Source organism: Desulfosporosinus sp. FKB, assembly GCF_002196705.1.
In the GTDB taxonomy this organism is placed as follows: Bacteria; Bacillota; Desulfitobacteriia; order Desulfitobacteriales; family Desulfitobacteriaceae; genus Desulfosporosinus.
Genome location: NZ_NADJ01000026.1, coordinates 57672 through 115342, shown reverse-complemented (window position 1 = coordinate 115342; position 57671 = coordinate 57672). Strand labels below are relative to the sequence as shown.

The window sequence follows — 57671 nt, the reverse complement described above, 5'->3', positions numbered from 1 at the left end:
CCAGCCTTTCTTGTGTAAGTCCCTTAGTCTGGCGGAATAATTTTATGTTTTTTCCGACAACCTCTTGAATGTTAGACACTCTATCACCTCCTGTTCCAATTTTAAGGTAGTCACTTGAAACATCTTAGCGACTGTGTGTATGTAATTATATTGAAAATAACAACAAATAGTTATACAATGTGAAAGTAATGTAGTAAAATTTCATATTATAGTTAAGTTTGTAATATATCGGAGATTATTTAAAGGAGTGAAAAAGTTGTCGAAATATATTCTTGTTGTCGATGATCAATTTTCTGTTCGATTATTTATCCAAAAAGCTTTGGAACAGTTTGGCTACGAAGTTAAGGCAGTGGCCAGCGGATCAGAATGTTTGTGCCTCGCCACTTCCCTTCCCCGACCTTCGCTTATTCTTTTGGATCAAAGCATGCCGGGAATGACAGGCTTACAGGTATTAGCACAACTGGCTCAGGACGATCTAGCCAAGAATATTCCGGTGATAATGATCAGCGGAGAAGAGGATCTCGAGGCCACAGCCCGAAGTTTTGGTGTCTGCGACATCTTGAGTAAACCTCTTGATCTGGAGTATTTCCTGAAAACCGTTAGAGAAACCTTAGAGAAGGAAACGGCTAATTTTTGATAAAAATGGATATATTTAGATTATATAACTATATTGATTTCTGAGTGCATTTATATACTTATAAAATGTGTCGAAAAGAAAAGGGCAATAGTTTAATGAAATAACTGTGCAGCTCTTTTTTAGTTTTTACAGCTATTAGCGGTAATACAAATCGGCTACAATTCGAATCAACAATTTGAATTTCGCTACCCAAAGAAACAACTTTAAATTCTCCTAATGATGAAGTAGAATTAAATGAATTAATTAAGAAATAAGCTAGGACGATGAAAGGGAATATATAATGTATCCAATAAATTTCAATTACCGAATGCCTGCTGAATGGTCCGAACATAGGCGAACTTTCATTTCTTGGCCTGTTCAAGTCTCTATGTGCCATCCGGAGGATTATGAAAATGTATGCAAGGGCTATACAGAGATTATTCAGGCAATTGCCGAATTCGAACCTATAACAGTGCTTGTGAATCCTGGCGATTCAAAAACTCTCAGTTCAATTTTCTCCGCTGAAAGGATCGAACTTTTGGAGATTGAACACAATGACGCTTGGTTAAGGGATAACGGCCCAACCTTTCTGGTCAATAACTTAGGGCACCTTGCTGGGGTGAATTGGCGTTTTAACGCCTGGGGCGGGAAATATGAACCCTGGGATTTAGATGACCAAGTCGCGTCTAAGCTTTTAGAGCATTTTGCTATCAAACGGTTTGACGCTCCTCTCGTTATGGAAGGAGGATCTCTTCATGTTGATGGTGAAGGAACACTCTTGACTACTGAAGAATGTTTGCTTAATCAGAACCGAAACTCTGAATTGACTAAAGAACAGGTTGAAATTGAGCTTAAAAATTATCTGAATGTCAAGAAGGTAATCTGGCTGAAAAGGGGGTTGGAAGGGGATGAGACAGACGGGCATGTGGATAACGCTGCCTGTTTTGCTGCCCCAGGCAAAATCCTTTTGCAATCTTGTAGTGACCCTAATGACGGAAACTATGAGATTACCCGGACGAACTTAGAGTTGCTTCAAGGGGAGACCGACGCCCGGGGAAGATCTTTCGAAATTATCCCTATCCAGCAGCCTCCTAAATTATGTGACCCTGAAACGGGAGCACGGCTAACGTTAAGTTATCTTAATTTCTATTTTGTTAATGGGGGAATCATCCTTCCAGTCTTTGGCGGCCAGGCTGCTGAAACGGATGAATTAGCCAAATTGACTCTGACGAGAATCTTTCCACAACGGCGGATTCGTACTGTAAATGGTATGGGGGTTATCAGGGAGGGCGGAAACGTCCATTGTACTACTCAGCAAATGCCGGCTGGGATCAATAGACTTTAAGAAAGGAATTATCATGAGAACAGTCAAAGTTGCTGCAACCCAAATGAGTTGTTCGGACAACGTCACTGAAAATATTGCTAAGGCAGACAGATTAGTTCGCGAAGCTGTAGGGAAAGGTGCACAAATTATTTTATTGCAAGAGCTTTTCGAAACGCCTTATTTCTGTCAAAAAGAAAAGGCTGATTATTATCGCTACGCTTCCGAGCTGGAAGAAAATAAGGCAGTTCAACATTTCATAAAGGTTGCTAAAGAGCTTCAGGTTGTCTTACCCATAAGCTTTTATGAAAAGAAAAACAATGCCCGTTACAATTCTTTGGCTGTCATTGATGCCAATGGGGAACTATTGGGTAAGTATCGCAAGAGTCATATACCTGATGGCCCGGGTTACGAGGAAAAGTTCTATTTTAATCCCGGAGATACGGGATTTAAAGTTTGGAAGACACGTTATGCCAGAATTGGGGTAGGGGTCTGTTGGGATCAGTGGTATCCTGAGGCTGCACGGTGTATGGCCTTAATGGGAGCTGAGTTGTTGTTTTATCCGACTGCCATAGGTTCTGAGCCGCAAGATGGTTCCATTGATTCGCGGGATCACTGGCAGAGCTGTATGCTGGGGCATGCAGCGGCTAATTTGATCCCAGTGGTTGCCTCCAATCGTGTGGGTGTTGAAGACGATGAAGATTCCAGTATTACGTTCTACGGTTCGTCGTTCATTGCCGGTCCACAGGGAAATAAGATAGTTGAGGCTGGTCGTACAGAGGAAACTACTTTAGTAGCTGAGTTTGATTTAGATCAATTGGAGATCCAAAGATTAGAATGGGGAATTTTTCGAGACCGGCGGCCAGATTTATACAAGATTATTGCAACCTATGATGGCGAGATAACAATTTAAATTATTCCGGGGCTTATATATCGTTGTCATCCGGAGAAAAGTTGATAGGCACTTCGCTTTCATGAAGAAGCGAAGTGCCTATGCTATAAAGGTGGACTTATTCGATTCTCAAAGCAAGATATTACGGTTAAGTTGGCGAAGTAAGGAGGGTGCTATGACAGGGCTTGTTCATTCATCGGTTTTTATCTGGCTGCTGCTTTTAACCTCAGTTGTGGCAATGTTAGGACGGTTTATTAAAATACCTTATACTATTGCCTTGGTATTAACCGGTTTATTTGTTGGTTATTTAAAACTTTTGCCGGGAGTACATTTGGAACCAGAGGTTTTATTTGCGATTTTCCTGCCGCCGCTTTTGTTTGAGGCTGGGATTAATATTCACTTGGAGCCTCTGAAGAAGAATTGGAAGATTATTACTGCCTTAGCTTTACTGGGAACGGTATTATCTACCCTCGTTGTGGGCTATTCGCTGCATATACTCTTGGGACTGCAGCTTTTGCTGACCCTCTTGTTTGGGGCAATTATATCACCAACGGATCCAATTTCTGTTTTAGCAATTTTTAAACGTTTAGGTGTTGCCAAGCGACTGTCAGTCATTGTCGAAGCGGAGAGCCTGTTTAATGATGGAATCGCCGTCATTTTATTCAGTGTTATCCAAGGTATCCTTATAACCGGAACCTTTTCTCTGGCTCAGAGCGAATTAGCCTTTATTCGAACCTTTTTCGGTGGAGCTCTTGTGGGCATTGCTATTGGAGCAGCAGCCTCCAGAATCACTCGGGAATTCGATGATCATTTATTGGAAATAACCTTAACGACAATTACAGCTTTCGGTTCTTATATGGCTGCTGAAGGATTTCATGTTTCTGGGGTCATTTCTGTAGTCGCCGCTAGTTTAGTGGTTGGAAATTATGGAATGAAAAGCGGTATGACTCCTGTATCGCGTATGGCAGTACTTTCGTTCTGGGAATATGCAGCTTTTGTAGCCAATTCTCTGGTATTCTTACTCGTTGGGTTGGAAATGACGAATATAACATTCAGAGATAATCTTTTCTCAGTTGTAATTGCTGTAATCGCTGTTTTGTTGGGACGGGTATTTTCAATCTATGGATTATCGGCCCTTTTAAATAGGTTTGGATTATCAATTCCTGGGAACTTCCAACATGTTTTAGTCTGGAGCGGTCTGCGGGGAGCTTTGTCAATGGCAATGGTCTTGGGCCTGGAGGCTTCTATACCGGAACGCAGTTTCTTAATTACAGTTACCTTTGGAGTAGTTCTCTTTTCCTTGGTAGTACAGGGCTTGACGATAGAGCATCTGATTAACAAATTGGGACTGACTACTACTAATGAGGAGTTGAGAGATTACCAAAGCCTGTTAGGAGAAAGTATGGCCTTACGTTCAGCTTTAGCAGAGATTGATCGCCATGTACTTAATGGAAACGTATCCCAAATTGCCCGTGATGATGCGGTAGAGGCATTACTCGAAAGACAGAAGGAAATAGACGCTTTGATTAAGGAGCTTCATTTAAAAAACGAGGTAATTATGGCAGCAGAGGGAGACAAAGCGGGCCAAATTATTTTGACGGCTCAACGAAATGCTTTGCAAGAGGCAGCGCGCAATGGAATTATCGATTATACTATGGCGGCAAAAATTATTGGCGATCTGGAAAATGACAATAATGAGAAGCATAATGAATCTAACATTTAGCTTTTCCTAATTATCTTCTCGTTTTCTTAGAGAATATCGGGTAAATTCGAATTCATCAGAAAAAGTATATTTCAGAAGACCCTGTAGAAAATAACTGTTTGAAATATTACTTGTTTGTAAAAGTTCATTTTTAAAGGTTTCGAATAGTTCTTTAAACAGGATTTCGTGTTTTTTAGATGCCTTGATGGCTTCGTGGATCTTGTTCAGCAAATCCAGGGAGACTTTGACACCGCTTGGCAAAATGCGCTTTCTCCTATCGCATAAGATTGTAAAGTCAGCTAGACGTACATCAAGAGCGCGGTTATTTTTGGGGAGATTTACCTCTCCGAATAATCTTCGTACATAATTACGAAAACAATTCGCTTCGGAAGGGTTATAAAGTTCGATCCCATTGGGATAAAACCTTTCGAGGACGGCATGATACATTTGAGAAAGGCTGATCTTATTTTTTAAATATACTTTGCCTGATAGACTGTACCCGGAAAGAATGACCGTTTTTGTGTCTTTAAAGCCTATGGGAAGCGAGAACTTTAGCATAATTTCATGAATTAAAGGATCTACGAAATCATAATCGAGCATTTCAGGCAGTAAGTTTTTATAGTCTTTTAATAGCGAATACCAATGCCCATCTCCAATAATAAAACCGTTAAGCTCGCTGCACCATTGTAAGCTAGAGCAATCACTTTCTTTTAGACAATAGGAAAGAATGTCTGATAAACTGCCGAAATATTCTTCGAGGGCGTTAACTGAAACATAATTTATAGTTTCGGTAAAGGCAGAAAGAATATAATGGGGCCAAAACGTTGCAACATAATTGTTAAAATGATTTTGCAGCGTTTTCTCGATTTGACGTACTCTTTGTCGGGTGATTCCTAAATCTAAACTAATTTCATGAAGTGTTGATCCCATGGCACGACTTCTTATTAGTTTTAATGTTCGAGATTTATTAAATAATCTTTGGAGGTCATTAGATAAAACCGCCATAAGGTCTTCCTTTAACCATCCCATGAATCCTCGAAGATCAGATTCATCGTCGGCACATAACCTTTGGGAGAATATCCCCTTAAGGTCACTCACAAGGGTTATGTTGATTCTTTGAAAGAGATCGATTAGATTTGTGGGTTGACCCTTTTTATAGGCTTTAACCAAGGGAACTGCCCTAGCCTTGTAATTGCTGCTATGAATGCTTTGGAAAAGATGATTGAGATGATCTTTATTTTTTTTATTTGCCTCATAGGTGTTTACATACGAGTCTAACAAAGTTATTAGGCTCCTGAGGTTTGAAGAGTTCTGTGAACACCAGAGACAGAACGCTTCCCCCAATTCTTCTTTAGTTTTAAGAAGTACATTGGAAGTGACGGAAGATATCCCTTGTTTTTGATCAAAATCTGCAATAGCAAATGAGAACAACCATCCAAAAGCGGCTGCTTTTTCTGGGCTTTCAAGACAAACGTTGAACATTTCCTCTCCTAATACATCACTTAGTTTATCTTGTAGTTTGTCTTGAGGTTTTAGGTTATACTTCATGAGCGCATCCTCCTAACCGTAAAAAAGCAAAAGTGAGCCCTGTTTCCATAGACAGAGGGCTCACTAAAACACTTTATCACTACAAATCTTGGCAAGATTTGGTGCCCGGTTGTGAAGTTTTCCAATGATAAATTTTTAACTACCTGAGATATACTGCGAAAATATAAACAGTGGAAATGATAACCGACAAAATCATTAAAGGGAAAGCTATTTTAAGGAAACCTTTGTAAGTGAGGATAACTCCGTTTTTTTCAGCTAGCCCTGCTACAATGACGTTAGCAGAAGCTCCAATAAGTGTCCCGTTGCCACCCAAGCATGCTCCCAAGGATAAAGCCCACCATAAGGGTTTCAAGTTTGTAATTCCTCCGATTTGCCCCATCTTTTGAATAAGCGGAATCATTGTAGCGACGAAAGGGATGTTATCGATAAATGCAGACGCAACAGCGGACAACCACAAGATTAACATCGTCGTAGCAGAGATAACTCCGCCTGTAGCTTCAATAGATCTCCTGGCAACCCATTCAATCACTCCGACTTGATCTAAAGCGCCAATAATGATAAATAAGCCTGCAAAGAAAAAGAGAGTCGGCCATTCGATAGTCAGAAAGATATCTTCAGGTTCTTCCTTTGTAATTAACAATAAAAGCGTGGCTCCCCCTATGGCAATAGTCGCTGGTTCGAAATTAAGTACTTTATGCAATAGGAAGCCTAAAATTGTCAGACTTAGGACGAACAGAGACTTTTTTAGCAAAGCAAAATCTTTTATAGCTTCGAGTTCCGGCAAATCCATAATTCGAGCCCTGGCAAGTTCCGATGCTTTTAGCTTTTTACGATAGATAACCCGTAAAATCAGCATGGTTGCTAAGAATGTAGCGGCAATGGGGATGAAGAGATTTAGAGCAAAATCCAGGAAGCTCAGGCCGGAAGCACTGCCAATCATAATATTGGGAGGATCTCCGATTAAAGTTGCGGTACCGCCGATATTCGAGGCGAGGATTTGGCTGATAAGAAAAGGTATGGGATCGATAGACAACTCAGAACAAATGGAAAATGTTACGGGTACTATCAGCAAAACCGTTGTTACATTATCAAGTAATGACGAAGTTATTGCCGTTACTGTAGAAAGAGCCACTAAAATCAATACTGGGTCACCTTGAGCAAGCTTGGCGGCTTTGATAGCCATATATTCAAAAACTCCCGTTCGACGAGTTACACCAACAATGATCATCATTCCAATTAGCAGACCAATTGTATTGAAGTCAATGGCTTGAATTGCTTGTTCCTGATTTAGAACATTAGCGAAAAGTATTAAACTAGCGCCAATTAAAGCAACAACGGTTCGGTTAAGAGTTTCTGTGATTATGAGGCTGTAGGTTAAAAGGAAGATGACTAGGGTTATTACTAAAGGCTCAGCTAATGTCACATTCTGCTCTCCTTTCCAGGTTGGCAAGAAGCTAAAATAAAGGCGGCTGATTATTTATTCGTAAATAATCAGCCTTCTCTAACCTTTACCATCGTTAAATAGCTTTCTCACCTTTATCGCCGGTGCGAATACGAATAACTTCCTCCACATTATGAATAAATAGTTTGCCATCGCCAACCTGACCGGTACGTGCAGTTTTAACGATAATATCGATAACTTCATCTAACTTTTCATCAACAGTGACGATTTCTATTTTAATCTTCGAAAGCAAATGTGAAACAACTTCTTGACCACGGTAAATTTGAGTATAGCCTTTTTGCCTGCCAAAACCGAGGACATGTGTCACCGTAATGCCTAAGATTCCGGCAGCCGCCAGGGCGTCCTTGATCTCGTCCAGTTTACCCGGCCGGATTATGGCTTCAATTTTTTTCATAGAAAATTCTCCTTTCGTGTTCACGGGTGTTGCCAATTAATTCTACCTGAACTGCCTGAACTTATTCACCGGTGGAAGACTGCATGACGAATTCTGGATAAGCTAACATGCCCATTTCCGGAATATCCAATCCGGCTAATTCATCCTCCGGTTTTACACGCATACCAAGAGTAGCATTGAGAATCTTAAAGAAGATATAAGACAAGCCAATACTCCAAACCAGAACTACTGCAGCATCGATCAATTGGGCGCCAAACTGCCCGACATTTCCATAAAGCAGGCCGGTTACTCCTCCGGCAACTCCGTTGAGGCCATCTCCGTAGGTGCCGTCGGCAAAGATCCCGACACTGATGACGCCCCAGATGCCATTAACCATATGAACGGAGATAGCTCCCACAGGGTCATCAATTTTCAGTTTGCGATCGATAAAGAGTACGCTGGCTACTACAAGGGCCCCGGCTATTGCTCCAATAAGAACAGCGGAATTGACTGAGACGAAGGCAGAAGGAGCAGTAATCGCCACTAAGCCTGCTAAAGTACCGTTACACATCATAGAAGGGTCTGGCTTTTTATACTTAATCCACATAATCATCATGGCTACAAAGCCGCCCACGGCACCGGCTAACATGGTATTAACAGCGACCACGGAAATGCGTAAGTCCGTTCCGGCTAAAGTACTGCCGGGATTAAAGCCGAACCATCCGAAGAACAAGATAATGGTGCCTAGAATCGCCATCGGTATATCGTGGCCGGGAATAACGTTGACTTTTCCGTTAACATACTTTCCAATACGAGGCCCCAATACTAAGGCCGCTGCCAAGGCACAGCCTCCACCGATGCTGTGTACTACTCCGGAACCAGCAAAGTCTACAGCACCGTGTCCCAAGCCCCAGTGTGAACCGATTTGAGAAAGCCAGCCGCCGCCCCAAACCCAGTTTCCATAAATCGGGTAAAGAATCATTGAAATAAAGAAGCTGCCAATGACAACTGCGGAGAACTTGATTCGCTCTGCCTGTGCTCCTGTTGGTATAGTCACTGCGGTATCCATAAATACCATTTGGAACAGGAAGAGAATAAATACTCCCACGTCATAAGTTCCTCCTGAAGTTAGGAAAAAACCTGTATGACCGAACAAGCCCCAACCATTAACAGCAAATTCGCCGGTGAGGGGCGGTGTTCCGCCTAAGGCGCCCACTGCACCGACACCGCCAAACATCAAACCGAATCCTACCAGATAATAACCGATAGCTCCCACCAAGAAGACCATTAAGTTCATAGCCATGGTATGAGCGGCATTTTTTGCACGGGTAAAACCGGCTTCAACTAAGGCAAACCCTGCTTGCATGAAGAAAACCATAAAACCCGTAAGTAAGGTCCAAACAAAATTGATCCCAATTTTGTTCTTACCAACTTGAGCGGCAACTTCCGATAATGTTGGGTCTCCAGCTTTGGCCGCGGCGATATCGGCGATTCCTCCGGTGTTTGCTCCCGAGGGATCACCGGCTGCCAAGGCTACTGTAGCAATCATGAGAATTAAAAATACGGTTAACAACGTGATTTTGATCAATTTAGATCTTTTCATTTTTCCCTGCCCCTTTCATTAATAATAGACGTTTTACGGTGGTTCAATTTCCACATATTAAAAAGGAATAATAGCTAACGATGAATTTATCAAGCTGTTAGGGTTGACTTCTGAGTCTCAAATAGGTCCTGCGCAAATGAAAACCTTTGTAGATACCGAATAATAGCACCAACATTCCTAGAAACGTTGACGGCAATGGCCGGTTAAAAGCGCTTAAATAGAAGTTTGGAATTATCAACAGCCAGGCTAAACCGGAAAGTATAATAAAAATGTCTGCACCAATCAGGACCTTGAGTATTTTCATGGAATCACCTCCTTAAAATAGAAGAGACGCTCGGACATCATTGCCCAAGCGTCTTTGCTTGAAATAAATAAAAGGCGCTCTCGAAAGTCATTCGAGAGCGCCTTTGCTCATTACGGTTATTATACGGAGTAATTGTTGCGAAGTCTAGATACTTTCGCAAAAAACATTGTATACATTTCGTGAGCAGTGTTTACTGATTGGCAAGTACTTGATGAACATTGGGTGAGGTTTTAAAAAAGGCAGAAGATACCAGAGAATTCTTAAAAATATTTACTTAATCGAAACTTTTTAAAAAAGGATTTTTTGGAGCAATGTCGAATAATTACATAGTTAACAGAGTTAATTAAGTTTGTGGACTCTTTCGCTAATATAGGGTATAATTCACACTAAAATGACATAAATTCACTTATAATGATAAACACTGTTAAATAAGGACGGGGGAGCCATGAAAGACGTAGCCAATCTTGACTATCTAAAAACCCTGAATCGTCTTAAGGTTTTAAATTTAATCCGGGAAAATCAAGAAATGTCTCGGCAAGAGTTGGCCAAGCTAACTGGACTTACCCCGGCAGCAATCACGGGTATTGTCAGAGAACTTGTCCAAATGGGAAATGTTATCGAACTTGGACCCGGAGAGTCCAGCGGGGGTCGGCGCCCAATTAAACTCAAATTCAATCCTGAAGCGGGATATGTTATTGGAGTGGAGATTACCAGAAATAGAACAACTCTGGGAATTGTCGACCTACAAGCTAAACCAATCAAAATCATTGAAGCTTCAATTAATATGTCAAATCCTCAAGAGGGACTTCTTGCCCTTAAAAATTGTATCGATAGGCTCATTAATGAAACGGAGATCCCTGCGAAAAAAATCATGGGGGCTGGCTTTGCACTCCCGGGTTTATATGACCGTAAAAACAATTCTATTAAGCACTCTCCAAATCTTGGAGAGGGTTGGCGCAATGCTCCTATTCGAGATTGGCTGCAAGACGTTATATCTGTGCCCTTTTTTATAGAACACAATTCTAACGCCGCTGCCTTGGCGGAATACACTTTGGGGCAAGGCAAGCATGTTAAAGATTTGGCCTATGTCAATTTAGGTGAAGGCTTAAGTGCCGGAGTTATTATGGACGACCGAATTCTTTATGGCTCAAGAGGTTATGCCGGAGAGATGGGACATGTTGTTATCGTTGAAAACGGTCCTCTCTGTAACTGTGGCAACAAAGGGTGCCTGGAAAGTCTCTACGCTGTTCCGGCATTGGTTCGTAAAGCGAATAATGAACTGCCTTTATGTTCGATCTCAGATTCGTTAAAGCAAATCTGGGAAAGCAAAGGGCAGGTTACCATTGAAGATATTATAACCTGTGCTTCAGATGTCAATTCCTATGCCTGGGAACTCATCAAACAAGCCGGTTGGTATATGGGAACGGGTGTCGCCAACCTCATTAATTTTTATAATCCGGAAATGGTAGTCCTTGGGGGCATTCTGGCCGGAGCAGGGTCAGTTCTCATGGAACCACTCATCGAAAGTATGCATGCCCATGCCTTTCCTGAGATTTCCAAGAATACAAGAGTAGAAATCTCTCTCATCGGCCGCCAAGCAGCATTCTACGGCGCCTGCTTGGTGGGCATTAAAAAGCTTTTTTCAAATGACAGAACGGAGAACATTTATTCCATGACTGTTATTTGAAAATAGATGTTCCTTATTTAATATGTTGCTAATAAAAATGCACTATTTTATTAGCAATCAATCAATGTGGCAATATGAATAACGAAAGGGTGTGATTCGTAAAAATAAAAATATCTTTTGGCGCTTTTTAAAAACAGAATCTTTAAGCAATTGGAGGAGGAAATAGTTAAATGAAATTGAAAAGAATTGCTCTTGCTGCCCTAAGTGCAACCCTTGTTTTGGGCTTAACAGCCTGCGGTACTTCCCAAAATACGACGCCGAGTCAAAGCGGAAGTACTTCCGGTCAAAAAATGACCTTGCGTTTAGCAGATATTCAACCTGCAGATTATCCAACAGTTGTAGGGGATAACGAGTTTGCCAAATTGGTAAAGGAACGGACAAATGGACGGATAACGATTTCTGTATATCCTAATGCGCAATTAGGTGACGAAAAAACCGCAATTGAACAACTGCAATTAGGTGCCATCGATTTTGGCCGGATTAATGCTTCCCCATTGGCATCTTTCGACAAACAGCTAAACGTTTTTAACTTACCTTACCTGTTCTCCAGCAGTGATCAAATGTGGAAAGTCCTCAACGGACCTATTGGTGATCAAATGCTGGCGGGGCTCAAAGATTCAAAAATGATCGGTCTGACCTATTACGATTCAGGAGCCAGAAATTTTTACAATTCTAAAAAACCTGTCGTTCATCCACAAGATTTAGCCGGACTTAAGATTCGGGTTCAACAATCAGACATGTTTATTGATCTCGTTAAGACTCTTGGCGGTTCCCCGACCCCGATGGCTTATGGTGAAGTTTACAGCGCTTTGCAGACAGGCGTCATTGATGGTGCGGAAAACAACTGGCCCAGCTATTATTCAACCAACCATTATAAAGTCGCTAAGTACCTCACGCTTGATGAGCACTCCCGTACACCGGAAATTCTCTTAGCAAGCCAATCGACTTGGAATAAGTTGTCTGCTGATGATCAAAAGATTGTTCTTCAAGCAGCAAAAGATTCTCAGGCTGTTCAGCGTAAAGCTTGGACTGATTTAGAGAACAAGGCAATTCAAGCAGCTAAGGACAATGGGAACGTTGTAACTAAAGTTGATATCACCGAATGGCAAAAGGCTGCTCAACCTCTCTATGATAAATATGGCAAAGATTATACCTCTATCATTGATCAGATTCGTGCTACAAAATAATAATAGGTGACATCTGCAGGGTGACTGGCAGTCAACCGGTCACCCTGGTTTATCTAAATCGTTTGTACTGCCGTTATAACGGCACGGTGAGTATTTTTTACGCATCAGCGCAATAAGGAGACGGAGCTTGGGCTCGCGCATAATAAGTGCAGAAACTGTGCCCTCGGGTGACAGAACAAGGTTTCTTCATTTGGCAAAATGTTATATTTTACAATAACTATTGATATTTTCCAAAAAAATAATTCCCATAGAAACATCGTCGATATGAAAGAAGGTGGCTGGATTGAGTCGACTGGAATCTGAAGAACAACGCTATGGGTTCAAGCACTCTGTCAGGAAGGTAATCCATGGCCTGGAAAACGTTGTAGAAGTCTTCGGCGCTTATATGATGGCCATAATGGTCGGTATCGTAATTTACCAGGTCTTTGGGCGTTATGTCTTGCACAAAACACCTGCCTGGAGCGAAGAAGTGGCTCTTCTGTTTATGACTGCTTATGGTTTCTTAAGTATTGCCACTGGTTTTGGCCGCAAAAGTCATTTAAGTGTCACGCTTTTGTTTGACAAATTACCTCAGCCTGTTCGCAAAGTTCTCGATTTACTAAACGATATTATCATTATTTTGTTTGGGGTTTTCTTATTTTATGAAGGTTACAAATTTACGACTCTGACTTGGAGCTCTATTTTGCCGGCAACCGGTTGGCCGAATGGTTTACAGTACCTGATTGTCCCTGTTACCGGAATCTTAATTGTAATTTACGGATTATATTGGTTGCTTATTGGTGAGGAGGAAGGATCATGACCTTAGGAATTGCGATTTTGCTCGGCTCATTTTTCCTGCTATTCTTAATGCGGGTTCCGGTAGCTTTGGCATTAGCTGTTTCTTCAGTTCTTACAGGAATCTACCTCCATGTTCCTCTTGAGGTTATTGGACAGAGGATGCTGAATGGATTAAATTCCTTCTCCATGATGGCAATTCCCTTGTTCATTTTTGCCGGAGAAATCATGGGCGAAGGCGGGATTTCACGACGCCTAATCAAACTTTCTAATCTTTTAGTGGGTCGTTTCCGGGGCGGGTTGGCTATTGTTAACGTTCTTTCGACCATGTTTTTCGGGGGGATTACAGGTTCTGCTGTAGCTGATGCCTCTTCGATCGGCAGTATTATGATCCCCATGATGAGATTGCGTGGCTACGACAACGATTATGCCGTCAGTGTTACATGTACTGGCGCAATTCAAGGGGTTTTGCTGCCCCCAAGTCACAATATTATTCTTTATTCTCTGGCAGCCGGCGGGGTTTCCATTGCTGGATTGTTTGCAGCGGGTTTAGTTCCGGGAATTGTTTTAGGCCTTGCTCTTATGGTAACCAGTTATATTATTGCTGTTCGGCGACGCTATCCCAAAGGGGAGAGTATTCCGCGTAATGAAATGATGCGCGTTATTATCGAAGGAATTTTGAGCCTGACAACAGCCTTAATCATCGTCGCAGGTGTTTTGCTGGGAGTCTTTACGGCCAATGAGTCTGCTGCCATTGCCGTCGTCTATTCTTTAATTCTTGTAATTGTTGTTTTTCGTGAAGTCACGTTTAAAAACATTAATCACATTTTAATCGAAACGTTCCGTAAATTAGCTGTTGTCCTCTTTTTAATTGCTGCATCATCAGCTTTTGCCTGGTTTCTTTCTTATCTCCGTATACCGGACATGGTTATGACCTTTATTACTTCGATCTCAAGTAACAAATATGTTGTTCTTCTTTTACTGAATGTCATCTTGCTGGTGCTGGGTATGATTATGGATATGGCGCCGTTGATTTTGATTGCCACTCCGATCTTGCTTCCAGTTGCTACGCAATATGGCATGGATCCTATTCAATTTGGCGTAATGCTTATGCTGAATTTGGGGATCGGATTACTGACTCCTCCGGTAGGAAGCGCTATTTTTGTAGGCTGCACCATTGGGGAACTAAGCTTAGAGAAGGCCTTTAAAGCCATGCTGCCCTTTCTCAGCGTTATGATCGTAATGCTTCTGTTACTCACTTATGTGCCGGCAGTATCTATGACCTTGCCTCATTTCCTGACTCATTAAGACTATAAAAATCGTGGATTGAAATTGAACGGTGGTAGTATAAGTATGTCAAATAGTTACACTTATAAGGGACTGGTTGTAACAAGAGAAGAAATCCAGGAGAAGGTTAACCAGATTCGAACGCTTATAACTCAAGAAGGCTATGACGGTCTTCTTGTTTCTTCTCAGGTTAATCTCAGCTGGTTAACCGGGGGAAGGTATTTCGTTAATTCTGCCTCAGTTGACGGACTTGCTCAACTTTGGATTGGGCGGGAAACTGTTGAACTGATTGTCAATAATATCGAAGTTCAGAGGCTTTGGGAGGAAGAAGGGGCCGCTGAGATCTGTGATAAGACTATCATTTTTCCCTGGCACGATGACAAGCAAAAAGCAGATGGCTTGGCAGAGCGCTTTAAAGGATTGAAGACAGCTGAAGAAGGAGATCTTGCTTCTCCCTTATCTAAACTGCGGCAAACTTTAACTGAGGCAGAACAAGAAAGGTATGCAGCCTTGGGTCAAATGGCGGCGGAGACAGTGGAATCTGTGGCCAGAGAATTTAACCCCGGGGAAACAGAGCTGGAGGTTGCCGGCAGGATGGCCAAAGCTTGTTTTGAGCGGGGAATGGAGCCCATCGTTTGTTTAGTCGGAGCCGATGAACGTGTCCTTTCCCGGCGCCATCCTCTGCCGACGTTTAAACCCGTCAATAAATACGGTCTGCTTGTCCTGGGTGCCAGGCGGTGGGGATTGGTAGCCTCTGTTTCTCGAGGGGTGTATTTTGGAGCTATACCTTCTGAGCTTAGCCAAAAGCAGAAGGCAGTTAATAGGGTGATTGCCGCCTATTGGGCGAAGTCTCAGCCGGGAATATCCCTTGGAGAGGCTTTCCGGGCGGGCCAGGAGGAATATGCTAATAGCGGTTATCCTGAGGAATGGAAATGTCACCATCAAGGTGGTTTAGCAGGTTATCAATCAAGAGAAATTAAAGCTCTCCCGGATTCAAAAGAACAGATTGTCGTTGGGCAAGCCTTAGCCTGGAATCCGACGATTCAGGGTGCTAAGGCGGAAGACACTATTTTAGTGAGGTCGGAGGGGCTGCGTAATCTTACAGCCACTGGGAAATTTCCGACGCAGATTGTTCAGATTGCAGGGGAGACCTTTGAGGTGCCTCTGATTTTAGAAAGATGAGTTGGTGAACTATGGATAGAATTCTTAACGTGGGTTTAATTGGCTTTGGTATGGCCGGTCAAGCCTTTCATGCCCCAATTATTACGGCAGTTCCCGGGCTTCGGCTTAAAACTGTTGTTGAACGAAAGACCTCAAAATCGAAGGAAGATTATCCGTGGGTTGAAGTGGTTCACGATGTAGAGGATGTTTTCACAGATGACAGTATTGATTTAATCGTTGTGGCTACACCCAATGAGACACATTTTAATTATGTGAGACAAGCTCTTGAACAGGGAAAGCACGTAGTGGTTGAAAAACCTTTTTCCGTGACATCTCAGGAAGCTGCAGCATTAATACGACTTGCCCGCAGCAAGAAACGGATTTTAAGTGTCTACCAAAACCGGCGCTGGGACGGGGATTTTCTCACCGTTCGACAAGTAATTGAACAGGGAATACTGGGACGATTGACAGAATATGAGGCACATTTCGATAAGTATTTAGAAACTCTGCGCCCCAATACCTGGAAAGAAAAGCCTCTTCCCGGCTCCGGCATTGTCTATGATTTAGGGTCTCATCTGCTGGATCAAGCTCAGATGTTATTTGGAATCCCTCTCAGTGTAACAGCGGATATTCGTTCGCATAGGGAAGGGACGGAAATTGAAGATTATTTTGAGATTCAATTAGGTTACCAAAACTCCTTAAAGGTTACCTTAAAAGCCAGTATGTTGGTCCGAGAACCGGGACCTCATTTTCTCTTGCATGGTACCAAAGGGTCATTCTTAAAATATGGAATAGATCCCCAGGAAGCTGCCCTGCGCGGCGGGCGAAGGCCGGGAGAAGATAGTAATTGGGGTGCGGAACCCGAATCTTTATGGGGAAAACTCAATACGGAAATTTCCGGCACCCACTTTGTTGGAAAGTTGGAAACTAAGCTTGGGGATTACCGCGCATATTACAGAAATGTCTATGAAGCAATCACCGGGAAAAGCAATTTACAGGTTAAACCTGAACAAGCGTGGATTACGATTCGCTTAATCGAACTGGCCTATAAAAGTCAGGCAGAAGGCAAAACCATAGTTTTCGGTGAAGGTACGTTTCAACTTCCTGAATAACGGATGAGCTGGATTTAGAGACTGTTTTCCTGTTGCTCTTGGGACTTAGAACTCTACCCCATTGAAGCAAGGTATGGGAACCACTCTAATACTAAAATTTTAAATTGCTGTTTTTAAAGGAGAGATAATTATGGATTTACATTACAAGGGACAAGCTTATACCGGCTATCGGGAAGTAATTCCTGCCAATGAGGGATTAATGTCCTTCGGATTGCTCAAACTGAACGATCAGGAAGAGTATACCGGGGAATCAGGACGATTTGAGATTGCTTTAGTAATTCTAAGCGGAAAAGCGACTGTACGCGTTGACGAGCAAGAGTATAAAGATTTAGGAGAACGGAAAGACGTTTTTTCGGGCAGAGCAGCAACAGTTTACATTCCTCGAGACAGTAAGTATCAGGTAAAGGCCAAAAGCGAGAACTTTGAAGCGGCGCTCTGTTTTGTTCAAGTGGAGGAAAAGTATCCTTCCTTTGTTGTAAAACCGGAAGAGGTTGTGGTTAACCAACGTGGAGGAGAGACCAATTGGCAGCGGGAGGTTCATGATATTATCGTAGACAATGGCGAAGGAAAAGTCGGCCGGATCGTCGTAGGAGAAACGTATAGTGCGCCCGGCAACTGGTCAAGTTTCCCCTCTCATAAGCACGATACCTATGTTCCCGGTATGGAAACTGAACTTGTGGAAATTTACCATTACAGGGTGAGTCCTGACAGCGGCTTCGGGATTCAAGTGCTCTATACTGAAGATCGGGAATTAAATGAGGCTTATCTGATCCGAGATACTGACAGTGTTTTTATTCCTAAAGGATATCATCCTGTTGTTGCTCCGCCTTCAATTAAAGTGTATTATCTGTGGTTCTTGGCCGGAAACATGGGTCGAAAAATGCTTCCCAACGATGATCCGAACTTTAAGGAACTGCGGAAGCTGGAAACTCTTTAATACCGTCATGCGAATTCTTTAAGGGGGAGTCATTGATGTTGCAATTAAATAGATCACTGTTAGAAGGGAATTTCCATTTTCCTGAAGGATTAGATATTGGTAAGGATTCTAAACAACTTCCGGAGAAGATTATCCAATTTGGTGAAGGTAATTTTTTGCGGGCCTTTGTGGATTGGATGGTTCACGAAATGAATCAAAAAGGCCTTTTTAACGGTCGGGTAGTGGTTGTTTCTCCTCTGCCGGCGGGATTAATTCCTCAATTAAACGCTCAAGACGGTCTCTATACTCTAATCCTAAGAGGAATGAGTCAGGGGGAAGCGGTAAGCCGAGAGCAAATTATCCGTTCCATCAGCCGGGGAATAGATATGTATACAGAGTGGCAGGAATTTTTAAAATGTGCGGAAAACCCTGAGATCGAATATGTCGTTTCTAATACAACGGAAGCCGGCATTGTCTATAACCCCAGTGACCGTCCGGAGGATACTCCTCCAGCGTCCTTCCCCGGAAAGCTCGCTGTTTATCTTTATCACCGCTACCAGCATTTTGCCGGCGATCCTCAAAAAGGGATGACCATCCTTCCTTGTGAATTGATTGATCGTAATGGAGATCAGCTTAAAGGTATTATTCTTCGCCTGGCAGCTGAATGGGGTTGGCCTGAAGCCTTTAAAACCTGGCTTGAGGAACATAACCGCTTCTTTAATACACTGGTGGATCGAGTGGTCCCTGGTTATCCCAAAGATGAAATTGCTGAGCTCACTAATCAATTAGGCTATAAGGATCAATTGATGGATACGGGAGAACTCTTTCATCTCTGGGTCATTGAAGGAGCCGAAGGAGTTCAAGAAAAACTTCCATTCGTAGAAGCAGGTCTGAATGTGATTTGGACAGGGGATATGACACCCTACCGCACACGCAAAGTTCGTATTCTAAACGGTGCTCATACCTCTAGTGTTCCGGTAGCGTTTCTCTATGGCTTGGAAACGGTGGGCGAAATGGTCGAGCATGATGTGTTAGGACGCTATACTCGAGAAGTTATTTTCGAGGAAATCATTCCCTCAGTGGACCTTGACGAGTCAATGTTGACGGAGTATGCTCAGTCCGTCTTGGAAAGATTTGAGAATCCCTATATTAAACATTATCTATTGAGCATCCTGTTAAATTCGACCTCCAAATTTAAAACCCGTGTCTTGCCTTCACTCTTGAACTATACCAAAAAGACCGGCTTGCTGCCCTATAAACTCTGTTTCTCCATGGCAGCTCTTTTCGCAGTTTATCGCGGAACTGTTGAAGGCACCGTCATGAAATGTCGTATTGGCGATAAAGACGTTGATATGAAAGATGATCTCGCAACATTACAAATGATGCAGGCTGCCTGGTCAGAATGTGATCAAAGTTTAGAATCCGTCTTGCATCTCGTACGCAGGATATTTGCAGAAACAAAGGTTTGGGGACAAGATCTTAATGAGATCACCGGCTTAGCAGAAAAAGTCGGAGCCGATTTGTATGCCATTCTCCAGGATGGTGTTAAAAAGGCAATTGAACGGTCCTTTCTCAATAAATAAATTGATAGGAGTTAAAACCATGGATCTCTTAAAACTAAACGCTCGAGATAACGTCGCCGTTGCCTTAAAAAACCTTCGAGCAGGAGAGATCGTTTCATATAATGAAGGTGAGGTTTGTCCTCTGAGGGATATTCCCGGCGGACATAAGGTGGCACTTCAGGAAATTCACGCTGGTGAGAATATCGTTAAATATGGCTTTCCCATTGGAAAAGCTGCTGAAGATATTCCCCAAGGGCAATGGGTCCATACTCATAATTTGAAAACAAACCTTGGCGAAGTTCTCACTTATCACTATTCCCCCAGAAAAACTGATAGCGTGAATCCTGCTCCGGCGGCAACGTTCCAGGGTTTTCGCCGGACCGACGGCAAGGTGGGGATACGCAATGAGATATGGGTAATTCCCACGGTCAGCTGTGTCAATAGAATTGCCGAACTTATTGCTAAAACTGCTGGGGAAACTCTGAAACAACGCGAGACTATAGATGGGGTCTTCGAGTTTAAGCATCCTTATGGATGTTCTCAAATGGGTGAAGATCAACTCTTGACCCAGCAGATTCTGGCCGATTTAATCCATCACCCCAATGCCGGAGGCGTTCTGGTTTTGGGCTTGGGCTGTGAGAACAGCAATATTGCTGAAATAAAGAAGCGTTTAGGAGACTATGACCCGGAACGTGTTAAATTTATGGTGGCTCAAGAGGTAGAGGACGAAATTGAGACCGGTGTCCAATTAGTACTCCAACTTGCGGATTACGTTCGATCCTTTAAACGGGAAGGATGCTCTGTTGCGGAGCTGACTGTGGGATTGAAATGCGGCGGTTCTGATGGCTTTTCCGGGATCACCGCCAATCCTTTGGTAGGGCGTTTTTCTGATCACCTTATAGCTCAAGGCGGTTCGACGATTCTTACCGAGGTTCCGGAAATGTTTGGAGCAGAAACTATCTTAATGAATCGTGCTCTAAATCAAGAGGTCTTTGAGAAAACCGTCAGCTTAATTAACGATTTTAAAGCATATTATGCTTTTCATGAACAACCAATTTATGAAAACCCATCCCCTGGCAATAAGCAAGGGGGCATAAGTTCGTTGGAAGATAAAGCCTTGGGGTGCACTCAAAAAGGCGGCAATTCACAAGTCGTTGATGTTCTTAAATATGCGGAGAGAGTTCACGCCAGAGGATTGAATCTTCTTTCGGCTCCGGGCAATGATATGGTGGCTTCCACGGCTTTGGCGGCTGCGGGATGCCAATTAATCCTCTTCACAACAGGGCGAGGTACTCCCTTAGGTACTTGCGTACCAACTCTCAAAATTGCTACGAATTCGGAATTGTTTAAGCATAAAACTAATTGGATGGATTTTAATGCCGGCAGGCTTTTGGAAGGCCTGAGTATGGACGATTTAGCGCTGGAGTTTTGGGATCATGTTTTAACGATAGCTAACGGCAATAAAACTCAATCCGAGAAACTTGGATTTAGGGAGATTGCTATATTTAAGAGCGGAGTTACTTTGTAGTTTCGCAGAGGTTGAGAGGTGCAAATCAATGACAAAAGAAGAAAGCTTGCAGCGTGTCATAAACACAGGAATTGTGGCAGTAGTCAGGGCAGAAAACGCCGAACAGGCGATCCGTATCACGGAAGCCTGCCGCGCGGGCGGGATTGACATTATCGAGATTACTATGACAGTTCCGGGAGCCCTGGCAGCTATTCAGGAATTAGCTAATACCTATAGACAGGGAGAAATTGTCCTTGGAGCCGGTACAGTCCTGGACAGTGAGACAGCACGCGTCTGTCTGCTGGCGGGAGCAGAGTTTATTGTCAGTCCCAGTTTTAATCCCGAGGTTGTTCGGTTGGCAAATCGCTATCGAAAACTTGTAATGCCCGGTGCTCAAACTATCACAGAAATGGTTACGGTGATGGAGTCAGGGGCAGATGTAGTCAAGTTATTCCCGGGTAATGCCTATGGGCCTGCATATGTCAAGGCGGTTAAAGGGCCGCTTCCCCAGGTGCAAATCATTCCAACAGGCGGAGTCAGCTTGGATAACGTCGGCGAATGGATCAAAAATGGCTGTTTAGCTGTTGGTGTGGGGAGTGAACTTACCGCAGGGGCTAAAACGGGAAATTATGATCTGATTACGTCCACAGCCCGACAGTTTGTGGAGGCCATTAGTTCAGCCCGCAAGCGAGTTTAGGAGTCTACGCTAGGAGTGGTATTATGAATCAGAAGGTCATAGCCTTTGGAGAATTACTGCTTCGGCTGTCACCGCCAGGCTATCAACGCTTGGTGCAGGCGGAACAGTTTGAGGCAGTGTACGGCGGGAGTGAAGCCAACGTATGTGTAACTCTGGCCTGCTTAGGAGCAGATAGTTATTTTGTCAGTAAACTGCCCGACAATCCCTTAGGCCATTCGGCGAACCAGCATCTGCGCCGCTATGGTGTCAATACGGAATCAATGCTTTGGGGCGGAAAACGCTTAGGTATTTATTTTGCTGAAGCCGGATTTTCTCAGAGAGCCTCTCAAGTCATTTATGATCGTGCTGATTCTTCTGTCAGTGAATTAAGGGAAACGGAAATTGCTTGGGAGACTCTCTTACAAGATAAAGACTGGTTTCATATTACAGGAATCACGCCGGCTTTAGGCGAAGGATGTGCGGCAGCTGTCTTAGAGGGTGTAAAAACGGCTAAAAAATTAGGGCTTACCGTTAGCTGTGATTTCAATTACCGCCAAAAACTCTGGTCACCACAACGGGCCGGAGAGGTTATGGCCCCCATTTTAGAACAGGTGGATATCGTCTCGGGAATAGGTCCGGTCGAAGCGGAGACTATCTTTGGCATTAGGGCAACTTCCTCCAACACCTATCAGGACTTAGCCTCGCAGTTAATGGACCGTTTTGGTTTTAAACAAGTCCTTAATACACTGCGTAAAAGCCAATCTGCCAATCGTCACCTTTTTTCTGCCTGGTTATTTGACGGAAGCACCTTGTATACAGCGCCTGAGTATGCGCTGGAGATTGTGGATCGGATCGGGGGAGGGGACGCCTTCTTTGGTGCCTTGATTTATGGCCAATTGTCCAATTATGGCCCTCAAAAATCCCTGGATTTTGCAGTCGCCGCATCAGTATTGAAGCATACCATTCCAGGTGACGTTAACTTAGTCACCCTGGGAGAAGTGGAATCGCTTCTTCAGGGAGATTCTATGCTGCGAGTCCAACGCTAAATACGAGATAATGAATATCACATCCTCGAAAAATATGACCTATAAATATAGACCTATAAGGAAGGGAGCTTCGCCCACAAGAGTGAACTCATTGTATGGAAAGGCGGTAAAGCTCCCGCATCATTGGTATAGGTGTCTCTAATATAGTATCTGAAGAGTACATGAACAAGGCGCACCCAATAAATTGGATGCGCCTTGTTCATTGATTATTTAACTCAAATCAAAAATTTCTTTAAGCTCCTCCTCAGACAACTTGGAAAGGAACGTTTCTCCAGGTTGAATCACGGAATCTACGAGAGCTTTTTTTTTCGCTTGCAAAGCACTGATTTTTTCTTCAACAGTTCCTTGAGCAATAAGTCGAATCACTTGAACAGAGTTTTTTTGGCCAATTCGGTGAGCTCGGTCTGTGGCTTGATCTTCCACTGCGGGGTTCCACCAGGGATCGTAATGAATAACCATGTCAGCACCAATTAAATTGAGGCCAGTTCCCCCGGCCTTTAATGAAATTAAAAAGACCTGGCCGCTTCCTGCATTAAAAGCGTTGGCCATTTTCAGCCGCTCGGCAGCTTTGGTCGCTCCTGAAAGATAGAAATGTTCAATGTTCTGTGAGTCTAAGAACTTCTCAATAAGATCCAGCATGGTGGTGAACTGGGAAAAAAGAAGGATGCGGTGGCCGCTGCCCAAGGCATCTGTGATGACTTCCTGCAAGAGAAGCATTTTTCCGCTTTCGCCGGCGTAATCATTGAGGAACATGGCTGGGTGGCCGCAAATCTGCCGAAGCCTGGTAAGAGCTGCGAGAATCTTAATGTGACTTTTATTAAAGCCTGCAACAGCCAGCTCTTGAGCTATCTGACCTTTTGCTTCTTGTAAATAAGCAAGGTACAGTTTTTTCTGTTCTTCTGTTAAAGACGCATAAAGCTGAGTTTCAATTTTATCCGGCAGTTCTTTAAGAACATCTTTTTTCAGACGGCGTAAGATGAATGGATTCACATGGCGGCTTAACTCGGTAAGAGGCGTTTCTTCTCCTTTGGCAATGGGGACTTCGAACTTTTTGCGAAATTCCGGGTAGGTGAGGAGATAGCCTGGCATGATAAAATTAAAAAGAGACCATAGCTCAGAAAGGGAATTTTCGATAGGCGTTCCTGTTAAGGCAAAATACCCTTTGGCTTGAATTTGTTGAACAGATTTAGCATTCAGGGTTTGTGAGTTTTTGATATGCTGGGCTTCATCAAGAAAGCAATAGGAAAACATAACATCCTTCAAATTGTCAATCTCACGGCGAATAATAGGATAGGAGATAACAACAAGATCCCACTGGCTGATACCTTCTATTTGAGCTTGTCTTTCCTGCGGTGTTCCATCGATGACAAGAATTTTTAGAGAGGGTGTAAACTTTTGGGCTTCTGTCTGCCAGTTATAAATCAGTGAGGTAGGGGCTATAACCAGGGCAGGATCTGATGATGTCTTTTTTTCGGATAAAATGAAAGAGAGAATCTGGAGAGTCTTGCCCAGGCCCATGTCATCGGCTAGAATACCGCCTAAACCGCAGGCAGCTAAAGTCTTTAACCATTGAAACCCTGTCTTCTGGTAATCTCTCAAAACAGGACTCACATCTGCGGGAAGTTCATAGTCTCCATCCTGTGGCTCAAGAACGCTTTGCACGAGTTGTTTAAAGGCCTTGTTGCGCTGCATTCCGGGGAGATTAGCCTGACGGAGAAAACTGTCAATATACATGGCCCGGTATTTAGGAAGATTAATAAGTTTTTGGTCCAGATCTTTGACATTGAGATTTAAATTATCAAAGAGCTGAGCAACGGAGGTTAACTCAGGTTGGTTTAAATCAAGAAAGGAACCATCGCGCAGGCGGTGGTATTTTTTCTTTAAATGCAGGGAATAAAATAAATCTGTTAATTCGCTGGGATCAATATCGTTGTATTGAAAGGATACTTCAAGGATGTCTGACGTTTCATTTAAACGAACTTGACCGAAGAAGGTCGGAGCGGAACGAATTTTGAGTTTGAATTGATCGGAATAGTATATCTCGGCCAGATTCTGCAGCAGGGGGATTCCTTTGGCTATGAATTCAAAGATTTTATCGTCGTCATCAAGGTAAATGCGTCCTTTGGAAACAATAAATTCGGCCTGCTCCAAAATACTAAGGATTGTCCGTTCTTGTGTGATGGATCGAATGAGGATGGTCTCATCGGCGGAGTTAGTGGTAATGTCACGAGTTGAGGTGAAAGGGTTTATGGCAACATTTCCGTAATGAAATTCTAAGCGGGCCGTAATGCTCATATCTTCGGAGCGATCAAAGAATAGTTTGGCTTCTAACATATCTTGACTGAATTTGTCTTCTAAGATGGGGTCAATAGAGATCGTTCCTATTTTTTCAATCATGGGCAAGGATTCGGAGACAAACGTTTCTTTTTGAGCCGCCGGAATAACAATGTCCGTCGCAGCATTCCCATTCAGGCTGCTTATAAGGGATGGGAGCAGGTCTTTTTGAGCTGCAGTCGCCTGATAAATGGTTTGATGGTACAAATAATAGCTGCCGTCTGCTGTCAATTGCAGGGGGATATCAGCGGATTCCAGGGTCAAGGCCAGGTCTTGATCCTGGGAATTCAGAGAAAATTCCAAGGACAGACCATCTCTGACAATACGCATTCTTTGTGGAGTCGAACTATTAACCTGGCAAAGAAATTCTTTATTGTCCATTGCATCCAAAAATTTCGTCAGATAATAGCCGGATAAAGGCAGGGGTCTTTGTTTAAACAAATTCGAACTATAATAGCTTCCCTGCATTTCAAGCAGTGAAGCATGTTGTTCATACATCTTAATCAACATGGAAACCAGCCCTTGATCTTCTGCCTTAAAGGTTTGACGCTGAGGCTCAAAGGTGAATTGTTTGCCAAATTCCAGAGATTGGCCTGTTTTAAGAGCAGTAAGGAATTGCTCAAAGTCTTTCACGATATAAAGGCGCTGCAGCCCAATTTTAAGCTGTAAATCAGCCGATAAGTGATAGCCAGTCATAATAGTGAGCTCTGCATTTAAGGTTAGCTCTTCTAAATGAAAGTCCCGCTGCTGATGAGAAAAGGCTTGAAGGAATTTCTCCGCAGCCTGATTCTGTTTCGAGGGCTTAGACCAAGACATTGTTTTTTGCAGAATAGTTTTTAGAACTGCAATGACGTGCTTACATGCACCGTGATATTCGGCAAAGGCAGGACAGGTACAGTAATAGGAGTGTAAGGCTCCCTCTTCTGCGAAGACTAACTGGACTTCATAACGTAAATTGCCGATGACAGAAGCACTGACAGTACCTTTCTCAGAGTCATAGCTACAATCACGAACCCTATTGGTTAAAAAATAGGAGACTCCCTTTTTATAGACACGGTCATTATCAGCTAGTTTCATGATTTGTGGTTCTGAGATTAAAAAACGAGGCATGAAATTACTCCTTTAGCGGCATAATGCAACTAGACTAATTTTTACAGGAATCGAGTTAAGAATATCATAAATGAGGTTAGGCGTCTAACCTGACGCTTCAAGTTGTATATGACAGCCGTGATAGGGAAGAGAGGTCAGCATTTGACAAATGGCAAATACTAACAAGTTGGTATGGCTTAAAATTAGAACAGCAATTTTCGGTCATCCTTTGGCGACGCATAATGCTGAGGAGGCAAAAGTTGGGGTTAGCGGAGGAATTCCGGTTTTCGGGTCGGATATTATTTCGTCTCAGGGGTATGCTCCTGATGAGATTTTATATATCCTCCTGCTTGCCGGTTCATTGGGGTTTGCCTATATTTTAAAAGTCTCATTTACCATTGTACTTTTAGTCATCAGTATTTTCCTGGTTTATCGTAAAGCGATCCAGAAATATCCGGAAGGCGGTGGATCCTATACGATTGCCAAGGCTTATTTGGGTGATACCTATGGCCTGATCGCCGGGGCAAGTTTGACCTTGGATTATGTCCTGACGGTTGCCGTCAGCGTCAGCTCGGCGATCGAAAACCTGACTGGGATTTTTCCCTGGCTTGCTCCCACTCCCCATAAAGTCATTGCTGATTGTCTTGTCATTATTTTTATGGCTTGGGTTAATCTGAGAGGCTTAAAAGAATCCGCTAAACTATTTGCTGTCCCTGTATATCTTTATATCTTAACTTTGGCACTTTTAATCGGAACCGGACTGACAGAGATTTTTACTCATGGGGTGACACCTGCTGCCGCAGCAACTGGGCATCAGGCAGCATCCTCTGCCGGCGAGATGACCTGGTTTATTTTGGCGCGGGCCTTTGCCGGCGGAACAACAGCTTTGACGGGTTTTGAGGCTGTAAGCAATGGAGTAACAGCCTTTAAAAATCCTGCTCAAAAGCGAGCTATTCATACCTTGTTTATCCTTGCAGTTATTGTGTCAGCAGGATTAATCGGTTTAACTTATTTAGCGGGTGCATATCAGCTTGAGCCTTCGGAAGGGAATACCATCTTAAATCAATTGGGTATCATCATCTTTGGACGAACAATTCCTTATTTTGTACTCATGGGGACTGCAGCGGCCATACTAATTATTGCTTCAAGCACACCTTATGCAGGACTACCTATTTTATTGAGTTTAATGGCACGGGATGGATTTACGCCCAGGTATTTTAAAAATTTGGGGGACCGATTAGTATATAGTGTAGGTATTTGGACCTTATTTTTTGTTTCCAGTTTTCTCATCATTATTTTTCAAGGGGATACTCATATGATGCTTCCCCTCTACGCTATTGGTGTATTTATTTCCTTCACCTTGACGGGCGCCGGTCTGGCCAAAAATACTTGGCAGGAGAAAGGAATGAAGTGGAAGTCAGACTTCGCTGTTTTTAGCTTTGGAGGCATTGTTTCCTTTCTGGTCTTAATAGTTTTTATAACGACTAAGTTTACCCAAGGCGCTTGGATTATTTTGTTGATTATGCCTTTGCTGGTTTTCATATTTCGGGGTATTAACCGTGTTTATCGAGGGGAAATTCAAAACATCGAGGTTACCCGGGAAGCTACAGTTGAATTCCACACTTACGTGATGAAAGTAAAACAACGAAGGGAGAATGTGGAGCTTACAGACTATAAAAATAAAATTATTGTGCCGGTATATGATCTGAACCTAATAGTGCTTAAAACATTAAGGTATGCCTATGCCTTAACGCCTCAAGTTTCTGCCGTTCATATTGCCTCCGATCCCAAACGAACGGAAAAGCTGCTGAAGCATTGGGCAGAACACCACATTGAAATTCCCTTGGAAATTGTTGAATCTCCCTATAGGGCAGTTGTTCACGATTTTTTGAATTACGTTGATAACGTTGAGAAGAAAGGGGAATTTGAAACCATAACCGTTGCGATTCCGGAATATGTACCTGTAAAACTGTGGCATAACATTTTGCATAATCAAACAGGACAATTACTTAAGGTTATGCTGCTTCTTAGGAAGAGTATTTTAGTAACGAGTGTCCCATATCATCCTGAAGACGAGAGAAGGCGCATAGGAAATTAAATCTCTTCGTCAAGATGGGTCGAAATTACTCTTTATAGAGAGGATCAAGACCGTTTTTTTGTGTATCTTGTTAAATCATCAGGATAATGTCGCTGCTTCTATTGCAGGATAAATGAGCCTATATGTAGAAGAGGTAGACAAGCTACAATACGAAGCTTTGGGGGGAGATGTGCTATGCTTATCACATGTGACAACAATATGCAAATGGGCTATATTTACTTGATGCCCAATGATACAACTGTTGAGTATACCCTCGAGGAAAGCGACATTGGATTATATTACGACATCGAAAGTCTCAGTATACCAAGAATAAAATGGCCGGGCATGGGCCAACTTTTAAATCAGATGCGCTTGTCGGTAAAGACCTATCGAGAGGCAGTCAATAATGTGTTTCATTGCGAATATTGGAATGATCTTGATAGTGAAGGTTATATGATGGGGATTGAACTTTATTTAACAGAAGACATCCTCTTGCCCCTTGTGGCTCATCAGGCCTTTAAGCTTTACGATGTGCGCTGGCGGAATCAAGATTTTAGAGTGCTGACGCTGGATGCTTATCTTGATGTTTTAAACAAGGACAACGTTATTTATCCCTTAACTGCAGAGAAAGATGCCTTTGTTATTCTTTCGCTGGATCCCCTTTCCAATGTGGCTAGAGTCATGGCTTTAATTTCCGCAAGAGATGATCTTTATCCGGTGGACTATCTCCGGCAGCCGCTGTTTATTCTGGCTAATTCAAGCCGCAGTTTCGAAAGTCAGTAAGTTTAGGGCTTATAATGTTATGAATTTAACATCTTATTATTAAATGTTAAATGAATCAAATCAGAGGTTTTTTAAAAATAGAAAAGGGTTGTAACAGGTTCATTTTCCGAATCTGTTACAACCCTTATATTTTTAATCTTAAGAGGGGTTTGGCTCAAAGGCTTTTTGGACTTCCTTCAAGTGTTCTCGAATGGGAAGCTGCTGAGGACAGACTTCTTCACAGGCACCGCACTCTATACAGGCGGAAGCTTTACTTTCCGGGGTAAAGAAGGTGTTATACGCAAAACGGGAGGAACCAAAATCATCATATATATGGGCGTCATTATAAAGGGCGAAGTTGTTGGGAATATTTACACCGGAAGGACAGGGCTGGCAATAGCCGCAGGCCGTACAGTCAACCTTGTTTAAGGATAAGTATTGTTTTCTAACTTCGTCTATTAATTGATGTTCATTGTCCGTTAGGGAATTGGCTTCGGAAATGCCCGCCAGGCGCAAATTCTCTTCAACTTGCTCCTTGGTGCCCATCCCGCTTAAGAGTAAGGTCACTTCAGGATGGTTCCAAACCCAGCGCAATGCCCACTCAGCTGGCGACCGTTTGACCTCCGCCTTGTCCCAGAGTTTAAGTATGGAAGACGGAGGATTTTTAACGAGTTTGCCGCCCTTCAGAGGCTCCATAACGATGACGGCGAGCCCTTTTTCTGCCGCATACTTTAGTCCCTTATTACCCGCTTGAAACTCCGTATCCATGTAGTTATATTGGATTTGACAGAAGGTCCAAGGGTAGGCGTCGACAATTTCCTGAAAAACCGGGAACTTATCATGAAAGGAAAATCCAGCATAGTTTATTCGTCCATCTGCCAAAGCCTTTTTGAGAAAGTCTGCAAAGTCAAAGCTCTTGGCCTTTTCCCAGGTGGCTTTGCTAAGGCCGTGCAAAAGATAGAAGTCAATGTGGTCCGTTTGAAGTTTTTTCAATTGTTCGTTGAGGATGCGGTCAAAGTCTTCACGACTTTGGCAGTGAAAAAGAGGAAGCTTCGTAGCAAGCTTAACTTTTTCCCGGTAACCGTTTTGCAGCGCTTTTCCTACTAATACTTCACTTTGCCCTTGATGGTAGGGATAAGCCGTATCAATATAGTTAACTCCGTTGTCGATAGCATAACGGATTAAGGAGATCGCTTCCGGCTCATTGATTTTACTGGGATCTCCATTCAGGGTAGGGAGACGCATACAGCCAAATCCCAGAATTGAAGCTTGATAATCTAAACTGCCAAATTTACGGTATTTCATAGACCTACTTCCCTTCTTTCGCCGTTTGGAATTAATAGTTATAGCGTATACTCTTGAAAACAAGATTTCAAGGGGACTACTCCTTTGATTAAGGAAAAATGAGTATGGTCAGAACAGTAGTACTATCAGGGGAGCATGTATTAAGGTGGACAATTGTCGCTGATCGAGGTATAACTAAGATACGACTGTTATCATATAGTCTTAAAATTGGGATTTCTGTATTTTAGAATTAAGAAGAGGGGTTCAGCATTAACTATGTTAACTGTAGAAAAAATTGGTGGCACATCGATGTCTCAATTTCAAAATGTGCTTAATGACATTATTGGTTATCCGGGTTCAGAAGGCTTTCACTACGGCAGAGTCTTTGTCGTCTCTGCTTATGCCGGGGTAACGAATTGGCTGTTAGAAGATAAAAAAACCAAAGCGCCTGGAGTTTACCAACATTTTATTAAAGGGGAAGACTATGAAACTTCCATAAATCAGTTATTAGAACGGATGCTTCAGATTAACGAATCCTTTGTGGAAATTGGTTTGGACTATCAAGTCTGCCGTGATTTCTTACTGGAGCGAATTAATCAGACCAAAGCTTATCTGAGCAGTATGGAAGATATTATTGCTTCAGGGTATGTCGAGCGGGGAAGTATCTTATCGGCGGCCAGGGAACTATTGGCTTCCATCGGAGAAGCCCATTCGGCCTTTAACACGGTTAATATTCTTCGTAATCGGGGAATTCGTGCCGAACTTGTGGACCTCACCGGTTTCAGGGATTCGAAGCAGCTTTCATTCAGCGAGCGTATCGAAAGAACGTTTAAGAATGTTAATCCCTTTGACGCCATCATCGTGGCGACAGGCTATACTAAAGGAGTCGAGGGAATTATGCGGCAATATGAACGAGGTTATTCGGAAATTACCTTTTCCAAGATTGCTACGCATTTACAAGCCAATGAAGCGATTATTCATAAAGAGTTTCATCTTTCCTCAGCAGATCCTAAGATTGTTGGAGTTGAAAAGGCTATTCCCGTTGGCAAGACGAATTATGACGTTGCCGATCAGCTGGCAGATATCGGAATGGAGGCCATTCATCCCAATGCTTCCAAACCCTTAGAAATGGCTGGAATTAACTTGCGCATCAAGAATACCTTTGAACCGAGCCATCCAGGAACCCTCATTTCCAAGGATTATATTGGCCCCAAAGCCAGAATAGAAATCGTCGCTGGTTCTGACAAGATTGTAGTCTTGGAGATTCATGACACATTAATGGTCGGGGAGATTGGCTTCGACTATGAAATTATGAAGAAGTTTAAGGAACACAATATTAGTTATATTACCAAAGCGACTAATGCCAATAGTATTTCACTTGTAATTTGGGAATCAGATCTCAATGATCAATTGGTTGCAGAGCTGAAAGAAAACTATCAGACTGTAACAGTTCAAGAGGCTGCTATCGTCTGCGTTATTGGTTCAAATATCGCGATGCCAAGAATTCTTGCACGGGCAGCAAACGCTTTGGCTAAAAATGATATTAATATCAAATGTGTCGCCCAGTCCTTACGGCAGGTCAATATGCAATTTGTCATTGATCGGAAAATGTATGCTAAAGCCATCGTTTGCCTGAATGAAGATTTGTGTGTCGCCGAATATTAGGAGGAAGTTATGTCTGTTGAACTGGTCAAGGAGTTCTTAAAAGAGAACAAGCAAGATATTGAAATCTTAACCTTTGAAGATACCAGCACCGTTGCTAAAGCGGCTGAGTCCTTAAAGGTAACCCCCGGAGAAATCGCTAAATCCTTGCTCTTTAAAACTAAAGAGCAATTTGTTATGATTCTGATGGCTGGCGATAAACGTTTGGATAATAGGAAATTTAAAGACGTCTTTGCGGCAAAGGCTAAGATGCCTGAGGCTGAAGAAGTAATAAGTGTCACCGGGCATCCGGTCGGCGGTGTTTGTCCCTTCGGCTTAAAGAAACCTATTCCGGTCTATTTGGATTATTCACTGCAAGCCTATACTCATGTGTTTCCTGCGGCCGGTGAACCCAATACGGCCATTAAATTAACAGTGGATGCTCTGCAGAAACTAACCTGTGGACAATGGATAGATGTTGCTCAATAAAAGGAGTATGACATGGGGAAAACCTTAGTATTAACTGAAAAACCTTCCGTTGGCCGCGAAGTGGCTAAAATTTTAAACTGTTCCCAGAAGGGAAATGGTTGCCTTATAGGAGCAAAATTTATTGTCGCCTGGGCTTTAGGGCATTTGGTAACCCTTGCTGACCCTGAAGTCTATGATCCCGGCTACAAAACTTGGAGAGCTGAAGATCTCCCTATGCTGCCGTCGAAAATGGAATTAGTGGTCATCAAAGAAACTGCCAAACAATTTGGGGCTGTTAAGAGTTTAATGAGAAGTCCGGAAGTGGATGAGCTGATTATTGCCACTGATGCAGGGCGTGAAGGTGAACTGGTGGCACGATGGATTATCAAGAAAGTCGGCTGGCGCAAACCCATTCAACGGTTGTGGATCTCATCTCTGACCGAGAAGGCAATCAGGGACGGTTTTAAACAATTACGGCCCGGTAAAGATTTTAACGCGCTCTATTCGGCAGCAGAATGCCGTGCAGAAGCCGATTGGCTGGTGGGCTTAAACGTTACCCGCGCGTTGACATGTAAGTTCAATGCCCAACTTTCAGCCGGCCGAGTCCAAACGCCTACCTTGTCTATGGTCGTTGAACGGGAAAGAGAAATCAAGGAATTTGTTCCGCAAGAATATTGGTCGGTGGTTGCCTCCACAGGAACCTTTGACCTGCGCTGGCAGGGCCAGAATGGGCAAACCCGCATTTTTGACTCCCAAAAGGCGGATAAGATTTTAACGAAAGTAAAGGGTCACGTCGGAGAAATTGTTGACGTAAAAAAAGAGGCCAAGAAAGAGCTGCCCCCCCTAGCTTATGATCTTACGGAACTACAGCGGGATGCTAACCGAAAATATGGCTTTTCTGCCAAAACAACGTCGAACATCATGCAGCTGCTTTATGAGAATCATAAGTTGGTGACTTATCCGCGCACAGATTCGCGTTATATCAGTGAGGATATCGTACCGACACTATCTGAACGCTTGAAAAGTGTTGCCCAGGGTTCTTACGTGAATTTGGCTCGAGGAATCTTAAGAAATAAACTCAACATTACCAAACGTTTTGTCGATAACTCTAAAGTTTCGGATCACCATGCAATTATTCCCACAGAACAGCCTGCTATGTTGAATAGACTTAGTTCAGAAGAACTTAAGATTTATGATTTAATCGTGCGCAGGTTTTTGGCTGTACTTTCGCCGGCCTTTGAATATCAGCAAACGACCGTAAAGGTGAGAGTCAATGGCGAAATATTTACTACAAAGGGGAGAATTGTCCTCAAAAAAGGCTGGAAAGATGTCTATTCGACTTACCCAGGGGTAGAGGATGAGGATGAAGGGGAAGATCAGAGATTGCAGACCTTACCCCAAATTAGCCTTGGTGATACACTGAAGAATTTGTCAATACATCTGGAAGCCAAGAAAACAAAGCCTCCGTCAAGACATACGGAAGCCAGCTTACTTTTTGCCATGGAACATCCCGGCAAAATGATTGAAGACCGGCAGCTGAGAGAGGTTATGGATCAAAGTCATGGCCTGGGCACCCCGGCAACAAGGGCCGAGATCATTGAAAAGCTCTTTAACTCGTTTTATATGAGCAGGCAGGGCCAGGAAATTATGCCGACGTCCAAAGGGATTCAATTGATTAACTTAGTTCCTCCGGAACTTAAATCACCGGAGTTAACCGCCCAATGGGAACAACAATTAAATGAGATAAGCAAAGGGCGGGCAAATGCTCAGACATTCATAAAGGAAATGCGGGGGTACGCCACTCAGCTTGTTGCTACAGTCAACGGCAGCACTCAATCCTTTAAACATGATAACTTAACTAGAACAAAGTGTCCTGATTGCGGTAAGTTCCTCTTACAGGTGAAGGGCAAGAAAGGGGAAATGTACGTCTGTCAAGACCGCGAATGTGGTTACAGGCAGGCTATTTCCCAAATATCTAATGCGCGCTGCCCGGAATGCCACAAGAAAATGGAGATTCGGGGAGAGGGCGAAAATAAATTGTTCGTATGTGTCTGCGGCTACCGGGAAAAACTTTCTGCTTTTAAGAAACGAAAAGAGGCTGAAAAGAGTACCGGCAATAAAAAAGAAGTACACGCCTATTTGAAAAAGCAAAATGATGAAACTCTAAAAAATACAGCCTTAGCAGATGCTTTAGCGAAATTGCAAATTAAGAAGTGAACTCGGTATGGGAACCACTTCCACTTGTAGTGGTGGGAGTCTTACGTTGAATGAAGAACTATAAATACAACAATGTAATCAAGTGCGTAAATAAAAGTTAATAAGTTTAAGAAATTAATTAGTTTAAGAAGTTAAGAAGGAATAAATTTTGAAAAAGGTTTTTCGGTGTAGACTGAAAAACCTTTTTTTATTATTGATACCTTTAGTAATAGCTCGCTTAAGGAGTTACCTAAATCCAATGTTTCTACATAAGTAAAGGAAAAGAAGACTATTGGAACGATTATCCCTCTCCAAACATAAATCATATTATGGGATGCTTTAAAGGAGAGGGTGCTATGGAGCTAAAAGGTGATGTTAACGAATGTCTTGCTAAAGCCAGGAGCTATGTAGCTGAGGGCATAGAACAAATCGTAACAGGAAATCTTGATGAAATGCACGGAGTATCTCCAAGTCCGGGAGCTTCAGCCCTCGCCGCTCTTGCCCTTCTGGCAATAGGAAGAGGGTTTGAAAGCGCCCAAAGGCAAGGAGTTCAGTGGCTATGGCAAAATCGCCGCGGAGGTTGGGGGAAATTTCCCGGCGACCAGCCGGATCCGGAAATAACTCAGATCGTCAATTCAGTTATACAAGGAAGTGAGGGGGGCTGGAGAGCTAAAATCCGGCTTTTATCTCAGGCCCGGCAATTTTCTGAGATGATATTATCGTTAGGGCAAAGGGTGGTGCCTGGTTTAGAAGGACCTACACCGGAAGAAATCTTGCTTCCCAATATTCTTCAAGACCATGTTTTGGCCAAATTACCTCTCTATGGTCGCCCGGTCGTTGTTGCAGCATCAATTCTCGCTTCCGATTCTCCAGAGGGAATCAGCCAAGGAATCCAATATCTTCTGGAAACGCAAATGTCTGATGGTTCCTGGGCTGAGGATATTGTGGCTACAAGTTTAGGTATCTTGGCTCTCCTGCGGCGGGGCGGCAACAGTAAACGAGCGGAGAAAGCAGGGCAATGGTTAGTTTCCAAGCAGTACTCCAGCGGCGGCTGGCCGGCCTTCGATCAGCTTAAGGTCTGGGCGGTAGCCTGGGCAGTTTGTGTTTTTGGCGAACAGATGAAAAGGAATGAAACGTATCCTTGGCTTTCTCAGGCGATGGATTATCTTAAGCAAGGGCAGAATTCCGACGGGAGTTACGGAAGCACTCCTCCACATACTCATCCTGATCTGGACGATACCTCTGTTGCCTTAATGGCTTATCATCAGATGCTTGGAAAGCAGAATAAGCAGGGTGTAGAGCTGCTGAGAAGACTGCAAAATTCTGATGGGAGCTGGGGAACATTTCCCAGCTTTACTGGAGTACCCCCCGCTATTTCTTCGGAATTTCCTGTCTATATTTCAAGTGTTGATGTGACGATTCATGTTTTGGAAGCGTTATGGGGTTCCTCTCGAGGGCAAGATGAAACAATTTGGCGAGGACTTAATTGGCTGATTTCTCAGCAGGATAAGCAGGGAGCCTTTCCGGGATCTTGGTTTGAGGGGAGAGTCTACAGCACGGCTCAGGCTCTTGAACTTCTTAGCAAATGGAGAATTAGCTGGGAACGCTGGACAATTCCGCGCAATATTCAAGTGGCTCGCAAAAAGGGATTGGAGTTTCTGCTCAAAGCTCAGAATCAAGGAGACTGGGGCTCGGTTGTGGAGACGGGGTTGGCCTTATCGGGATTATGGAGGTATAGCCGATTCGTGCCCAAGGAGGTCATGGATAAGGGCATCCAAAACCTTCTCAGCGCGCAGAAAGACAATGGTTCCTTTCAGCCGTCTTACCGCGGAATCTATGCTAAGGGCTGGAATTATGAGGAACCCCTGACAACGGCTTTAACCGCTATTCGGGCCTTACAACGATACCAGATCATATATACTCCCAAACGGTCGTTTTTGGGTTTTTGAGTTAAAGATCAAAAACAATACTATCCTGACTGGATTCTTAGCAATGAAGATCTTGGTCTGGATAGTTTGTTTGTTTCCTTGAAATGATTGTGAGAACTATGATACCTAGTGCAGGCTAGAAAAAGAGTCATAATTGGGTATCTTGGAATATTATAGATTATGACGTTGAGGAAGGTTAAAAAGGAGCGCTTTTCCCGTGCTTGAAATGATTTTTCAGCATTTTGGCCGATATCAAGAGATTGTTTCCGTGCTGATTCGCCATGGATTTGGCTTTATTCTCTTCGAAAGCAGGGGACTAAAAAATCAGGGAAAAAATGAAGTTGTCATGGCCCATCTCGGCCAGCGGATTCGTCGAGTTTTGAGCGAGCTAGGTCCAACGTTTATAAAACTCGGTCAGTTCGCGAGCACACGTCCGGATATTATCCCCATACCCATTGTTCATGAGTTGGAGCAGCTTCAAGACAGGGTTTCTCAGGTTCCCTTTGCTCTTATAAGCCGGACCATTGAGCAGGAGTTAGGAGCTCCAATCCAAGAACTTTTTCAGGACATTACCCCTTCTCCCCTGGCATCGGCCTCGATTGGCCAAGTCCATGTCGGCCGTCTGAAATCCGGTGAACTGGTTGCCGTTAAAGTCCAGCGTCCCGATACGGGAGTCATTGAAACGGATTTGGAAATTCTGAGAGAAATCATTCCTGTCGTGGAGTACCGCTTTCCAAACTTAAAACGCTATTTCCTCCGAGGAATGCTTGCGGAATTTTCGAGATGGCTGCAAGAAGAACAGGATTATTTAGCGGAGGGCAAAAACGCTGAGAGGATGGCTCAAGGATTCAGCAAAGATCCGCAAGTAATTTTTCCGCAAATCTTTTGGACTCATACAACCAAAAAGGTTCTGACTATGTCCTATCTCGAGGGAATAAAACTTAATGAGCGGCAAAAAATCTTAACTCTTTATGATGGCAGAACAATCGCTGAGCTTTTAGGTCGGGCATTACTCCTGCAAATTTTAAGAGACGGTTTTTTTCATGGGGACCCCCATCCCGGAAACATTATCGTTTTATCCGGAGGAAGAATCGGATTTATCGATTTTGGAATTGTAGGAGTTTTGAATCCGCGTTTAAAACGACAATTATTGAATGTAATCCTGGCCTTAAGACGGCGTAATTCTAAGGCCATGGCCGGGTCTTTAATGCGTTTGGCAGTTTCTTCTAAAAGGGTGGACTTTGCAAGCTTATGTCAGGACCTTGCGGAAATACAGCGAAGACATTTGGACGTTCCCTTTGGCCAAGTGGATTTGCGGCAGGCCATTAACGACTGTATGAACTTGGCTTTTCAATATGAGCTTGAATTTCCTCCTGAGTTTATCCTCTTGGGTAAATCGCTGTTAACCCTTGAAGGAGTCATTCATGAACTCGATCCTTCCATGAGTTTAGCGGAATTAATTAAACCATTACGACGTTTTTGGCTTCGGGAGCAGTGGAGCCTTAAAGATTGGTTCAAAAAGTATTTAGGTCTAAGAAGGTGTTAAACCATGATTCAGGTTAAAGGATTGTCGAAAGTTTATACGAAAGTTCGGCCAAAGAATAGAAAGGCAATCTCAAATCATATTGCAGGGCTTAAAGATGTCACCTTTCATGTTCAACAGGGGGAAGTATTTGGTTTGTTAGGGCCCAATGGTGCGGGGAAGACCACAGTGATCCGCCATTTGATGGGCTTTCTTAAACCGGATGTTGGATTTGCTCGGATCAAGGGCCTGGATTGTTGGGAAGAGGCCAAGGAGGTTAAAGCTTTCGTGGGATATCTTCCCGGAGAAATGAATTTTCTCAAAGAAATGTCCGGTCTTGAGTTTTTAAATTTAATGGCGGGAATGCATGGAAACCGTCCCGTTTTTTCAAGGCGGCGCGATGCTTTAGCTGAGCGCTTGGATCTTAACTTAAAACAGCCTATCAAAAAAATGTCCAAAGGGATGAAACAAAAATTAGGGATTATTAACACGATGATGTTGGATGCTGAGGTTTTAATTTTGGATGAACCTACCTCCGGTCTCGATCCCCTGATGCAAAAAGTATTTATTGATTTAGTTTTAGAGGAAAAGGACCGTGGAAAAACCATCTTAATTTCTTCACATATGTTTCCGGAGATAGAACGGACATGTGACCGGGTTGGGATCATTCGGGCAGGAGAGTTGGCTGCTGTCGAAGGAATTCAAAAACTGCGGCAGGAACAACGCCGGACTTTTGAAATTACGCTTGAAACCCCTGAACAGGCTCAACTTATCTGTGAGAGCGGTTTAAAAGCTGACCGAATCGGTGATAATCAAGTTTCTGTTGAAATTCAGGGTGATATAAATCCGCTTTTAAAGGTTTTAGCTCAAGTTCAGGTTAAGGATTTTTTGCAGAGGATGACGGAATTAGAAGAAGCATTTATGCAGTTCTATGAAAGGGGGGAGGAGGTTGAACAGAGCATTATTTCGAGCCATGTTTAAAAGACAAGGTAAAAAAACCTGCAGCTATGCTTTGGGTCTGTCCCTTTATAATCTTTTGTTGATTGGGGTTTTTCCGACCTTGTCTCAGTCGAGTAGTATGGCTAAACTATCTCAGAACTTGCCGAAATTGGCGCGAGTTTTTAGGTTGACTTCAGATTATGCTCTCAGCCGTTTCGAGTCTTTTGCCGCCAGTCAATGCTTCGGGCAGGTTTGGGTCCTGGTTATGGGGATTTACACCATAAGTACGGCTAACGAATTAATAGCCCACTACGTTTCCGAGGGTGGAATGGCTTATTTGCTGTCCTCTCCTGCAGGACGTTTGCAGGTTTTTTCAACCCAGGCTGCGGTACTCATCAGTGGATTGGTTCTTATGGTGCTTCTGACGGAGCTGGGGATATGGGCAGAGGCAAAACTATTTGCCTTATCGTTGGCAAAAAAAGCTTATCTCAGACTGGGAGTCCTGGCCATTGCGCTGTTTCTCACCGTAGGCTCCTATAGTTTATTTTTTTCAACCCTTTTTAATAATGAAGAATACGTTATTCTGAGCGCTGCCTGCTTAACGTTTACCGGGTATGCTTTCGATATTTTTTCGAGTCTTGACGATCGCTTTTCCTGGGTTAAACATCTTACGATTTTTGGTTGGTTTCGTCCTCAAGAAGTACTGGAAGGAGACACGCCGGCTTGGCAAATCGTGTCATTAATGACCCTTTCAGCAGCCTTTTTGACCCTTGCCTGTTATGTTTTTGAGAGGAAAGACCTCTGCGTTTAGAACGAAGAAACGATCTGCTTGGAAAAGTATAGAGGAGTGAGACGCTTGGACGTAAGTATGTTGTCATTGCTTGCGAAAACTACCAGTATGATGGAATACCTTGGTTTTTTGTGGGTGGTTCAAACCGGCTTAGAGCTGAATCTCTGGGCGGAGATGGAAACAGCAAGAAGTTTAGAAGAACTTATGATCATGCATCCGGAGTGGGACGAAATCTTGTTAGATCATTGGTTAGAACAAGCTCACTATATGGAACTGCTAACCAAGAAGAACGATCTTTTTCAATCGACGAAATTAGCGAAAGCTATTAATAAATATAGAAACCTTGGCTTAGAGGCCTTATATAAGGAACTCATAGAGCATTGGACCTTAGGCTTTGCAGAACTTCCTCGTCTGATTACCAAACAACGTGCAAAATTAACGTTAGAGAACGAAATGGAAGAACTGATTGCCAAAGCGTCCATCGTCTCTGAACCATTCGTCTGGCCCTACTTGCGCAGTAAGTGCCAAAAAGAACAATGGAAGAGTGTTTTGGATCTGGGCTGTGGGGAAGGACGCTATTTAAAGATTTTAAGCAGCGAATTTTCAGATCTATGCGGAGTAGGTATTGAAATGAATCCCGCCGTTGCTGAAAGAGCGCAGGAAAAAGTTAAAGAATCTGACGGAAGAATTCGAATTCTGTGTAAGGATATTTTCTCGTTAGTTGACCAGCAGAAAGAGTCTCTCCTGGAATTAGGCAACTTCGATCTTTGTCTGCTTAACAATAGTATCCACTTCTTCACCCAGGAACAACGAATTCAACTTCTGGGAAGCATTAGAGAATTTTTAAAGCCGGGCGGCCAAGTAGGGATATTAACAGCAGTACGCAAGGGCTCTCCCGTTCGAGTCTTTCGGACTCATCTTCCCCAAAATCTTATGAGCTTCTTTCTGGCCTGCCATCAGGGCTTCGAGGGACTTCCCACCACAGAGGAAATTAGATCTTTATTGCTCCAAACCGGATACGGCGATGTTGATATTGCGGTCATGCCTTTGGGAACGTCCCACTATTTCTTTGCCAGAAAAACGGATGAGTGTCTAGAAACGCCGAGGTGACGATGATGAACGATGCACTGTATTGGTCAATGCTTAAATATGAGGGTAAAAAGGTCATAGGTTATTCCCTGAGTCTGATGCTATATGAGTGGCTGATAACCTGGGTTTACCCGATTCTTATTGAATCACCTGTGATCGAAGATCTTCCCAACAGTTTTCCGACATCGGTTAAACGAGCGTTTGGCGTTTCCGCGGAAGAGACAGATATATCTTATGAATCCTATATCTCGGCGCAATTATTAGGAAGGTTCTGGACGCTGCTTATTTCCGTTTACGGAATAAGCGCATCAAATGCCCTGGCTGCGCATATGCTTGAACAAGGTTTTATGGCCTATCCTTTATCATCACCAGTGTCCCGCTCGGAAATTATCAATACTCAAATTGGAGTGCTTTTAACGGAATTAATGTTGTTAACCGGCGCCACGGTAGGAGGAATATATTCTGCAACAGCCTTTTTTAAGGTAACCATTGACAGGTGGCAATTCTTCAGAATGGGAATCTTAGGCTTTTGCTTGAGTACGGTGGTCAGTGGCTACAGTATGCTCTTTGGAGTGTCCCTAAACTCAGAAGAAGTATCTGTTCCTTTGGTAAGCGCATTAACCGTCATTTTTTACGGGCTCGACGTCATGTCATCTCTCAGTGAACGATTTTCCCGCTTGCAAAACGTAACGCCTTTTGGTCTGTTTCGTCCTCAAGAAGTTCTTCGGGGAAAATTGCTGCCGACAAAAGAATGCCTTATCTTAAGCTGTATTTCGGGAATTTGTCTGCTTCTTTCAGGGTTCGTATTCCGACGAAGGAATTTAGCAATTTAAGTAGACTTTCCTAAGGATTTCCTTCCTTCTATATAACACATATAAAGTATAATGTATATTAGGTAATAAATTATTGACAGAGCTAGTATTGCACTATATCATCATATTAAATATGTTTTAAGAGAAATGTATTTGTAAATTTGACAGTTTTTGAGGGAACAATGTTGTTTACCGAAAACAAGGCGGAGTATTAAATTATATAGAATTGCCATAATTTTACTATATAACCTGTTATGCCTAATTTCTTTGTGTAAGTTCCGTTACGGGTTGATGTTGTTAAGCACTTAGCCAAGATTTGACACCTTGTTGCTTTTTTAACTTGCTTAGCTATTGCCTCTGCTTTTTGGTGCTGCTTTTTAGTGGTACCTTACCTTATTTATGATTTCTTTACTTTGGCTGATTCGGCTTGTTAACTATAGCGAAGCTGAGGTTATTTTGATCGCGGTTTTTCTGCATGTAACCGGATCTGAATATTTGGTGAATTCCGGCTCTTACGAGTCTTACGAGGCATGAAGTTTAGATCCGGAAATAGGAGGTGATGTTTAGCACATAATTACCACGGAATATAACCTACATAAATGAGGAGGGGAAATTTGAAATGTCCAAAAAGTTTCTTAGTGTACTTGCGGTGACACTTCTATCCTTTACGGTAATTGTTACAGGCTGCGGTACTCAATCCAGCGCAACGTCATCGGGTTCATCCGATCAGTCAGCGGCAAGCAGCGGTGATATTAAGATCGGCGTACCATTACCCATGACCGGTTCTGAGGCCACCTACGGCAAAGATATGGAAAATGCCATCAAAATGGCTGTCGATGAGGTGAATGCCAAAGGCGGGATTAATGGTAAAAAATTAGGAACCGTTACAGGTGATGATGCCTGTGATCCACAGCAAGCAACGGCAGCTGCCAATAAGTTAGTTTCTGAAGGGGTGGTAGCCATTGTCGGAGGATATTGCTCCGGTGCAGTTGTTCCAACCTTAACGATTTACAACGAGAAAAATATTCCTTATATCGTTGAAGCTGCCAACTCATCAAAAATTACAGATCAAAATCCCGGAAATACCTTCCAGATTAATGGTACGGCTGTACACCAGACTCAAAAAGCGGTTGAACTCTTTAAAAAGTTGGAAGCCAAAAATGTTGCCATTGTTGAACAAGGGGATGCTTATTCCTCTGATTTGGCAAAGCAAACCGAAGCTGCTTGGAAAGCCGCAGGAAATACAGTCGTTTCCCATGACGTAACAACTAAAGGAGAACAGGATTTTTCTTCCTTAGTAACAAGTTTAAAATCTAAAAATACGGATTTGGTATTTTGGACCGCTTATTATGCAGATGGTGCCCTCTTAATTAAGCAATTGCGTCAAGGCGGTTATAAAGGAGCTATTGTTGTTGGTGACGGCAGCAGCGATCCCAAACTCATCCAGATGTCCGGAGCTGCCGGAGAAGGCACCTATGTACTCTCGCCTCCCGTTGCTGAATTCCTCCCGACGGCAAAACAGTTTGCCGATGCTTATAAAGCAAAATATGGTCAGACTCCCGGAGCTTATGCCCCGTTGGCTTATGACGGGATTAACTTGCTGGCAGATGCCATGAAACGAGCTGGAAATACTGATGGCAAGGCCATCATTAAGGCCTTGACTGAAACTAAGGATTTCCAGGGTTTAGCCGGCAAAGTAACCTTTGCTCCCAATAAGACGTTACAAGAGAGTAACTTTATCGTCCTGCAAATCAAGAACGGACAATTCGTTTTGCAATAGAGAAAGTATGAAAATTAACTGATGCTAAGGACGACCGGGCACTTATTCCCAGTCGTCCTTAGACAATCTTTGTCTTTAGCTCAAAGAGGGTGAAGGGGTGCACGCCATGACGGTCTTTTATACTATTATTCAACAACTTGTGAATGGTTTAATTTTAGGTTCTTTTTATAGCCTTGTCGCTCTCGGTTATTCCATGGTTTACGGCATTATAAAACTCCTTAATTTTGCCCATGGAGATATTTATATGGTAGGAGCCTTTGTGGGATTTGGGGCTCTCGGTATTTTCGGAAATGCTTTGGGGATCGGTTGGTTAGGAATCACAGTAGCTTTGGTAATCAGTATGGTTCTTGTGGGATTCCTAGGAATAGTAATACATAGAATTGCCTACCAGCCCCTCTTAAATAAAAATGCCCCCCGCATGTCTCTTTTAATTACGGCGGTAGGTGTATCCTTTACTTTATTCAACGCCGTCATGGTTATGACGAGCGGGGAATATAAAGCCTTCACAACCAGTCTGGGCTACGACGGAATCAGTATTGGGCCTATTAATATTACCTATACCCAGATAATTATGGTGGTTGCGACGGCTGTTCTGATGCTTGGCTTATATTGGTTTATCAACCGCACTATGTATGGCAAAGCTATGCGCGCCATAGCCCTTGATCAGGATGCTTGCCGCCTGATGGGAATTAATGTCACCAAGACCATCAGCTTAACCTTTTTTGTCGGTTCAGCCTTGGCTGCTGCTGCCGGTGTCATGGCGGGAGTCTATTATGGAAGCATTCATTTTTACATGGGTTTTATCATTGGCTTAAAGGCATTTACTGCAGCAGTTATCGGCGGGATCGGCAGTATACCAGGAGCAATGCTCGGAGGCCTTATTTTGGGCCTTTTGGAAACGGCCGGAACGCAGCTTCCTTTTGTAGGCTCTGCTTGGAAAGACGTTTTTACGTTTGGTATCTTAATCCTATTGCTGGTTACAAAACCGACTGGAATTTTAGGTAAAAGCGAGATTGAGAGGATGTAGCAGATGGTTTATTCTGTTGGTTTTAAAGATCGTGTGCTTGAAACGATAAACGGCAAAAAAACGCGTGCTTTTTTCTTGTCGCTATTAATTATAATCGTTGTCTTACTGCCTCTGGGTGTCAATAACTATGTAGAAGAAGTTATGACGAACACTTTTTTCTATATTATTCTCGCTCTAGGCTTAAACATCGTTATTGGTTATGCCGGCTTAGTCGACCTTGGCTATGCTGCCTTTTTTGCTGTAGGAGCTTATACAACGGGAATTCTTATGAGATACGGCCTGAACTTTTGGCTTACCATACCCATCGCTGTTATCTTTTGCGTTATAGCCGGGATTATCATCGGGGGGCCGACCTTAAGACTGCGCAGCGATTACTTAGCTATAGTAACCTTGGGATTTGGGGAAATCACCCGCATTACCGCCCGCAACTTAAAGATTACTGGTGGGGCAAGTGGTTTGGTGGGTATTCAACGGCCGACTATCTTTGGACATAAGCTTTATCAAATTACAGATTTTTATTACACATTTTTCATCTTAGTTATTCTGGCGATTATCGTGTCTCTGCGCATCTATCATTCTCGTCTGGGACGAGCTTGGCAATATATTCGCGAAGATGAAGATGCTGCTGAAGCAATGGGCATTGATCCTGTAAAAACAAAACTCTACGCCTATATGATTGGAGCTGCATTTGGCGGTGTGGCAGGAGCGTTTTTTGCAGTTAAGATGACAGCCATTTCGCCGGAGACCTTTGCGTTTACTCAATCGGCAATGATTCTCTTGGCCGTAATCTTAGGAGGAATGGGTAAGATTCCCGGTGCGATTCTTGGAGCCGTATTCCTGGTTTTCTTCCCAGAGATATTTCGGGAAATCGGTCAGATGCGGATGCTCTTATTTGGCATTCTCCTGGTTATTATTATGGTGTTTCGCCCGCAAGGTCTTTGGCCGGAACGAAAAAGCTAGAGAGGCATTTGGGCTTCAAAGAACTTAGAAGTTTAATGTTTTTTACTTCCTTTACTCGTTGTGAAAGCGGCTTGAATGTCCGGAACTTAAAAAAGAAGGATTTGAGTAGAATGCCTATCTTAGAAGTGAAAAAGTTAACTCTTCGTTTTGGTGGGTTAACAGCAGTAAATAACCTTAGTTTCGATATGGATGAGAATTCAATTGTAAGTCTGATAGGCCCCAACGGTGCAGGAAAAACGTCAGCGTTTAATTGTCTGACGGGTTTTTATAAAGGCAGTGAAGGCGATATCTTATTTCAAGGTCAAAGTATCTTTAGGCAGAAGCCGCATAAAATTACGAAATTGGGTATGGCGAGAACTTTTCAGAATTTGCGTCTATTCAAAGATATGACGGTTTTAGAAAACGTCATGTCCGGCATGCACAGCCGAACGTCCGCCGGCGTTCTGGGAGCTGTTCTGAGACTTCCGAGTCAGCGTCAGGAAGAAAAGAAAATTCGGCAGGTAAGCGAAGAGTGTCTTGACTTTGTAGGCATTTTAGATAAGCAAGATCGTTTAGCCCGTAATCTGGCCTATGGCGACCAGCGTCGTGTGGAGTGGGCCAGAGCTTTGGCGACTCATCCGCAACTTCTTTTATTGGATGAACCGGCAGCCGGTCTCAACCATGATGAAAAAGATCAGCTAGTTGACTTAATACGGTGCATTCAGAAGGATTTGGGGATCACAGTCCTCTTGATTGAACATGATATGGGGCTGGTCATGAAAGTTTCGGAAAAAATTGTGGTCATTGACTATGGCCAGAAAATTGCTGAAGGAACTGCTGAAGAAGTCAAGAATAATCCCAAAGTCATCGAAGCCTACTTGGGTAAGGAGGATGAGGAATGAACGACTTAGCACTCGTCCTACAAAATGTTGAAACGTTTTATGGGAAAATTCATGCTCTTAAAGGAGTAAGTCTGGAAGTGCCCAAGGGGAAGATCGTGACACTGCTTGGTTCCAATGGTGCCGGAAAAACAACAACGTTAAAGACAATTTCCGGATTGATTCAGGCATCTGCAGGCAAAATCGAGTTTTATGGACGGGATATAAGTAAAGAGAAAGCCCACAATATTGTCAGCATGGGTTTAATCCATGTCCCCGAAGGACGGCGAATTTTCAAGGATTTATCGGTTAAGGAAAATCTTGAACTGGGGGGATTTACCCTTAAAGATGAATCCTTGCGCCGTAAGCGAATTGAACACGTTTTTGAAATGTTTCCTCGTTTAAAAGATCGGCAAAAACAAATTGGAGGAACTCTCTCTGGTGGGGAACAGCAAATGTTGGCCATAGGCCGCGCCATGATGACTGACCCTAAGCTTCTTTTATTGGACGAGCCTTCCATGGGCCTGGCTCCTCTGATTGTTCAAGATATTATGCGAATTATTAAGCAGCTGAATTCTGAAGGAACTACAATATTGCTTGTGGAGCAAAATGCTAAGATAGCCCTAAAATTGGCGGATTATGGGTATGTCTTGGAGACCGGTGAGTTGGTCATGGAAGGGGACAGTACCGAGCTCAGGAAAGACGAAAGAATAACAAAGGCTTATCTGGGAGAATAATTCTTAATTTCAGCTCTTTTGAGCGAGGGCTTGTCTCAATAATCAATCACTTACAATGAAATTTGCCTAGAGTGGCAGTTGCTCTAAACCGTTAGCGGAGGTGTTGATGTGTCACGAGGAGCACAGAGCGGGTACATGGAGCGCGTGAATCGCCTCAAGAAAAGAGTCCTGGAAACTCGTCCGGAGATGGATCTGGAGAACGCGCGAATTCTTACCGAAGGTTTTAAGGAAACTGAAGGGGAGCCTCTTGTCCTGCGTAAAGCCAAGGCTTTTCACAAGCAGTGTCAGGAAAAAACTGTGAAGATTTGGGATGACGAGCTGATCGTGGGGTGCTCCGGAAGCAAGATGCGCGGGGGTATTTTATGTGCAGATACTTGCTGGTCCGTGCTCAACGAAGAATTGGAGACAATTAATGAACGCCGCTATGACCCTTTTTATTTAAAACCGGAAGATCGGAGAATTTTTGAAGAAGAGATTCGCCCTTATTGGCTGGGAAAATCCACCTATGAAGAGTGGTTAGCCCAGATTCCTGAGGACACCCGTATTCTGAGAGATTATGGAGTCATCTACATTAACCGCAAAGCAGTTCGTGGCTGGGGGGAAACCACAGCCGGTTATGAATGGCTGATCCGCGAGGGAGTCAGCGGTATTCAAAAACAGGTGGAAGAAAGAAAAGCGGCTTTGGATATTACTAAGCCGGGAGATTATGAAAACGATTACTATTTAAATGCTCTCCTGATTGTCTCTGAAGGGTTAAAGACCTTAGGGGAACGCTATGCTCTGGAAGCGGAAAAACTGGCAGCAGCAGAAGAAAATCCTCAGAGGAAAAAGGAACTTCTGGAGATCGCCGAAGTTTGTCATCAGGTACCGGCCAATCCGGCGCGAACATTTCGCGAATCGTTGCAGTCCTTTTATTTCTATCAAACGGCAATCTTCATGGAGCAGAATGCCGCAAGCTATAATCCGGGACGCATGGATCAGTATCTCTGGCCCTATTATCATGCAGATCTTGAAGCCGGGCGCTTAACGTCTGAAGAAGCCCAGGAACTTTTGGACTGCCTGTGGGTTAAGTTCAGTGAACCCTGCCTCTTCCAGGATGCCGTTACAGCGGAATTCGCCGCAGGGTATCCTATGTTTCAGAATGTTTGTGTCGGTGGTGTGGACAGTTCCGGACGGAATGCCGTTAACGACCTTTCCTATTTGATCCTGCAGGCGACTATGGATGTTCGGCTCTATCAGCCTTCCCTTTCAGTTCGCTATAGCCTGGCCAAGAATCCCAACTCCTTCTTGAGAAAGGTCGTAGAGCTCATTCGACTCGGAACAGGGTTCCCGGCCTTCCATAACGGTGATATCGGGATACGCATGCTCTTAAATAAGGGGATTCCCCTTAAAGAAGCTTTTAACTGGAATCCCTGCGGCTGTGTCGAGACAAATTTGGAGGGACGTCTGCGCCAATACACAGCCCTGGCAGATATTAATCTGGGGAGCATTGTCGAGTTTACTCTTCTGGACGGAAGAAACCGGAAGAGCGGCGACTATATCTCTGTGCGAACTGGAAATCCGCTGGACTTTAAGACCTATGACGAGTTTTCGACTGCCGTCAAGAAGCAGATTGAATATGTGACCCGGGCCGTGGTGAAAGGAAGCCATGTGATTGATGAAATCGGCATGCATCGTCCTGTTCCGGCTCTCTCCTTAACCTTTAAGGAATGTATTGAGAAGGCCGAAGATTATGCCTGGGGCGGAGCTAAATATAATGTCGGCAATGGCATCATTTTGATTGGAGTTGCCGATTTAATCAACAGTTTAGCGGCTGTGCGGCATATCGTCTTTGAAACAAAACAAGCGACCATGGAACAGCTCCTAACTGCTCTTGATGCTGACTTTGCGGGACATGACGATATTCGAAAACTTTGCTTAGACTCCCCGAAGTATGGCAATGATGATCCCCTGGTTGATGATATTGCGGGAGAAATGTTTACGTTTATTGCCGATGAGATTGAAAAATACAGCAGTAAATTTGGACGCATGACTCCCGGTATTCTCCCTGTGTCCGGAAATACTCCTTTTGGTTTGGAAGTAGGCGCCCTGCCTTCCGGCCGCCGGGCCTGGAACCCCCTGGCTGACGGTGTCAGTCCCAGCGGCGGTACGGATTTGAACGGCCCGGGAGCGGTTTTGAAATCAGTGGCAAATATTCCACATGATCGATTTGTTCAGGGAACACTGTTGAATATGAAAGTTGAACCGGAGCTATTATCTACAGAAAACGGCATTATCCAAATGATGGCTTTGCTGAAAAGCATGTGCAGCTTGGGTGTTTTCCATGTTCAATTTAACGTAATTGATCAGGAAAAATTGTTGCAGGCACAAAAAAATCCCGATGAGTATCGAGGGCTTCTCGTACGGGTTGCTGGTTATACGGCTTATTTTGTAGAACTCGGCAAAGATGTCCAGGATGAGATTATTGGGCGTACAGTGCAGCATGGAATTTCAGCAGGGTAAAGGTTATCACTGTAAAGGTTATGGGGGGAAGGTTGTGACGGAACTGGATATGACTAAAATGCCATCCCCGAGGTCTCTTGGAGACCCTGTAGGTGCTGCCTTAGGTTTCGCGGAATCTCCAATTGAAACACAGGCTAATACGTCTGAAGAATTAATGGGATCTGTTCTCAGAATCGAACGGGCATCAATCCACGACGGGCAGGGGCTGCGGACTGTGATTTTCCTTAAGGGCTGTCTTCTGCGATGTCAATGGTGTTCCACACCCGAATCTCAGAGACCAGACCCGGAAAGAGGTTATGTTTCTGATCGCTGTAATGGCTGTGGTACATGTGTTAGTCTCTGTCCCCAAGAAGCTCTTGTCATATCTAAGAGAGAGCGCAAAGTCATCAGCGATTACTTAAAATGCCGAAAATGTTTTACTTGTGCAGAAAAATGCCCGCAGAATGCCATGAAAAAATACGGGCGTTTAATGTTGGTATCAGAAATAGTCCGAGAAATCTCCAAGGATGAGATTTTCTTTTTTTATTCGGGCGGCGGTGTTACTATTAGTGGTGGAGAGCCTTTAGGCCAATCTGAATTTGTCTCCAAAGTATTAAAAAGGTGCCGGGAACTGGGAATTCATACAGCCATGGAGAGTAGTTTTTACGCCTCCTTTGAGAGTATCTCGAAGGTTTTGCCTTGGCTCAATCTTTTATACGTTGATCTAAAACATATGAATAAAGAACTACATAAACAATGGGTGGGAGCAGATAATTCTCAGATACTCGATAATTTGAGGAAGGTCGATGCTTCTGACGCTTCCCTTGATATTATTGCGCGCATCCCTTTGGTTCCGGGAGTTAATGACTCAGATTCGAATCTCCTTGCCGTTGCGGAATTTTGCCAATCCCTGCGGAAACTTCAAGAGATCGAACTCTTGCCCTATCACCGGCTTGGCCTGGAGACCTATAGAAGTCTCCAGAGAGATTATTCTTTGCCAGATGTGCTGCCGCCGGCGCGGGAAAAAATCATAGAACGAGCTATATTTCTTGCCCAACAAAACCCTGGAGTACCAATCAGAGTTGACGGTGAGTTGATAGCTGGACAGACGGGGTGTTGAACGTGACAAATGGTAAGATCATCAATATCATGAAATATTCTATTCATGACGGCCCAGGTATTCGAACGGCAGTTTTCTTTAAGGGCTGTCCTCTTAATTGCCTTTGGTGTCATAATCCGGAAAGTCAAAAGTATGACCAGGAGCTGTTCTATTGGCCGGATCGCTGTATCGGCTGCGGACAATGCCTGGAGAGTTGTTCCAGTGGCGCGATTAGGCTGACGTCCAATAAACTGGACTATAATCGCGCTCAGTGCAAGGTATGCGGGGATTGCTGTACAGTCTGTCATGCCGGAGCGAGAGATCTGGTGGCTAAAACTATGTCTGTAGGTCAGGTCATGGCCGAGATTGAAAAAGATTTGGTCTTTTATGATGAATCGGGAGGTGGAGTTACTTTTTCAGGTGGAGAAGCCTTGATGCAGCCTATCTTTTTAACAGAACTGCTTCAAGACTGCCAAAAGAAGGAGATAAACACAGCAGTAGAGACTTGCGGCTATGTTAAGCCTGAAATTCTCCAAACAATCAGCCCCAATGTTAATCTCTTTTTATACGATTTAAAACTCATGGATTCTCAGAGACACCAATACTACACCGGGGTGCCGAATGAACTTATCCTGGAAAATTTGCGCTGGCTGACAGAGCACCATTCTAAGGTTCTTGTTCGTGTACCGATCATTCCCGGCTGTAATGATGATAAAGAAAACCTTCACCAACTTGGAGAATTCGTTGCCTCCTTGAAAAGAGTTCAAGAACTTCATTTGCTGCCCTATCACCGGGCTGGTGTAGATAAATACAAACGGTTGGGTCTGGAATATCAGCTGCCGGACATCCAAGCTCCTGAGAATGAGCAGATGGAGCGGATCAAAAGTGAGTTGGAACAGTATGGGTTAAAGGTTAAAATCGGTGGTTAGTACTGAAAATTAATCATCAAAAAAGAATGGTTGGGCTGAACTTTAGTGTTGCATTTTATATAAGTGGGGGTGGATCCTTCGTTAACTTCAGGTGGGGTAGAGTCCTCCTTCGCCGCTAAGTATTCCAATTGGGAAAGGCGGCTCGGCAATAATGTCCACTGGACATTATTGTATCTGAAGCCCCGATGTTCAGCTTTAGCTAAGCGAGTTCACTGGTTATGTATTAAAATCTTAAAATGTAAAGTAATTCAAGCATTATTTTTAGGTATTGGTATTTTGAGTATTAAGGTAATAGAAGTATCAAGAAATGTTGAAGTTTCCGAGGGGAGGAAAGGTCGAAATGAATGAACGAGTAACCATGCTCCGGCAGCAGAGTTTAGAAACCGAAGCCTATATTTCAGCGGAAAGGGCAGAATTGATGACGGAATTTTATCGTCAAGCCAACAATACCTCCGTACCCGTCCGCAGGGCGTTGGCCTTTAAGTACATGCTGGAGCGCAAAGAGATTTGCCTCAATCCGGGAGAATTGATCGTAGGGGAGAGAGGGCCTGCGCCCAAGGCGACTTATACCTATCCTGAACTTTGCTGTCACTCTCTTGAGGATTTAGATATTCTTGACTCACGGCCCAAGATTTCTTTTAAAGTAAGTCAGGAGGTTCGTGATGCTTACGAACAGCGAATTATTCCCTATTGGCAAGGAAATTCTATACGTGATTTGATTTTTCAGGAGATGTCCGAGGAATGGAAAAAAGCATATGATGCCGGTATTTTCACGGAGTTTATGGAACAGAGGGCACCAGGCCATACCGTTCTTGATGATAAAATCTATCGTTTCGGCTTTTTGAATTTTATCCGGAAAATTGATGATCACTTGGCAAGGCTGGATTATTTAAACGATGCAGAAGCGTATCAGAAGCAGGAAGAACTAAAGGCCATGAGGATCTGCGCTGAAGCGATCATTTCATTTGCTGAGCGGTATGCCCAAAAAGCTAAAGAAATTGCCCAAATTGAGACAGACCCGTTGCGCAAGGTGGAACTGGAAACCATTGCCGAAGTATGTTCCCATGTTCCTGCCCATGCCCCGAGAAATTTCTGGGAGGCTCTGCAGGCTTACTGGTTTGTTCATCTCGGTGTTATCCTGGAACTTAATACATGGGATGCCTTTAACCCGGGAAGGCTGGATCAGCATTTATATCCTTTTTATAAGAAAGGTTTAGCTGATGGGACTTTGACCGAAGAAAAAGCAAAGGAACTTTTGCAGTGTTTTTGGGTCAAGTTTAACAACCAGCCGGCACCGCCTAAAGTGGGGGTAACCGCAGCGGAAAGCGGAACTTATACGGATTTCGCCAATATCAACAGCGGCGGACTTAAAGCGGATGGGTCGGATGGAGTCAATGATGTCACTTACCTCGTTTTAGAGGTCATCGATGAAATGCGCCTTTTGCAGCCCAGTTCCAATATTCAACTGAGCAAAAAGAATCCTGATCGTTTTATCAGAAGAGCGGCTCGCATCATCCGCAAAGGCTGGGGTCAGCCTTCCGTCTTTAATGCCGACTCTGTGGTTGAAGAATTGCTGCGCCAGGGTAAATCCATTGAGGACGCCCGCCAAGGCGGTACCAGCGGCTGCGTTGAGACAGGCGCCTTTGGCAAAGAAAGTTATATCCTTACAGGGTATTTCAACTTGCCGAAGATTTTTGAACTGACCCTGCACAACGGGGTCGATCCGCGGACCGGTCGGCAATTGGGTCTGGAAACCGGTGATCCCCAAAACTTTAGTTCCTATGCAGAACTTTTTGAGGCTTTTCAAAAGCAGCTTCATTATTTCATTGACATTAAGGTTAAGGGGAGCAATATCATCGAGCGTCTTTATGCCGCCTATATGCCCTCACCTTTTCTGTCCATACTCATCGACGATTGCATTCTCAAAGGCAAGGATTACAACGACGGCGGTGCCCGCTATAACACGAACTATATTCAAGGCGTCGGTCTGGGAAGCCTTACAGATACCTTGTCAGGCATCCGTTGTCATGTTTATGAGCAAAAGGACCTGACCATGGAACAACTGCTGAAAGCGTTAGAGCAAAACTTCACTGGATACGAAGGAGTTCGTCAGTTGTTGCTGAACAAAACTCCCCATTTTGGCAATGATGATGATTACGCCGATGAAATCATGGTTGACATTTTCAACGCCTATTATAACGAAGTCAATGGGCGGCCAACGACGAAAGGCGGGGTTTATCGCATTAACATGCTGCCAACTACCTGCCACGTGTATTTCGGCTCGGTCATTGGTGCTACGGCTGATGGCCGCAGGGCTTGGGAACCGCTTTCCGAAGGGATTTCTCCTGTTCAGGGGTCTGATCGCTTAGGACCGACGGCGGTTATCAAATCCGCCTCGAAAATGGATCATGCCCGCACAGGAGGGACATTGCTGAATCTGAAGTTTACTCCCCAAGTAGTGGAGGGGGATGAAGGACTTGAGAAATTAGTCCAGCTCGTTCGCTCCTACTTCAAATTGAGCGGTCACCATATTCAGTTTAATGTTGTCAGTGCTAAAACCCTGCGGGCTGCTCAGAAAGAACCGGAAAAGTACCGTGATCTCATCGTCCGTGTCGCCGGATACAGCGATTATTTCTGCGATCTCAGTGAAGCCCTGCAGGAGGAGATTATTGCCCGGACAGAGCATACAGCCTTCTAAGTTCAACATAGAAAAGCAGCCTCTATATTCATTAGATCAGGTTCACCGATAAAGTGTATCATGAGATCTCGATGACGGTTTCGCTTAATGGATCATTGCTTTTAAAATTAATGTTTCTTAGGAAAATTAGCGATTAGTAATCTGAATACATTATAAAGTACCACATATCCAGAAAGAACGCCCTCCCAGTCTGCTAAAGACATCAGGAGAGCGTTTTTTTTTTATTTATTCAAAGGGTATTTTATAGTGGAAGTGTCGATTCCTTCCAGTTTTGAATACCTATACTTGTTTAAGCGTGAGTATTAAAAAACCCCGGCAAAGCCGGGGTCGAAGTATTAATAATTATGAGTGCCTAAAACGACAGGTTTACCAAATTTTGCTTCTAGTTTTGCTTTAATTCCGTCAAGATCGATTGGACAGCCGGCAGTAGTTCTTGCTTTCACGACACAGCTACCAATATGAATGGCATCAATATCGCGATCTAAATAATCTGACATTTCCATAACTAAACCGACTTTAGGCATCACTAGGCCGGGACAATCACCGCAGCTGCTGTTGCCCACAATCTGAACCGAGTCATATTTGGCAAATTCCCCCTCTTTTAGCTCAGCAGCTTTAAAGCATTTTAAGCAAGCAATACAACTAATATCACGAATTTTTGCACATGAAACAATTAAGATATTAGCCATTTATCTAATCCCCCTTCCAAAATAATAAGTAAGTATTCGGTAATAGGTCCAATTATCCTTTATTTGCTTAAATTGTAATTTGTAATGTAACCATAATTGAAGCTCTATGAAATAGACAATCCTCAAGAAATGTTAAACAATATTGTTCAAAGTGTTTAAACACTTTGAACAATATTGAACAGAATAAAACTAGTTAAGAGTGTTATACATCAAACTTTCGGGGTCTTTGCACTAACTCCCTATGATCCTAAATCCCTCAGGCAGCGGGTCCTTGGGATCAAGCACTAACTGATTAAACCCGGTGATTTGTGCTGTTCCTGATACCTCTGTAAGAATGGCAGGGAAGTCTCCAACCTTTGTTTCTGCCACAAACTTTCCTGCAAAGGGAGTGTCAATAATGCTGTAATTGAACAGGGTATCGTCCTTTTTCATATCACCTTTATGATAGTGCAGAGCAACTCTCCCGCCTGTTCCGGTTCCTGTAGGAGAACGGTCTACTTGCCCCTCGGCAAAAATACAAACATTTCGGGTCATAAGTGTGCTGCCTTCTCGGATAGGCCTTTCGTAGAAAATCGTTCCATATAGCCAATTGACCCCGGATGAGGGATGATTAAATTCCATAACTGACATTACTTTATGTTTAATTTCCATGCCGATGGAGACAAGTTTTTCGGTGTTTTCCGGGGTAACTGACAGGCTTATCTGTTTGGAATCCAAATAGACATAAAAGGCGCCGCAATAAACGACATCACCCGTAACCTCTCCGATACCTTCGACTTTGACAGTGATGTTTTCTTGATAGACAAAACAGGGGACATTTTGAAATCTAACTCGTTCTACTTCCCCTTTTTTGATATCGGCAAAGGCTGTAATTCTTCCAGCCGGTGAGTCAATTTTAACGATTGTTTCACCTTCACGAGCAACAATCATCCCGGTTTCAACAGCAACCTTGGTTACCCCAATAATACCATGTCCGCACATGGAGCTTAATCCTTCATTGTGGGTGAATAAGACTCCGAAATCTCCATCCTCTGTAACGGCAGGCACAAGAATGCAGCCGTACATTCCGCTGTGTCCCCGGGGTTCTAACATAATCATTTTTCTTAAGTGGTCATAGTTTTCCAGCATATACTGCCTTTTTTCCAGCATCGTTTTACCAGGAATAGGTGGAAAGCCGGAGGTGACAATCCTAAGAGGCTCGCCTGCCGTATGGGCGTCTATACAATGTATGTAGTGTTTAAAATTCATCATATGTTTCAATTCCTTTCAGAAATTAAAATTAAAGTTTAGTCCAATCCCTTGATTTAAAGCTTTCTGGTAGATCTCATGAGCTGTAACAATATCTAATACTGCCATTCCCACAGTTTTAAAAAGTGTAATTTCTTCGGCGGTTTCCCGTCCGGGAAGTTGGCCTGAAATAGCTTGGCCGACTTCGCCTGTAAACTTATCACTGCTGATGGTGCCGTTTTCTAAAGGAATAATAAAATCTCCGGCTTCAGCGAGGACGGCTTCCTGAGAATCAAAGAAGATCTTAGCGGCTTTCTGAAGGATAACTTCGTCGAGTTCCTGCATTGTTGGCAGATAGGAACCAATACCGTTGATATGTGCGCCGGCTTTTATTAGCTGCCCCTGGAAAACAGGCCGGTATGAAGTGGTGACAGCAGTGATGATATCGGCACCGGTTACCGCTTCTTCAGAGGTTTCTACAGGGCGAAGAAGTGTTCCAAAGTTCACTAACCGTTGCTGCATTTGTTCGCTGAAAGATCGGGCATGTTCATGGTTACGGCTAAAAATCCGGACCTCTTTAAGATTTCTTACTGTTAACATGGCTTCAAGTTGAGTACCGGCTTGGCCTCCTGTTCCAATCAACGCTCCTATTTGAGCATCCGAGCGGGCTAATAGATCGGTAGCTGCTCCGGCAGCGGCTCCAGTGCGAAGCTGAGTAAGATAGGTTCCGTCCAGGATACAGCATACTTCGCCGCTTGCTCCATCAATTAAGACCATTGTTGCTGGGACTGAAGGCTTACCCTTTTCCTGATTGCGGGGAAACACGGAAACGACTTTAACTCCCATACTGTCGAGTTCTTGGACGTAGCCTGGCATAAAAAGAGTCTGACCATCATAATCGGGTGCCTTGATATTTATCCTTAAGGGGACGACGCTTCTGCCTTCTGAATAAATTCGTAATGCTTTTTTATTTGCTTCTACTGCATCATGCATCGTGAAGATTTGTTGGATATCCCTTTGGTTCAGCAGTATCATATTACACCTCCGATTCTTTGAGCTTATTGTACTACAACATTGAGCTTATATAGAGGGTTTGAAAAAGATTTTCCCAAATATATAAAAGCTTAGTATTTGGCACAGAAATTGCAACTTAGATATAAGTTCGATTTAAGTTCGTCGATTAGGAACTGAGGAGAGTGACATCTGTGCGAATTAATGAGCATCCAATTCTGGATTTCCAGCGAGGAGAAGAGATAACCTTTTTCTTCGACGGCCAGGAAATTAAAGGTTATGCAGGAGAGACCATAGCCGCTGCCCTCCATGCAGCAGGGGTTAGGGTCTTAGGTCATAGTCCGGAAAAGCATAGGCCAAGGGGCCTTTTCTGTGCCATCGGCAATTGTTCGTCCTGCCTTATGATCGTTGATGGGGAACCTAATGTCAGGATTTGTGTGGAAAAAGTTAAACAGGGCATGCAGGTGGAGACGCAGCAAGGAAAGGGGTGCCTGCGTTGAAAGAGATAG

The 57671-nt window shown here is 43.6% G+C and carries 48 protein-coding genes (2 of these 48 cut by a window edge); 37 read left to right on the top strand and 11 right to left on the bottom strand.

The window, feature by feature from the left end:
- Positions 1–79, bottom strand: the start of a protein-coding gene (locus tag B5Y67_RS08095; protein ID WP_047810089.1) for a helix-turn-helix transcriptional regulator. 248 nt of this gene lie to the left of the window's left edge; 79 of the gene's 327 nt are visible here — the first part of the coding sequence; the start codon lies at positions 77–79; the stop codon falls past the left edge of the window.
- A gap of 177 nt (positions 80–256) precedes the next feature.
- Here B5Y67_RS08095 and B5Y67_RS08090 point away from each other — a divergent pair, with 177 nt between their 5' ends.
- The 4 genes from B5Y67_RS08090 (at position 257) to B5Y67_RS08075 (ending at position 4552) form a co-directional block, all read left to right on the top strand.
- On the top strand, positions 257–637 hold the full coding sequence (locus tag B5Y67_RS08090) for a response regulator (protein ID WP_088225944.1): 381 nt from the start codon (positions 257–259) through the stop codon (positions 635–637).
- A 280-nt stretch (positions 638–917) separates the two neighbouring features.
- Positions 918–1961 carry an agmatine deiminase family protein gene (locus B5Y67_RS08085; protein WP_088225943.1) on the top strand — a complete coding sequence of 348 codons (1044 nt, stop codon included), beginning with the start codon at positions 918–920 and terminating at the stop codon, positions 1959–1961.
- A 13-nt stretch (positions 1962–1974) separates the two neighbouring features.
- Positions 1975–2850: an N-carbamoylputrescine amidase gene (aguB, locus tag B5Y67_RS08080; protein WP_088225942.1), complete on the top strand. Its 876-nt coding sequence runs from the start codon at positions 1975–1977 to the stop codon at positions 2848–2850.
- Between the two features lie 154 nt (positions 2851–3004).
- The gene (locus B5Y67_RS08075; RefSeq protein WP_170932629.1) at positions 3005–4552 is read left to right on the top strand and encodes a Na+/H+ antiporter; all 1548 of its coding nucleotides are present in this window, start codon (positions 3005–3007) and stop codon (positions 4550–4552) included.
- Positions 4553–4558: 6 nt separating this feature from the next.
- Here B5Y67_RS08075 and B5Y67_RS08070 read toward each other — a convergent pair whose 3' ends face one another.
- From B5Y67_RS08070 to B5Y67_RS08050, 5 genes are all read right to left on the bottom strand, one after another.
- The gene (locus B5Y67_RS08070; RefSeq protein WP_088225940.1) at positions 4559–6079 is read right to left on the bottom strand and encodes a hypothetical protein; all 1521 of its coding nucleotides are present in this window, start codon (positions 6077–6079) and stop codon (positions 4559–4561) included.
- Between the two features lie 139 nt (positions 6080–6218).
- The gene (locus B5Y67_RS08065; protein ID WP_088225939.1) at positions 6219–7502 is read right to left on the bottom strand and encodes an ArsB/NhaD family transporter; all 1284 of its coding nucleotides are present in this window, start codon (positions 7500–7502) and stop codon (positions 6219–6221) included.
- Between the two features lie 94 nt (positions 7503–7596).
- Complete coding sequence (locus B5Y67_RS08060; RefSeq protein ID WP_088225938.1) at positions 7597–7935, bottom strand: P-II family nitrogen regulator; 339 nt, start codon at positions 7933–7935, stop codon at positions 7597–7599.
- A gap of 61 nt (positions 7936–7996) precedes the next feature.
- A complete protein-coding gene (locus B5Y67_RS08055) occupies positions 7997–9517 on the bottom strand; it encodes an ammonium transporter (protein WP_088225937.1) in 1521 nt (506 codons plus the stop codon).
- Between the two features lie 97 nt (positions 9518–9614).
- Positions 9615–9821, bottom strand: a complete 207-nt coding sequence (locus B5Y67_RS08050; protein ID WP_088225936.1) for a hypothetical protein — start codon at positions 9819–9821, stop codon at positions 9615–9617.
- 445 nt (positions 9822–10266) lie between these two features.
- Between B5Y67_RS08050 and B5Y67_RS08045 the strand changes: the two genes are divergently transcribed.
- The 11 genes from B5Y67_RS08045 to B5Y67_RS07995 all read left to right on the top strand — a co-directional run bounded on the left by B5Y67_RS08045 (position 10267) and on the right by B5Y67_RS07995 (position 22736).
- Entirely contained in the window at positions 10267–11508 is a 1242-nt protein-coding gene (locus tag B5Y67_RS08045) for an ROK family transcriptional regulator (protein ID WP_088225935.1), read from the top strand.
- A 170-nt stretch (positions 11509–11678) separates the two neighbouring features.
- Entirely contained in the window at positions 11679–12695 is a 1017-nt protein-coding gene (locus B5Y67_RS08040) for a TRAP transporter substrate-binding protein (RefSeq protein ID WP_088225934.1), read from the top strand.
- Positions 12696–12978: 283 nt separating this feature from the next.
- Positions 12979–13494 carry a TRAP transporter small permease gene (locus tag B5Y67_RS08035; protein WP_088225933.1) on the top strand — a complete coding sequence of 172 codons (516 nt, stop codon included), beginning with the start codon at positions 12979–12981 and terminating at the stop codon, positions 13492–13494.
- Positions 13491–14777 (top strand): TRAP transporter large permease, encoded by a 1287-nt coding sequence (locus tag B5Y67_RS08030; RefSeq protein WP_088225932.1) that lies wholly within the window; start codon positions 13491–13493, stop codon positions 14775–14777. Before B5Y67_RS08035 ends, B5Y67_RS08030 begins: the two co-directional genes overlap by 4 nt.
- A gap of 45 nt (positions 14778–14822) precedes the next feature.
- Complete coding sequence (locus B5Y67_RS08025; protein ID WP_088225931.1) at positions 14823–15938, top strand: M24 family metallopeptidase; 1116 nt, start codon at positions 14823–14825, stop codon at positions 15936–15938.
- 11 nt (positions 15939–15949) lie between these two features.
- Positions 15950–17029 (top strand): oxidoreductase, encoded by a 1080-nt coding sequence (locus B5Y67_RS08020; protein ID WP_088225930.1) that lies wholly within the window; start codon positions 15950–15952, stop codon positions 17027–17029.
- Between the two features lie 130 nt (positions 17030–17159).
- The gene (gene iolB / locus B5Y67_RS08015) at positions 17160–17966 is read left to right on the top strand and encodes a 5-deoxy-glucuronate isomerase (protein WP_088225929.1); all 807 of its coding nucleotides are present in this window, start codon (positions 17160–17162) and stop codon (positions 17964–17966) included.
- A gap of 35 nt (positions 17967–18001) precedes the next feature.
- Positions 18002–19528, top strand: a complete 1527-nt coding sequence (locus B5Y67_RS08010; RefSeq protein WP_088225928.1) for a tagaturonate reductase — start codon at positions 18002–18004, stop codon at positions 19526–19528.
- Positions 19529–19547: 19 nt separating this feature from the next.
- The gene (locus B5Y67_RS08005) at positions 19548–21035 is read left to right on the top strand and encodes an altronate dehydratase family protein (RefSeq protein ID WP_088225927.1); all 1488 of its coding nucleotides are present in this window, start codon (positions 19548–19550) and stop codon (positions 21033–21035) included.
- Between the two features lie 28 nt (positions 21036–21063).
- Entirely contained in the window at positions 21064–21711 is a 648-nt protein-coding gene (locus B5Y67_RS08000) for a bifunctional 2-keto-4-hydroxyglutarate aldolase/2-keto-3-deoxy-6-phosphogluconate aldolase (RefSeq protein WP_088225926.1), read from the top strand.
- A 23-nt stretch (positions 21712–21734) separates the two neighbouring features.
- Positions 21735–22736 carry a sugar kinase gene (locus B5Y67_RS07995; protein ID WP_088225925.1) on the top strand — a complete coding sequence of 334 codons (1002 nt, stop codon included), beginning with the start codon at positions 21735–21737 and terminating at the stop codon, positions 22734–22736.
- Positions 22737–22946: 210 nt separating this feature from the next.
- Here B5Y67_RS07995 and B5Y67_RS07990 read toward each other — a convergent pair whose 3' ends face one another.
- Positions 22947–26180, bottom strand: a complete 3234-nt coding sequence (locus tag B5Y67_RS07990; protein ID WP_088225924.1) for a DEAD/DEAH box helicase — start codon at positions 26178–26180, stop codon at positions 22947–22949.
- Positions 26181–26328: 148 nt separating this feature from the next.
- On the opposite strand from B5Y67_RS07990, the gene B5Y67_RS07985 reads away from it, so the two are divergent.
- Together B5Y67_RS07985 and B5Y67_RS07980 are read left to right on the top strand one after the other, a co-directional pair.
- On the top strand, positions 26329–28257 hold the full coding sequence (locus B5Y67_RS07985) for an APC family permease (protein WP_088225923.1): 1929 nt from the start codon (positions 26329–26331) through the stop codon (positions 28255–28257).
- 174 nt (positions 28258–28431) lie between these two features.
- Positions 28432–29019 carry a hypothetical protein gene (locus B5Y67_RS07980; protein WP_088225922.1) on the top strand — a complete coding sequence of 196 codons (588 nt, stop codon included), beginning with the start codon at positions 28432–28434 and terminating at the stop codon, positions 29017–29019.
- Positions 29020–29157: 138 nt separating this feature from the next.
- On the opposite strand, the gene B5Y67_RS07975 is transcribed toward B5Y67_RS07980, so the two are convergent.
- A complete protein-coding gene (locus B5Y67_RS07975; RefSeq protein WP_088225921.1) occupies positions 29158–30303 on the bottom strand; it encodes an aldo/keto reductase in 1146 nt (381 codons plus the stop codon).
- 255 nt (positions 30304–30558) lie between these two features.
- Here B5Y67_RS07975 and B5Y67_RS07970 point away from each other — a divergent pair, with 255 nt between their 5' ends.
- The 18 genes from B5Y67_RS07970 to hypD all read left to right on the top strand — a co-directional run bounded on the left by B5Y67_RS07970 (position 30559) and on the right by hypD (position 54235).
- On the top strand, positions 30559–31947 hold the full coding sequence (locus tag B5Y67_RS07970) for an aspartate kinase (protein ID WP_088225920.1): 1389 nt from the start codon (positions 30559–30561) through the stop codon (positions 31945–31947).
- A 9-nt stretch (positions 31948–31956) separates the two neighbouring features.
- Positions 31957–32412, top strand: a complete 456-nt coding sequence (locus tag B5Y67_RS07965; RefSeq protein WP_088225919.1) for a YbaK/EbsC family protein — start codon at positions 31957–31959, stop codon at positions 32410–32412.
- Between the two features lie 12 nt (positions 32413–32424).
- Positions 32425–34608 carry a DNA topoisomerase III gene (locus B5Y67_RS07960; RefSeq protein ID WP_088225918.1) on the top strand — a complete coding sequence of 728 codons (2184 nt, stop codon included), beginning with the start codon at positions 32425–32427 and terminating at the stop codon, positions 34606–34608.
- A 335-nt stretch (positions 34609–34943) separates the two neighbouring features.
- Positions 34944–36536, top strand: a complete 1593-nt coding sequence (locus B5Y67_RS07955) for a prenyltransferase/squalene oxidase repeat-containing protein (protein WP_088225917.1) — start codon at positions 34944–34946, stop codon at positions 36534–36536.
- A 205-nt stretch (positions 36537–36741) separates the two neighbouring features.
- A complete protein-coding gene (locus B5Y67_RS07950) occupies positions 36742–38061 on the top strand; it encodes an AarF/UbiB family protein (protein ID WP_242975906.1) in 1320 nt (439 codons plus the stop codon).
- Between the two features lie 3 nt (positions 38062–38064).
- On the top strand, positions 38065–39018 hold the full coding sequence (locus B5Y67_RS07945; protein WP_088225916.1) for an ABC transporter ATP-binding protein: 954 nt from the start codon (positions 38065–38067) through the stop codon (positions 39016–39018).
- The gene (locus B5Y67_RS07940; protein WP_242975904.1) at positions 38987–39787 is read left to right on the top strand and encodes an ABC transporter permease subunit; all 801 of its coding nucleotides are present in this window, start codon (positions 38987–38989) and stop codon (positions 39785–39787) included. Before B5Y67_RS07945 ends, B5Y67_RS07940 begins: the two co-directional genes overlap by 32 nt.
- Before the next feature lie 45 nt (positions 39788–39832).
- Positions 39833–40876 carry a class I SAM-dependent methyltransferase gene (locus tag B5Y67_RS07935; protein WP_088225914.1) on the top strand — a complete coding sequence of 348 codons (1044 nt, stop codon included), beginning with the start codon at positions 39833–39835 and terminating at the stop codon, positions 40874–40876.
- Positions 40877–40881: 5 nt separating this feature from the next.
- Positions 40882–41688 (top strand): ABC transporter permease subunit, encoded by an 807-nt coding sequence (locus B5Y67_RS07930; protein ID WP_088225913.1) that lies wholly within the window; start codon positions 40882–40884, stop codon positions 41686–41688.
- Positions 41689–42286: 598 nt separating this feature from the next.
- On the top strand, positions 42287–43447 hold the full coding sequence (locus tag B5Y67_RS07925) for a branched-chain amino acid ABC transporter substrate-binding protein (RefSeq protein WP_088225912.1): 1161 nt from the start codon (positions 42287–42289) through the stop codon (positions 43445–43447).
- Between the two features lie 106 nt (positions 43448–43553).
- Positions 43554–44474 carry a branched-chain amino acid ABC transporter permease gene (locus B5Y67_RS07920; protein WP_088225911.1) on the top strand — a complete coding sequence of 307 codons (921 nt, stop codon included), beginning with the start codon at positions 43554–43556 and terminating at the stop codon, positions 44472–44474.
- 3 nt (positions 44475–44477) lie between these two features.
- Positions 44478–45434, top strand: coding sequence for a branched-chain amino acid ABC transporter permease (locus tag B5Y67_RS07915; RefSeq protein WP_088225910.1), 957 nt, complete (start codon positions 44478–44480; stop codon positions 45432–45434).
- A 110-nt stretch (positions 45435–45544) separates the two neighbouring features.
- Entirely contained in the window at positions 45545–46315 is a 771-nt protein-coding gene (locus B5Y67_RS07910; RefSeq protein WP_088225979.1) for an ABC transporter ATP-binding protein, read from the top strand.
- Positions 46312–47028 (top strand): ABC transporter ATP-binding protein, encoded by a 717-nt coding sequence (locus B5Y67_RS07905; RefSeq protein ID WP_088225909.1) that lies wholly within the window; start codon positions 46312–46314, stop codon positions 47026–47028. The genes B5Y67_RS07910 and B5Y67_RS07905 overlap by 4 nt, the downstream gene beginning before the upstream one ends.
- 108 nt (positions 47029–47136) lie before the next feature.
- On the top strand, positions 47137–49530 hold the full coding sequence (locus B5Y67_RS07900; RefSeq protein WP_348982295.1) for a formate C-acetyltransferase/glycerol dehydratase family glycyl radical enzyme: 2394 nt from the start codon (positions 47137–47139) through the stop codon (positions 49528–49530).
- A 34-nt stretch (positions 49531–49564) separates the two neighbouring features.
- Positions 49565–50629: a glycyl-radical enzyme activating protein gene (locus B5Y67_RS07895; protein ID WP_242975903.1), complete on the top strand. Its 1065-nt coding sequence runs from the start codon at positions 49565–49567 to the stop codon at positions 50627–50629.
- 2 nt (positions 50630–50631) lie between these two features.
- Positions 50632–51537 carry a glycyl-radical enzyme activating protein gene (locus B5Y67_RS07890; RefSeq protein ID WP_170932628.1) on the top strand — a complete coding sequence of 302 codons (906 nt, stop codon included), beginning with the start codon at positions 50632–50634 and terminating at the stop codon, positions 51535–51537.
- Positions 51538–51877: 340 nt separating this feature from the next.
- Positions 51878–54235 (top strand): trans-4-hydroxy-L-proline dehydratase, encoded by a 2358-nt coding sequence (hypD, locus tag B5Y67_RS07880; RefSeq protein WP_088225906.1) that lies wholly within the window; start codon positions 51878–51880, stop codon positions 54233–54235.
- Between the two features lie 335 nt (positions 54236–54570).
- Here the strand turns inward: hypD and B5Y67_RS07875 are convergent, their stop codons facing one another.
- From B5Y67_RS07875 to B5Y67_RS07865, 3 genes are all read right to left on the bottom strand, one after another.
- A complete protein-coding gene (locus B5Y67_RS07875) occupies positions 54571–54924 on the bottom strand; it encodes a CGGC domain-containing protein (RefSeq protein ID WP_088225905.1) in 354 nt (117 codons plus the stop codon).
- Positions 54925–55155: 231 nt separating this feature from the next.
- Positions 55156–56175 (bottom strand): proline racemase family protein, encoded by a 1020-nt coding sequence (locus B5Y67_RS07870; protein WP_242975902.1) that lies wholly within the window; start codon positions 56173–56175, stop codon positions 55156–55158.
- 15 nt (positions 56176–56190) lie between these two features.
- Positions 56191–57186 (bottom strand): ornithine cyclodeaminase family protein, encoded by a 996-nt coding sequence (locus B5Y67_RS07865; RefSeq protein WP_088225904.1) that lies wholly within the window; start codon positions 57184–57186, stop codon positions 56191–56193.
- Between the two features lie 170 nt (positions 57187–57356).
- Here B5Y67_RS07865 and B5Y67_RS07860 point away from each other — a divergent pair, with 170 nt between their 5' ends.
- Together B5Y67_RS07860 and B5Y67_RS07855 are read left to right on the top strand one after the other, a co-directional pair.
- Complete coding sequence (locus B5Y67_RS07860) at positions 57357–57662, top strand: (2Fe-2S)-binding protein (RefSeq protein ID WP_088225903.1); 306 nt, start codon at positions 57357–57359, stop codon at positions 57660–57662.
- On the top strand, positions 57659–57671 hold the 5' portion of the coding sequence (locus B5Y67_RS07855) for an FAD-dependent oxidoreductase (protein ID WP_088225902.1). Its footprint extends 1082 nt past the window's final position; the window shows 13 of its 1095 coding nt (coding positions 1–13); its start codon is at positions 57659–57661; the stop codon falls past the right edge of the window. Before B5Y67_RS07860 ends, B5Y67_RS07855 begins: the two co-directional genes overlap by 4 nt.

What these genes read in the sequence shown, in the direction of transcription:
- B5Y67_RS08000 (WP_088225926.1), top strand. Translation starts at nt 21,064, where the DNA reads ATGACAAAAGAAGAAAGCTTGCAGCGTGTCATAAACACAGGAATTGTG.
- B5Y67_RS08005 (WP_088225927.1), top strand. Translation starts at nt 19,548, where the DNA reads ATGGATCTCTTAAAACTAAACGCTCGAGATAACGTCGCCGTTGCCTTA.
- B5Y67_RS08075 (WP_170932629.1), top strand. Translation starts at nt 3,005, where the DNA reads ATGACAGGGCTTGTTCATTCATCGGTTTTTATCTGGCTGCTGCTTTTA.
- B5Y67_RS07875 (WP_088225905.1), bottom strand. Translation starts at nt 54,924, where the DNA reads ATGGCTAATATCTTAATTGTTTCATGTGCAAAAATTCGTGATATTAGT.
- B5Y67_RS07870 (WP_242975902.1), bottom strand. Translation starts at nt 56,175, where the DNA reads ATGATGAATTTTAAACACTACATACATTGTATAGACGCCCATACGGCA.
- B5Y67_RS08040 (WP_088225934.1), top strand. Translation starts at nt 11,679, where the DNA reads ATGAAATTGAAAAGAATTGCTCTTGCTGCCCTAAGTGCAACCCTTGTT.
- B5Y67_RS07905 (WP_088225909.1), top strand. Translation starts at nt 46,312, where the DNA reads ATGAACGACTTAGCACTCGTCCTACAAAATGTTGAAACGTTTTATGGG.
- B5Y67_RS07985 (WP_088225923.1), top strand. Translation starts at nt 26,329, where the DNA reads ATGGCAAATACTAACAAGTTGGTATGGCTTAAAATTAGAACAGCAATT.
- B5Y67_RS08045 (WP_088225935.1), top strand. Translation starts at nt 10,267, where the DNA reads ATGAAAGACGTAGCCAATCTTGACTATCTAAAAACCCTGAATCGTCTT.
- B5Y67_RS07960 (WP_088225918.1), top strand. Translation starts at nt 32,425, where the DNA reads ATGGGGAAAACCTTAGTATTAACTGAAAAACCTTCCGTTGGCCGCGAA.
- B5Y67_RS07930 (WP_088225913.1), top strand. Translation starts at nt 40,882, where the DNA reads ATGAACGATGCACTGTATTGGTCAATGCTTAAATATGAGGGTAAAAAG.
- B5Y67_RS07980 (WP_088225922.1), top strand. Translation starts at nt 28,432, where the DNA reads ATGCTTATCACATGTGACAACAATATGCAAATGGGCTATATTTACTTG.
- B5Y67_RS08060 (WP_088225938.1), bottom strand. Translation starts at nt 7,935, where the DNA reads ATGAAAAAAATTGAAGCCATAATCCGGCCGGGTAAACTGGACGAGATC.
- B5Y67_RS08030 (WP_088225932.1), top strand. Translation starts at nt 13,491, where the DNA reads ATGACCTTAGGAATTGCGATTTTGCTCGGCTCATTTTTCCTGCTATTC.
- B5Y67_RS07910 (WP_088225979.1), top strand. Translation starts at nt 45,545, where the DNA reads ATGCCTATCTTAGAAGTGAAAAAGTTAACTCTTCGTTTTGGTGGGTTA.
- B5Y67_RS08085 (WP_088225943.1), top strand. Translation starts at nt 918, where the DNA reads ATGTATCCAATAAATTTCAATTACCGAATGCCTGCTGAATGGTCCGAA.
- B5Y67_RS07990 (WP_088225924.1), bottom strand. Translation starts at nt 26,180, where the DNA reads ATGCCTCGTTTTTTAATCTCAGAACCACAAATCATGAAACTAGCTGAT.
- B5Y67_RS07975 (WP_088225921.1), bottom strand. Translation starts at nt 30,303, where the DNA reads ATGAAATACCGTAAATTTGGCAGTTTAGATTATCAAGCTTCAATTCTG.
- B5Y67_RS08070 (WP_088225940.1), bottom strand. Translation starts at nt 6,079, where the DNA reads ATGAAGTATAACCTAAAACCTCAAGACAAACTACAAGATAAACTAAGT.
- B5Y67_RS08020 (WP_088225930.1), top strand. Translation starts at nt 15,950, where the DNA reads ATGGATAGAATTCTTAACGTGGGTTTAATTGGCTTTGGTATGGCCGGT.
- B5Y67_RS07865 (WP_088225904.1), bottom strand. Translation starts at nt 57,186, where the DNA reads ATGATACTGCTGAACCAAAGGGATATCCAACAAATCTTCACGATGCAT.
- iolB (WP_088225929.1), top strand. Translation starts at nt 17,160, where the DNA reads ATGGATTTACATTACAAGGGACAAGCTTATACCGGCTATCGGGAAGTA.
- B5Y67_RS08050 (WP_088225936.1), bottom strand. Translation starts at nt 9,821, where the DNA reads ATGAAAATACTCAAGGTCCTGATTGGTGCAGACATTTTTATTATACTT.
- B5Y67_RS07925 (WP_088225912.1), top strand. Translation starts at nt 42,287, where the DNA reads ATGTCCAAAAAGTTTCTTAGTGTACTTGCGGTGACACTTCTATCCTTT.
- B5Y67_RS07995 (WP_088225925.1), top strand. Translation starts at nt 21,735, where the DNA reads ATGAATCAGAAGGTCATAGCCTTTGGAGAATTACTGCTTCGGCTGTCA.
- aguB (WP_088225942.1), top strand. Translation starts at nt 1,975, where the DNA reads ATGAGAACAGTCAAAGTTGCTGCAACCCAAATGAGTTGTTCGGACAAC.
- B5Y67_RS07955 (WP_088225917.1), top strand. Translation starts at nt 34,944, where the DNA reads ATGGAGCTAAAAGGTGATGTTAACGAATGTCTTGCTAAAGCCAGGAGC.
- hypD (WP_088225906.1), top strand. Translation starts at nt 51,878, where the DNA reads ATGAATGAACGAGTAACCATGCTCCGGCAGCAGAGTTTAGAAACCGAA.
- B5Y67_RS08055 (WP_088225937.1), bottom strand. Translation starts at nt 9,517, where the DNA reads ATGAAAAGATCTAAATTGATCAAAATCACGTTGTTAACCGTATTTTTA.
- B5Y67_RS07945 (WP_088225916.1), top strand. Translation starts at nt 38,065, where the DNA reads ATGATTCAGGTTAAAGGATTGTCGAAAGTTTATACGAAAGTTCGGCCA.
- B5Y67_RS07920 (WP_088225911.1), top strand. Translation starts at nt 43,554, where the DNA reads ATGACGGTCTTTTATACTATTATTCAACAACTTGTGAATGGTTTAATT.
- B5Y67_RS07965 (WP_088225919.1), top strand. Translation starts at nt 31,957, where the DNA reads ATGTCTGTTGAACTGGTCAAGGAGTTCTTAAAAGAGAACAAGCAAGAT.
- B5Y67_RS08025 (WP_088225931.1), top strand. Translation starts at nt 14,823, where the DNA reads ATGTCAAATAGTTACACTTATAAGGGACTGGTTGTAACAAGAGAAGAA.
- B5Y67_RS07950 (WP_242975906.1), top strand. Translation starts at nt 36,742, where the DNA reads ATGATTTTTCAGCATTTTGGCCGATATCAAGAGATTGTTTCCGTGCTG.
- B5Y67_RS07915 (WP_088225910.1), top strand. Translation starts at nt 44,478, where the DNA reads ATGGTTTATTCTGTTGGTTTTAAAGATCGTGTGCTTGAAACGATAAAC.
- B5Y67_RS07970 (WP_088225920.1), top strand. Translation starts at nt 30,559, where the DNA reads ATGTTAACTGTAGAAAAAATTGGTGGCACATCGATGTCTCAATTTCAA.
- B5Y67_RS08010 (WP_088225928.1), top strand. Translation starts at nt 18,002, where the DNA reads ATGTTGCAATTAAATAGATCACTGTTAGAAGGGAATTTCCATTTTCCT.